General features: G+C 65.2%; 33 protein-coding genes and 6 pseudogenes. 6 read left to right on the top strand and 33 right to left on the bottom strand.

Annotated elements, in window-relative coordinates; genetic code table 11:
• Positions 1-22: 22 nt before the first annotated feature.
• Together BLS43_RS31430 and BLS43_RS27660 are read right to left on the bottom strand one after the other, a co-directional pair.
• Complete coding sequence (locus tag BLS43_RS31430) at positions 23-340, bottom strand: transposase family protein (RefSeq protein ID WP_245707880.1); 318 nt, start codon at positions 338-340, stop codon at positions 23-25.
• Positions 341-917: 577 nt separating this feature from the next.
• Entirely contained in the window at positions 918-1,763 is an 846-nt protein-coding gene (locus BLS43_RS27660; protein ID WP_143030267.1) for an IclR family transcriptional regulator, read from the bottom strand.
• 237 nt (positions 1,764-2,000) lie between these two features.
• Between BLS43_RS27660 and BLS43_RS29710 the strand changes: the two genes are divergently transcribed.
• A complete protein-coding gene (locus BLS43_RS29710) occupies positions 2,001-2,240 on the top strand; it encodes a hypothetical protein (protein ID WP_143030266.1) in 240 nt (79 codons plus the stop codon).
• A gap of 413 nt (positions 2,241-2,653) precedes the next feature.
• On the opposite strand, the gene BLS43_RS32225 is transcribed toward BLS43_RS29710, so the two are convergent.
• From BLS43_RS32225 to BLS43_RS27540, 24 genes and pseudogenes are all read right to left on the bottom strand, one after another.
• Entirely contained in the window at positions 2,654-2,788 is a 135-nt protein-coding gene (locus BLS43_RS32225; protein WP_425438584.1) for a helix-turn-helix domain-containing protein, read from the bottom strand.
• Positions 2,789-3,420: 632 nt separating this feature from the next.
• Positions 3,421-4,200, bottom strand: a complete 780-nt coding sequence (locus BLS43_RS27650) for an enoyl-CoA hydratase-related protein (protein WP_218130037.1) — start codon at positions 4,198-4,200, stop codon at positions 3,421-3,423.
• Positions 4,201-5,025: 825 nt separating this feature from the next.
• The gene (locus BLS43_RS27645; RefSeq protein ID WP_093089653.1) at positions 5,026-5,853 is read right to left on the bottom strand and encodes a mycofactocin-coupled SDR family oxidoreductase; all 828 of its coding nucleotides are present in this window, start codon (positions 5,851-5,853) and stop codon (positions 5,026-5,028) included.
• A 31-nt stretch (positions 5,854-5,884) separates the two neighbouring features.
• Complete coding sequence (locus BLS43_RS27640; RefSeq protein ID WP_176921602.1) at positions 5,885-8,254, bottom strand: xanthine dehydrogenase family protein molybdopterin-binding subunit; 2,370 nt, start codon at positions 8,252-8,254, stop codon at positions 5,885-5,887.
• Entirely contained in the window at positions 8,251-8,790 is a 540-nt protein-coding gene (locus BLS43_RS27635) for a (2Fe-2S)-binding protein (RefSeq protein WP_093089645.1), read from the bottom strand. The genes BLS43_RS27640 and BLS43_RS27635 overlap by 4 nt, the downstream gene beginning before the upstream one ends.
• Positions 8,787-9,665, bottom strand: coding sequence for an FAD binding domain-containing protein (locus BLS43_RS27630; RefSeq protein ID WP_093089644.1), 879 nt, complete (start codon positions 9,663-9,665; stop codon positions 8,787-8,789). The genes BLS43_RS27635 and BLS43_RS27630 overlap by 4 nt, the downstream gene beginning before the upstream one ends.
• Positions 9,666-10,221: 556 nt before the next feature.
• Positions 10,222-11,548, bottom strand: a pseudogene (locus tag BLS43_RS27625) (IS1380 family transposase); the annotation flags it as partial.
• Positions 11,549-11,658: 110 nt separating this feature from the next.
• Positions 11,659-13,179, bottom strand: a complete 1,521-nt coding sequence (locus BLS43_RS27620) for an AMP-binding protein (protein ID WP_093089642.1) — start codon at positions 13,177-13,179, stop codon at positions 11,659-11,661.
• Entirely contained in the window at positions 13,179-14,015 is an 837-nt protein-coding gene (locus tag BLS43_RS27615; RefSeq protein ID WP_218130036.1) for a DUF2889 domain-containing protein, read from the bottom strand. Before BLS43_RS27615 ends, BLS43_RS27620 begins: the two co-directional genes overlap by 1 nt.
• Positions 14,016-14,493: 478 nt before the next feature.
• Entirely contained in the window at positions 14,494-16,071 is a 1,578-nt protein-coding gene (locus BLS43_RS27610; protein ID WP_093089640.1) for a class I adenylate-forming enzyme family protein, read from the bottom strand.
• Between the two features lie 342 nt (positions 16,072-16,413).
• The gene (locus tag BLS43_RS27605) at positions 16,414-17,538 is read right to left on the bottom strand and encodes an acyl-CoA dehydrogenase family protein (RefSeq protein ID WP_093089639.1); all 1,125 of its coding nucleotides are present in this window, start codon (positions 17,536-17,538) and stop codon (positions 16,414-16,416) included.
• Position 17,539: 1 nt separating this feature from the next.
• Entirely contained in the window at positions 17,540-18,544 is a 1,005-nt protein-coding gene (locus BLS43_RS27600) for an acyl-CoA dehydrogenase family protein (protein ID WP_093089638.1), read from the bottom strand.
• A gap of 1 nt (position 18,545) precedes the next feature.
• Positions 18,546-19,331, bottom strand: coding sequence for an enoyl-CoA hydratase-related protein (locus BLS43_RS27595; protein WP_093089637.1), 786 nt, complete (start codon positions 19,329-19,331; stop codon positions 18,546-18,548).
• Positions 19,328-20,620, bottom strand: a complete 1,293-nt coding sequence (locus BLS43_RS27590; protein ID WP_093089636.1) for a thiolase family protein — start codon at positions 20,618-20,620, stop codon at positions 19,328-19,330. Before BLS43_RS27590 ends, BLS43_RS27595 begins: the two co-directional genes overlap by 4 nt.
• Positions 20,617-21,501, bottom strand: a complete 885-nt coding sequence (locus tag BLS43_RS27585; RefSeq protein WP_176921600.1) for an IclR family transcriptional regulator — start codon at positions 21,499-21,501, stop codon at positions 20,617-20,619. The genes BLS43_RS27590 and BLS43_RS27585 overlap by 4 nt, the downstream gene beginning before the upstream one ends.
• Positions 21,498-22,421, bottom strand: a complete 924-nt coding sequence (locus tag BLS43_RS27580; RefSeq protein ID WP_176921599.1) for a phosphotransferase family protein — start codon at positions 22,419-22,421, stop codon at positions 21,498-21,500. Before BLS43_RS27580 ends, BLS43_RS27585 begins: the two co-directional genes overlap by 4 nt.
• Before the next feature lie 32 nt (positions 22,422-22,453).
• Positions 22,454-23,422, bottom strand: a complete 969-nt coding sequence (locus BLS43_RS27575; protein WP_093089633.1) for an enoyl-CoA hydratase/isomerase family protein — start codon at positions 23,420-23,422, stop codon at positions 22,454-22,456.
• Between the two features lie 9 nt (positions 23,423-23,431).
• Positions 23,432-23,653, bottom strand: a complete 222-nt coding sequence (locus BLS43_RS32220; protein ID WP_093089632.1) for a ferredoxin — start codon at positions 23,651-23,653, stop codon at positions 23,432-23,434.
• Positions 23,650-24,723: a cytochrome P450 gene (locus tag BLS43_RS27565; protein ID WP_176921598.1), complete on the bottom strand. Its 1,074-nt coding sequence runs from the start codon at positions 24,721-24,723 to the stop codon at positions 23,650-23,652. The genes BLS43_RS32220 and BLS43_RS27565 overlap by 4 nt, the downstream gene beginning before the upstream one ends.
• A gap of 188 nt (positions 24,724-24,911) precedes the next feature.
• Complete coding sequence (locus BLS43_RS27560; protein WP_281245878.1) at positions 24,912-25,655, bottom strand: SDR family NAD(P)-dependent oxidoreductase; 744 nt, start codon at positions 25,653-25,655, stop codon at positions 24,912-24,914.
• A 41-nt stretch (positions 25,656-25,696) separates the two neighbouring features.
• Entirely contained in the window at positions 25,697-26,575 is an 879-nt protein-coding gene (locus tag BLS43_RS27555; RefSeq protein WP_143030264.1) for a 3-hydroxyacyl-CoA dehydrogenase family protein, read from the bottom strand.
• 61 nt (positions 26,576-26,636) lie between these two features.
• A complete protein-coding gene (locus tag BLS43_RS27550) occupies positions 26,637-27,389 on the bottom strand; it encodes an enoyl-CoA hydratase/isomerase family protein (protein ID WP_176921596.1) in 753 nt (250 codons plus the stop codon).
• An 80-nt stretch (positions 27,390-27,469) separates the two neighbouring features.
• Positions 27,470-29,068: a fatty acyl-CoA synthetase gene (locus tag BLS43_RS27545; RefSeq protein WP_093089652.1), complete on the bottom strand. Its 1,599-nt coding sequence runs from the start codon at positions 29,066-29,068 to the stop codon at positions 27,470-27,472.
• A 243-nt stretch (positions 29,069-29,311) separates the two neighbouring features.
• On the bottom strand, positions 29,312-31,114 hold the full coding sequence (locus tag BLS43_RS27540; RefSeq protein WP_218130035.1) for a flavin-containing monooxygenase: 1,803 nt from the start codon (positions 31,112-31,114) through the stop codon (positions 29,312-29,314).
• Between the two features lie 1,164 nt (positions 31,115-32,278).
• On the opposite strand from BLS43_RS27540, the gene BLS43_RS27535 reads away from it, so the two are divergent.
• Positions 32,279-33,037, top strand: a complete 759-nt coding sequence (locus tag BLS43_RS27535) for an SDR family NAD(P)-dependent oxidoreductase (RefSeq protein ID WP_093089627.1) — start codon at positions 32,279-32,281, stop codon at positions 33,035-33,037.
• 100 nt (positions 33,038-33,137) lie between these two features.
• Positions 33,138-33,260 carry a hypothetical protein gene (locus BLS43_RS31800; protein WP_281245876.1) on the top strand — a complete coding sequence of 41 codons (123 nt, stop codon included), beginning with the start codon at positions 33,138-33,140 and terminating at the stop codon, positions 33,258-33,260.
• Positions 33,261-33,399: 139 nt separating this feature from the next.
• Here BLS43_RS31800 and BLS43_RS27530 read toward each other — a convergent pair.
• Positions 33,400-34,627: pseudogene (locus tag BLS43_RS27530) on the bottom strand (IS1634 family transposase); the annotation flags it as partial.
• Positions 34,628-35,060: 433 nt separating this feature from the next.
• Between BLS43_RS27530 and BLS43_RS27525 the strand changes: the two are divergent.
• Positions 35,061-35,468 (top strand): annotated as a pseudogene (locus BLS43_RS27525) (integrase core domain-containing protein); the annotation flags it as partial.
• Positions 35,469-35,684: 216 nt separating this feature from the next.
• Here the strand turns inward: BLS43_RS27525 and BLS43_RS27520 are convergent.
• Positions 35,685-37,808, bottom strand: a complete 2,124-nt coding sequence (locus tag BLS43_RS27520) for a CocE/NonD family hydrolase (RefSeq protein WP_143030263.1) — start codon at positions 37,806-37,808, stop codon at positions 35,685-35,687.
• 561 nt (positions 37,809-38,369) lie between these two features.
• Between BLS43_RS27520 and BLS43_RS27515 the strand changes: the two genes are divergently transcribed.
• Complete coding sequence (locus BLS43_RS27515) at positions 38,370-39,323, top strand: cyclase family protein (protein ID WP_093089625.1); 954 nt, start codon at positions 38,370-38,372, stop codon at positions 39,321-39,323.
• Positions 39,324-39,347: 24 nt separating this feature from the next.
• Here BLS43_RS27515 and BLS43_RS27510 read toward each other — a convergent pair whose 3' ends face one another.
• The 4 genes and pseudogenes from BLS43_RS27510 to BLS43_RS27500 form a co-directional block, all read right to left on the bottom strand.
• Positions 39,348-39,848: a transposase family protein gene (locus tag BLS43_RS27510; protein WP_281245877.1), complete on the bottom strand. Its 501-nt coding sequence runs from the start codon at positions 39,846-39,848 to the stop codon at positions 39,348-39,350.
• A 54-nt stretch (positions 39,849-39,902) separates the two neighbouring features.
• Positions 39,903-40,031: pseudogene (locus BLS43_RS31795) on the bottom strand (helix-turn-helix domain-containing protein); the annotation flags it as partial.
• 68 nt (positions 40,032-40,099) lie between these two features.
• A pseudogene (locus BLS43_RS27505) lies at positions 40,100-41,182 on the bottom strand (IS630 family transposase).
• Between the two features lie 400 nt (positions 41,183-41,582).
• Complete coding sequence (locus BLS43_RS27500) at positions 41,583-41,975, bottom strand: nuclear transport factor 2 family protein (protein ID WP_176921595.1); 393 nt, start codon at positions 41,973-41,975, stop codon at positions 41,583-41,585.
• A gap of 367 nt (positions 41,976-42,342) precedes the next feature.
• On the opposite strand from BLS43_RS27500, the gene BLS43_RS27495 reads away from it, so the two are divergent.
• Entirely contained in the window at positions 42,343-43,923 is a 1,581-nt protein-coding gene (locus BLS43_RS27495; RefSeq protein ID WP_245707876.1) for an acetyl-CoA carboxylase carboxyltransferase subunit alpha/beta, read from the top strand.
• 41 nt (positions 43,924-43,964) lie between these two features.
• Here BLS43_RS27495 and BLS43_RS31420 read toward each other — a convergent pair.
• Positions 43,965-44,272, bottom strand: a pseudogene (locus tag BLS43_RS31420) (integrase core domain-containing protein); the annotation flags it as partial.

The raw sequence follows: 44,272 nt of genomic DNA, 5'->3' as shown, positions 1-44,272 counted from the left end.
AGTGAGGCCTTTCCACTTGGCGTCAGCTGACGTGGATGAGGCCCAGGACTGCCTTGACCAAGTCGGTGACCCGGCGTGGGCAGCAGCGGATCTTGCGGAGCACTCGCCAGGTCTTGAGCTGGGCGTTCGCGCGCTCGCCGGGGCCGCGTTGACGGGCGTGCGCGGTGTTCACGTCGCGCTGGTCACGGGAGAGCTTGCGGCGCTTGCCGGTCTCGGGGTCCTTCGGTCGCCGGCGCTGCGGGACCTCGAACCCGGACCCGCGGTAGCCGTTGTCCGCGATCACCTTCACGCGAGCGTAGGTCAGGGCGTCGAGGATGCCGTGGTCGCGCGCGGCGCCCATGTCGTGCCGAGCGCCCGGAAGTGCGGGTGAAGCCCACACCAACCTGCCGGCCGGTCCGCGATGACCTGCACGGTTTTCCCGTGGGCCTTGTGTCTCCCTGAGTAGTAGGGGCGGTCTCGTCTCGAGCCCATCCCGACCCGGTCGATCCGCAGCGGCGTCCCGTCGAGGATCACGAAGGCCTTCGCGGTGATCACGGCCACCGTCTTGGCCAGGGTCGGGCGAGCGCAGCGAGCAACTCGACGGCCTCGGTGATGTATGGAAAGGGCTCACTGACCCCGCGTTGTCGGTGTCTGGCACTTCAGGCCAAGGAAGCCGACGTGCGGCAAGAATCTGTCTGATGCCAAACGACCCTCGAATTTCCGCTTGGCCAGTGCCGTACCGATAGGGAGAGAGAAGGGGTGTTTCCCAGCTGATTTCTGTACTGTCGATTAGCTGGTCACGGTCGTGCTGACAATCCCGGCAGCCGAGTGCCGAAAGAAGTGCGGTGGTAGTCGTCATCTCGTCGGGATCCTGGATGCGAATGCAACCCGGCAATGCTGGCCCGCGCACAATTTCATCCATCAATTCATTGAACGTGTCAGATCGCCGGTCCGCCCATCGCGTCTGACGCGTCCTCCAGGTATCCTGTGATCTGTTGTGCAACTGACGCGACCGCCGGGCCCAACGATTCATGCACCAAATCCTCCGGCATTTGGTAAGCTGGCCCACCGATGTTGATGACAAAGGTCTCTCGTCCACGAATCGCTGCCGCGACACCGTGGATGTCTCGGCGCCACTCGCCGAGACTGGAGCAATATCCCCTGTCGGCGTACTCGGCAAGTGCCCGCTCAATTCCGCGCGCCGTTTGAGTCCACACCTCCGGATCGGATGACTCCTTCAGGAACGCGATCTTTTCGGCTCTCTCCCCCGGCGACAAGCTGGCTAGATAGGCGAGGCCCATCGCTGTCGTTGCGACAGGCATGCGTGAACCCGCGTACAGGCGGAGTCCGATCAGCGACTTGGCCTCGACCGCGTCTATGTACAGCATGTGGTCTCCGTCGCACAATCCGAGTCCGACGTTGAACCCCAACTCCCCGAGTTCTTCCATCTTCGGCCGCGCAATCTTGGGGATCGACATCCGGGACGTGGCGACCGCACCCAACTGCAGGGATCGCGGACCGAGCTCGTAAACCCGATGGCGCTGATCGAAGACCAAATATCCGCAACGCATCAGGGTGTACGTTAGGCGTGAAATGGTCGGCTTCGGCAGACCGGTGCGTTCAAGTAATTCCGCGTTCCCGAGTGAACGCCCGCCTGCCGAAAATGCCTCCAGGATCAAGAACGCCTTGGCCACGGTGACGCTGAACTGCGTGTCGTCCACGTCTCTGCCGCTGACGGCACTCCGTCGGCGGCCTTTCGCGGACGGCCGCTCGTCGGTCGTCATCTCTGTCACTGGGATCTTCCTTTACCGGGAACGGTGCCACGCAGTAGCGGTACCTGGCCTGTACGACACCCACTTCTCTTGGTGTCAGCGTTCATTTCGTGCTCTACTTCCTACAGGACATCGGGTCGGGAGCCGACCGTGAGTGGATTGGCCGCATCAATCCCCGGGACCCGCTCAGTAGGAACGAGATGTGTGCATAGATGCGCTGGACTTCGGTCGGCCCCCAGGAGGTGCTAGGTGGTGATCCACCAGGTGCCGGGCAACTGGAGGATCCTCGACATGGTGCCACCAGGCTACGTCTCATATGGGGTCGCCGGCCATGATGTGCTCGGAACCGAGGAGTTCGATATCGTCGCCCACCACCACAACGTTTGTGCAGAGGTGACCGCGCGCAAGCACCGGCTTGACCACAGCGGCTCAACGGCCCGCAGGGCAGGACGCGCCCCGCGCAAGAGGGTCGCGGGAACGACAAGCTGAAGCAAGTTCGGTGAAAGTAGGTGCCTCCGGGGAAGTGCAGGCGCCGCAGGCCGTTGGGGTTCTCGTTCGTGCCGCGCTGCCAGGGCTGGTGCCGGTCTGCGAAAGAGACCGCGACGCCGGTGCTGATGGTGAACCGGGCGGGCGGGGTGAACTCCTTGCCGTGGTCCCACGTCAGTGACCGCCGCAGCTGTTCGGGCAATCCGGTGGCCTGAATGGCGAGAGCATCGCACATGGCCTCAGCACCGTAGTCGCTCAGGGAGGGCTTAGATTCACCTCGACGATTAGGGCGCCATCCGAAGACTGTGCGTGCCCGGGCGGGTCGGAGGTGGCTGAGGTCGCGTCGCACTGTGCTCGCCTACTGAGAATGTCCGCCCGGGCTTGGCCGCCTTCGGGGGCGCGCCATCAGCTCGGCCTTACGCTGCGCGACCGAGGCCCGATACCCCAACTTCACGCAGCGGGCCGCGGTGCAGCTCGCGTGACACCGTCGAGGGGTGACGGCCCAGCTGCCGGGCGGTCTCCCGCACCCCGGCGCCCCGGGCCGTGAGCAGCGCTGCGATCTCACGTTCGTCGAACGAGAGGGTGCTGCCGGTGACCGGAGTGATCAGGAACTTCGCTATGCCGCCACGGGCGTGGAATCACCTCGACCCGACAGCGCCCGACACGCCGACAGCGGCGTCCTCACTGATCATCCCAACCGCGACCCTGTGCCAGAGCACCCGCTCCAGACCCCGGCGGATCGGCGGTGCCCGGAGACCACATCGCCGAACGCCCCGCCTGCGAGACCATCCACCCTGGCTGACGCCCCACCCCACACCTCCTAATCGAGTCTTGCGACGACCAGTTGAATCCGCCGCGGCGCGTTTGAGGAGCTCGTTCTCCAGCTCCAGACGACTCTTCTCCCGGCGCAGCTCGGTCAGCTCAGCGGGGTTGGCCCAAGCTCAGGCGGAGCCGTTCTCCGGTGTCGATCTCGTCTTGCCGCATCCAGTTGCGCAGGCACGACTTGCTGATCCCGAGACTCCAGGCGACCCCGGGCACCGGCCGCTCGCCGACACGGGCGTGCTCGGCCGCGCGCTGCCGGAATTCCGGCGGATGAGAAGCAGGCACAACGGCATCCTTCCCAGCCGGCTAGAACCGACTCGAGGTCGGAGTCCGCCCAACGGGGAAGGCCACACCAGAACGCTCAGCGACCCTGCCAGACGGGAGCGCGCTTCTCGACGAAAGCAGACGCACCCTCCTTGGCATCGACGCTGGCGAAGACGGACGGCTGAATAGCATCCTGCATCCGCCACACGTCATCAGCCGGCGCCCCCGCGGCAGCCCTCACCAACTGCTTGGTCGCCCGAACGCCGAGTGGGCCGTTCGCCGCAACGACCTCGGCCAGCAAGATCGCCTCCTCCAGTACCCGCTCAGGTCCGACCACACGATTGATAAGTCCGAGCTGGTAGGCGCGCTCGGCCTCGACGTAGTCACCGGTGAGCGTAAGCTCGAGAGCGATCGCCAAGGGAATACGACCACCGAGAAAGACACCCCCACCCGCCGCGAACAATGACCGCTTGACCTCGGGGAGACCGAACCGAGCTGTAGACGAGGCGACCACCATGTCGCAGGCCAAGAGGAGCTCGAAGCCACCCGCCACGGCGGTCGCATTGGCCGCACCGATCACTGGCGTACCCACCCCCTTGCGCACGAAACGCTGGTAGGCGGCCAGACCCCGCTCATCCTCCGGCGAGCGTGCGCCGTTTCGTCCTTCGGCGAAGCCACGCAGGTCCATTCCCGCGCAGAAGGCCCTGTCACCCGTAGCGGTCAGCACGATCGACCGAATTTCGCGATCGTCGTCCGCCTTCTCGATCTCCGTACCGAGACCAACAACAACATCGGTATTCAACGCGTTTCGCGCCTCTGGCCGGTTGATGCGCAGGATCTGCACCGAGCCGCGGCGTTCCACCTCAAGTTCCGCCATCTGTGTCTCCTCCATCGGTGTCGGGGTCGGACCGCACCCCGGTCTCCCGCTGTTGCAGCGCAACCCAGGTTTCGGCGGTCGGTCGCCATTCCGGCGACCAGCGGATCGGTCAGGGCGAGTACTGCGTGGGCACACCGTGCCGGGATCTGCGCACCAGGCCGACCGAGAAGCGGATATGCGACTCGCGCGTCGCGACAGCATCCACTGGCCGCGGGGCCCCTTCTCCTACCAGCAGAGCCGCCACGTCGACGACTCCTATGAGCTACCTGGGCCAGTGGCCCGAGGGCGTCGACCGAACGTGACACAGGACCTGGCAGCATCTGACATAGTATACTGCAAACCTTCCGGTTATTCTCTCGGTTCTGATACGTCCGACACGGCCGCTGCCATCGACTGGAACGCCTCAGCCAAGCCGGCCTCGTGCATCCAGTCGTCGGCGCATCGGGCCCCCGTTCTGCTCGAGGCCAACTTCCACGACAGCCCATCTCAGGCGGCTTCGCCAGCCGGACGGCGTGTCGCCGAGGCGGCCGTAGAGATCGTGCACACGATCAGCGGGGACGTTGCCCGTCGAACGGGTTGCGGATCTGGGCGATCGAAGAGGACGAACCGCACTCGGTCCTGGGCCCTGGTGGTCACCGGGTCATTCCCTCCCGGTTCGTCCGGGACTATTCCTGGCCGAGGACCCGGTTCGGCCACAACCGGGTGCCGGCCGAACCGCTCACAAGCTGCCCTCGGTCCGGGAGCGGAGCTGATTGATCCGCCGTGGGCGTCGATCCTCGACAGGTCGGTCGGTGGCGAGGTCCGGGTGCGGTCGAGCCGCGCCCGTCAGCGAACCGAGAATCCGGCGTCGAGCGGCAGTTGCACTCCGGTGATGAATGCCGCCTCGTCCGAGACCAGCCATGCGACGGCATTCGCGATGTCCTCGGCCTGCAGAATCTCGATGGGCAGCGCGTTCTTCATGGCCGAGATGGCGTTCCTACTCCCGGAGGCGGCTTCGGTCGTCAGCCTCTGCATGGGTTCGTTCATCGTCATGCCGGACACCACCCCAGTCGGGTGAATGGTGTTGACCCTGATCATCTTGGGAGCGAGGTCGTTCGCAAGGCACTGCATGTAGCCGACCAGTCCGCGCTTGGCGGCGGCATAGGCTTGGTTGCTGGCGAAAGGGGAACCGGTCCCTTTGAGACCGGCGGTGGAGCTGGTGATCACAATCGAGCCGCCGCGTCCTCCCTGTGTCAGTGCGTCGAGCGCCGCCCGCACGGTGTGGTAGACGCCGGTCAGGTTGGTGTCGATGACTTCCTTCCACTCTGCAAGGAAGTCCTGCTCGTCGCCCAGCCGGATGATGCCTGCGTTGGCGATGATGATGTCGACCCTGCCGAACTGGACGAACCCTTCGTCGAAGGCCGCCTTCAGCTCGGTGTAGTCCCGCACGTCCGCCTGTCTGGCGACGATTCGCCGGTCCAACGCCTCGACGAGCCGGACGGTCTCCTCCAGGTCCGCGGTGCTGGCGTTGGGGTAGTTCATGTGCGGGTAGTCCCTACAGACGTCGACACCGATGATGTCAGCGCCCTCGCGTGCCAGCCGGACCGCGTGGGCTCTGCCCTGCCCGCGCGCCACTCCGGTGATGAAGGCAACTCGGCCGTCGAGCGAACCCAAGGTAAATGTCCTTTCGTGATGCCCGCCCACTTCAGCGGGTATTCCCCTCGATGATGTCGAGCAGCACGGCAGGGGTCAGCGGTTGCGCGGTCAGTCTGGCTCCGAACGGGCGCAATGCGTCGCGCACGGCGTTGATCAGCGCCGGCGGCGACACGATGGCGCCGCCCTCACCAACAGGCTTGAACCCGCCGGGTGTGGTGGACGGCGTGACGACGTGCCCGTACACAATCTCCGGTACGTCGGCCGCAGTCGGGAGCAAGTAGTCCATGAACGTGGTAGTCAGTGGGTTACCCGTGGAGTCGTAGACGAAGTGCTCGTAGAAGACGCCACCGATGCCCTGCACGACCCCACCCGCGATCTGGCCCTCGACGACCATGGGGTTGATCATGTTCCCGCAGTCCTCGCTCACCGCGTAGCGGAGCACGCGGACCTGTCCTGTTCCCGGATCCACCTCGACCACGGCAGCGTGCGCGGCGTTCGAGAACATGAACGTCGGGGCCTTGATGCGGTGCGCGGCCTCGAGACCGGGTTCGAGGTCCGGGGGGAACGCCGCGTGTCCGGCGTAGGCCATCGCCGCGACCTGCGCCATCGGCAGCGCCACCGCTGGGGCGCCCTTCACCCTGACAACACCCAGGTCGAGCTCGAGATCCTCTGGATCCGCCTCGAGCGCGACAGCGGCCACCCGCAGCACCTTGCGCCGCAGCTTCTCCCCCGCCAGACGAGCCGCGCCCCCGAACACCGCTGCGGTGCGGCTGCCGCCGGTTCCCGATCCGAAGGGGGAGGCCGCGGTGTCGTTCTGGACGACCCGGACGTCCTCGTAGTCCACTCCCAGCGAGTCGGCGACCACCTGCGCGACGGTCGTCTCCACGCTCTGGCCGTGACTGCCGCTCCCCGTCGAGGCGAGGACCTTGCCGTCGTAGTCGATCCGGAGCGAGACCTGCTCCGCGCCGAGGACGCCGAAACCCGGCGATCCCTCGATGTAGGCGGCCAGTCCGATCCCCAGGAGCCGTCCGTCGGCCCGAGCCGCCGCCTGCTCGGCCCGGAACCCCTCGTAGTCGATCAGCTCGGCGACCTGGTCGAGCGTCTCGCGCGGGGTGACGGTCTCGTAGACCATGCCGGAGCTCGTGGTGAAGGGCAACCGATCCGAAGTGATCATGTTGTGTCTCCGGAACTCGAGCGGGTCGATACCCAGCTCGACCGCCACGATGTCCATCATCTGCTCGCGCGCCACCGTCTCCATCATCCAGGGCCCGCGGTACGCACACTTCCCGTTCGTGTTCGAGTACGTCGCCACGCCGCTGAAGAAGTACTGGCCGATGTCGTACGGACCGGGCAGGTAGGCCGCAGCCAGCTTCGCGTTGGAGCCCACTCCGGGCGTCGGGAAAGCGCCCACGTCTTCGACGTGGTGCGCCTTTATCCCGAGGATTCGGCCGGTCTCGTCAGTGGCGACCTGCAACCGCATGTCCTCGGTTCGGGCGTGACCTCCCGCCACCAGGTTCTCGTTCCGGTCCTCGATCCAGCGGACGGCGCACTCCTCCCGGTAGGCTGCGGCGACGACACAGTGGTCCTCGGTGGACATATACATCTTCTGCCCGAAACCACCACCGACATCCTCGGCCGACGCGTGCACCTGGGTCTCGTCGATACCCAACAGGCGGGCTGTCGAGGCGCGCACCTCGTGCGCGCCCTGCGTGGCAGCAACGATTTCCATGCGGCCACGGTAGGGATCCCAGCGAGCGAGGATGCCGCGGGCCTCCATCGGCACGCAGAGGTAGCGATGCTGATGGAAGGTCTCGTCGAAGACGTGCGGCGCGGTGCCGAGCACATCGTCCAGCGCCGCGTTGCCCATCGGCATTCCGCGGTCAGGCGAGGGGACCTGGGCCGCCACGTTGGTGCCCAGCTCCGGATGGACGAGCCCGACCTCACCCTCGACCTTCCAGCGATCCAGGTGGTCGGCGATCACCGGTGGCTGCTCCTCGACATCCAGCTCGATGAGCTCGAGGGCGTCCTCGGCGACGTACCGCGACGTCGCGAGGACCATCGCGATCGGTTCGCCCACCCACCGGACGTCCTCGGCGGCCAGAAGGCGCCGTGGAGGCTGGGGTGCGTCCGGTCCCACCGCTGTCTGCCACCAGGACCGCACCAGGGGATTGAGCTCGGCGGCGGTCAGGACCACGCGCACGCCGTCGAGGGCGCGGGCCGCCTCCACATCGAGGCCTACGATCCGGCCGCGGGCGACCGGGCTCCGCAGGAACGCGACGTGCCAGGTGTCCGGCCAGACCACATCCTCGACGAATCGGCCGTGCCCGGTCACCAGCCGGCTGTCCTCCCGTCGGGTGAGCGGCCGACCTACGAAACGCCCTGCGACACCGTGGGCCGCTTCCGCACCGATGGTGCTCACGGCGCGACCGGAACCGACGGCGGCCGAATGTCCGACGCAGGTGGCTCCGCGCCCGGCGGCAGCCCCGTCCGCTGGCGAACCACCTGACGCACCGCGGCGATAATCCCCTGGTAGCCGGTGCAGCGGCACAGGTTTCCGCTCAGCGCGGACCTGATCTCTGCGTCGGTCGGTCTGGGGTTCTCTGCGAGAAAGGCCCGGACCGTGATCACGAACCCCGGTGTGCAGAAGCCACACTGGAGGCCATGGCAGTCACGAAAGGCGGCCTGGACGTCGGACAGCTCCCCTCCGCCGGGGGCGACCCCCTCGATCGTGGTGACCTCGGCACCGTCCGCCTGCACCCCGAACATCAGGCAGGACCGGACCGCGTCGCCGTCCACCAGAACGGTGCAGGCCCCACACACACCGTGCTCGCACCCGAGGTGGGTACCGGTCAGCTCGCAGTCCTCCCGAAGGACGTCTGCCAGCACCTTCCTGGGTTCCACCGACGCGGTGCGCTTGCGACCGTTGACAACGATCTCGATCCGGTGCTCATTCATGAGGTTGTCTCCTGACGGGCCGTGTCCAGGGCTGCGTCGAGCGCCTCGGCCACGAGCCGGGCGGCGACGCGCGTCCGATAGGCCGTTGAGGCATGGACATCGTTCGGCGGATCGAGCCGTTGCGCGAGGGTCTCACCGAAATCGGTCGGGTCGACCGCCAGGAAGTCGGCGCCTAGCAGCTCACCCTCCAACTGTCGGAAGCGCATCGGGGTGGCGCCGACACCGAAGAGCGCCAGAGCCGCGCGGGAGATCCGGTCGTCGGCCAAGGTCACCCCCGCAATGACCCCAACGGTGGCGAAGTCGCCCTCGCGGCGGGCCATCTCCCGGACAGCGAAACCGCTGCCGGGACACCACACGGGGAAGGCGACCGCGGTGAGGATCTCGTCCTCAGCGAGTGTGGTGCTCATCGGGCCGTCGTACAGGTCTGCCGCCTCAATGATGCGTGGTCCGGCTGGGCCGATCACGGTGATCGTGGCATCCGTCGCCAAGGCCACGGCCGGGTACTCCGCAGCAGGGTCGCCGTGGGCGACCGAACCGCCGAGTGTTCCGCGGTTCCGAATCTGTGGGTGCCCGATCAGGCGCGTCGCCTCCCGGAGGACAGGGATGGCGGCGCGCAGCGTCGGGTCGCGCTCGATGGTGGCCTGCCGGGTCATGGCCCCGATGACCATCGTCGAGCCCTCCCTACGGACATAGTCCAGCTCTCCGACCCGGTTGAGATCGACCAGGGCCTCGTACCGGGCCAGCCGCAGGGCGAGCACCGGTACCAGGCTCTGACCACCAGCGAGGACCTTCGCCTCCTCGCCGTGCGAGGCGAGGCAGTCCACCGCTTCCGACACAGTGGTGGGCGCCTCGTAGGCGAACGGAGCAGGCTTCACTCGACTCTCCCGCCATTGCTCGACGACGACCTCGTCGTCGGGTTCGGGTCCTGACCGCCGCGTCCTCGTCCGTCAGGACCTTGCTGCAGCATCGACGCCGCGAGGCCATGCCCCCCTGGCTCGGTGCCATCCATACACACATCCTGCCATTTCGATTGCCTTACCGGAACGGTATCGACAAATGAGCTCGGTGCTGGTGACACCTCGCCCAGGAGGACAGAGGTCGCCCACCGGTCCGGCGTCGAACCTGCGGTGGCCCGACAACGGCCCACCCGTCTCATCGACGGTGGGGCGCACAGCACAGGCTGTTGACCGGCCCGGAGCAGTCATGTACTCACCGCAACGACGCGTTGCAGGCCGCGACGCAGATGTCGCGGTTGTCGGCGCACGCCAACCCGCACAGCCGTTGTGCAGACGACCAGCAGGATCGGCGGGAGCCGCACAGCGCCGCGCGCTCCGGCATGCGTGCGTGCTGGCCCTGGCAATTCATGGGGATCGGTAGTTGATCTGGCTTCCATGATCGTCTCGAGTTTCCAGGTCGGGCCTGCGGGATCGCAGGTGCGGCGTCCGCCTCGGGTGATCCGGGCGGCGACGTACAGTAGCCGGTAGCGCAGCGTCTTTGGTTCGGCCTTGGCGAGAAGCCCGTCGAGGACGAGGTGTTGAGAGTCCAGGAAAGCAGGTCGACCGCGAGCATGACAGCCACGCCTTGTTGATCGCGAAAGTCCGGGACGGGAGGTGGTTGAGCCCGGTGTCCTTGGCGGTGCGGATGCGGTCCTCGACGCGGGCGTGGGCGCGGTGTCGGGCATCGAGGAACGCGAGCTGCCGGGCTGCGGTGTCGGTGGCGAAGCAGGTGTGGCGCCAGCCGTCGCGGGTCACCATCAGGTCGAGCTGCACGCCCGGGTGTGGGCGTTCGCGGCGGGCGATCACCCGGGTTCCGGCCGGGTGGCCGTCGAGCGAGGCGGTGGGCAGCAGCCCGGTGAGCTCGGCCAGTCCGGCGCCGTCGCGGTGGCCGCCGTCGGCGTCGGCCGCATCGGCCCAGACCTTGCGCGGGACTGCGGCGATGGCGGCGCGTTCGCGCTCGGTGATGGCCCATCCGACGGAGAACTCGCATCTCACCGCCCTGTCGCGTTGGTCGCGGACGTGGGTCAGGATCGCTTTCGTGTAGCCGGCGGTGTCGGCTCGGACCAAGACCTTGCGTCCGTGGCGGTGCTGGTCGGGGATCTGAGCCAGCGCCTGGTCGAGCACCGTGATGTGGTCCGCGGCGGTGTTCGCGCCGGCGTTGCCGCGGCGCAGCATCCCGGCGAGGAACTCGGAGGTGTTGTCGCAGAACGCCATCAGCGGGTGGTAGCCGAAGGTCCGCTTGAACGTCGGCGCCGCCTGCTCCTTCTCCGAGTGGCAGATCACGATCGAGGCGTCCAGGTCGAGGACCAGCACGTCCAGGTCCTGGCCGGCCACGCGCGCGGGCGGGAACGGGCGGCCGTGGCGTTCGGCGTGCTGGTCCCAGACCACCTCGCGAGGCCTCGCCCGCGCCGCCGCCACCGGGCGAGTGCGGTGTCGTCGAGGCGGTCGAGTAGCCGCCAGCACGTCGACTCCGACGCCACCGCCCCGAACAACTCGCCCTGGTCGCGCAGCACATCGATCTCGGATATCGTCGCCGTCGCCGTCGCCGTCGCCGTCGCCGTCGCCGTCGCCGTCGGCCAGGTCCACCAGGATCCGGCCTGGATCATGTCGAGCTCCCGGCCGCATCGCGCCCAGGACCTGCGACGACCCGCCGGTCAGGGTGGTGCGGTCCGCGACGTCGGCAGTCGGGACCCGGCGTGCGACACGACCCCAGCCCCGTCGGCGGTCACGATGATCTTCGGGCTGATGGTTGTGGCCTGCACTCGGAAAGTGCCTCCTCGACCGCGGTGAACAGAGCCCTCAGCAAGCCCTGTCCTACCTGGTCACGAGGCACTTCTTCTTTCGGGGGTCACCTACCGTCGCCATGAGGATCTCAACCCAAGTACTTCTCGCGCACTCGTCGGCGCAGCAGCTTCCCGTTGGGGAGACGAGGCAGCTCGGTGGTGAATACGAACGACCGCGGACACTTGAATCCCGCAAGGCGCCCACGGCAGTGGGCCGTCAGCTCGTCGATGAGCTCCGACCCCGCCTTCATTTCTGGAATCAACTGAACGACGGCTCGCACCGACTGGCCCATCTCGGGATCGGGTACTCCTATGACCGCGACATCCGCGACGGCCGGATGCATCACCAACGCGTCCTCAATCTCGGCAGGGTAGATATTGACCCCGCCAGAGATGATCAGATCGGTCCGTCTGTCCGCCAGATAGAGGTAGCCCTGTTCGTCGAGTCTTCCCATGTCGCCGAGTGTGGACCAACCACGGTGATCATATGCTCGCTCAGTCTTGTCGGGGTCATTGAAATAGGCGAAGCGACGCCCTCCGGAGAAGTAGACACTGCCGACCTCGCCTCGCGGCAACACGTTGCCGTCCTCGTCGACGATGTGGACTTGACCCATCACCGCCCGCCCGACAGAGCCAGGATGGTCGAGCCAGTCCTGCGAGGAGATCGCGGTCATTCCGGCACCTTCACTGCCCGAATAGTACTCCCACAGCTTCGGCCCGAACCACTCGATCATCGCCCGCTTCACGTCTGCCGGACAAGGCGCGGCTGCATGCACGACGACCCGAAGGCTGGTGATGCCCGCCTCACTGCGCACGTCCTCGGGCAGTTTCAGCATTCGCACGAAATGGGTGGGCACAAACTGTGCGTGGGTGACCCGAAATCGCTCTATTGCTCGAATGCACGCCATCGGCTCAAATCGCTCGAGCAGCACCACTGTTCCGCCGTTCCGGATCACACCAAGTGACCAACCTGCAGGCGCCGCGTGGTGGAGCGGGGCAGGACAAAGATAGATCGAATCCGCGTCGAAACCAAATTCAGACGCCATCGCGTGATCAATTCGCAGACCGGATCCGAACGGAGGGAAATCATGGTCCGGCAGGATTCCCTTGGGGAGTCCGGTAGTCCCGGACGAGTAGAAGAAGTAGGTGCCTTCCACCTCGTCGACCCGTTCTTCACACACCGCGGTCTCGAGCAGGCGATCGAGCGCCAGAAACCTACCTATTCCGGCGGGGCCGGTAACGAAGGCAACCTCGATCGCAGGTGACTCATCAGCTATTTGTTCGGCCAAGGCGGCCACCTGCGGCGAGGCGAAGAGGGCGCGGGCGCCGCAGTCGCGCACGACGTACCCAGCTTCGCCAGGAGTCAGATGCCAGTTGACCGGGGTCCAGTACACGCCAGCCCGCTGCGCGCCGAACGCGATGGTAAAGAACTCCGGGACGTTGCCGGTGAGCACGGCGACGTGCTCACGTGGGCCGATGTCGTGGGCGCGGAGGAGCTGGGCGACCGCGCGGCTTCCCCTGTCCAGGTCGCCATAGCTGAGAGTGCGACCGTCGGGCATCACGACAGCCGGCTTGGCAGGCTGACGGGCAGCGATCTCGCTCAGGTGCATCACCCACTCCCCGAGCTACTGAGGGCCCGAGCGAGGAGCGGCACCTCAGCGAGCGCCCGCAGGACGTCGTTCAGGTGGGTACAGCCCGCGGTACCGCGAAGACGGTCGAGCACGGTCTGCCGCAGTGCTGTCGCCGGAGTACCGACGATCCGGTCGACGGTCAGCACCGCCAACGGGCATTCCAGATAGGGCAGCACACGAGGGTCGGCAACGACGGCGGCGATGTTCCCGGTCGCCCGCTCGATACGCGCCTCGACGCGATACTCGTGGACCGCGATTCGCCCACCCTGAGGACGGATAGCGCTGTCCTGGAAGAAGGCGTCCACTAGGACGTCCTCGCCCGCCAGCCACAGATCCATCCTTCGCGCGCGTCGTGCGGACACCACGGGACGATCAGCAGGGAGCTCATGCCAACCGGACGGATCGTCGGGCCGGGGCAGAGGAGCGACCGCACGCATTCGATGGGCAGCACGCCCCGTGCCGTCCGCGTTCAGGGCACGCGAACCGGGCTGGAAACCCGTACAGATCCCCTCCATGCGACGAGCCGTCCGCTCATTGTCACCCGGAGGGCGCATCCAGTCCTCCGTCCACTCGGAGAACGCGAAGCCGGCGACGAGGCTCGCGCCCGCAAGGTCGTCGACGAGGAGGTGCAGCGGGGTACCGGCCGCAACCTCGGCAGGCATTGCGGTGGCGAGCGCGTCCCGCAGCCTCCCGCCCCCACGGGCGCCCACCAGATCACCGATCCGGGCGACGCCAGGACGCTCGGCATCTGTCGCGATCTTCTCGATCGTGCGGTCCGGCGCGAGACTCGCCCTCAGCGTGTCGTCGGCAAGCACCTCACCGCGGCCGTCCCGGCGGGTGTGCAGGTCGCGCGCCCGGGCAACCACGACAGTGGGCCCGCCCCGCCCGTCCGGCCATGTGCTGTCGACCGACAAAGTACGACGCACCGAATCGGGTCGGCGGAGGGGAGTCGCCTCGGCCGGCCCATGCACGTACGGTGCCCCGGTAAGATCAACCGGCTCTGTCTCTCCCGCCACGAGGGCCAACCTCCGTCTCGGCGCGGCAATGACGTCTGTTGACCGCCCGCGCCTGTGGATTCAGGAGCAGACTACTCCGATGGCACCGATACGGAAGATCTACGAGGGTAGCTCTCGATGAGAGTAGAACCGGATACGATAAGTGGTACAGTATGGCCGCTTCACATCGCCCGAGCGCATCGGCACGAGGTACAGCGCGGCCGCCAACCCCACAGGAATCGACTCGCGAGCAACGCGGCCGGCCGATGAAACCCCACCGCCGTCTCGACGAACAGCGTCACGCCAGTTCTTCGAGCCACGCACGCAGCTCCTTCTTGACCACCTTGCCCATCGCATTGCGCGGCAGCTCGGAGACCAACCGAACCTCGGCCGGCACCTTGTAGCGAGCCAGCCGCTCCCCGCAGAACGCTCGTAGTACGTCCTCCGTCAGCGCCACACCGGCATGTGGTCGCACCACTGCCACGACGATCTCCCCCAGCCGCTCATCGGCACGTCCGAGCACGGCGGCCTCGGCCACATCAGGGTGGCGGCAGAGCGTCTGCTCGACCTCCGCCGGATACACGTTGGCCCCACCACGCACGATCAGATCGTTGCGCCTCCCCACGACCACGAGCGATCCGTCAGCCTCGATCCGGCCCTGATCCCCGGTACGCAGCTCGCCGTCACCGGTGAGGACCTGCCTGGTTGCGTCCGGCCGGTTCCAGTAACCGAGCATCGGCCGGAAGACGTCAGCGAATGGCCCTTCACGACGAGGTCCGACCCGGATCTCCCCCTCCATCCCGCTGGGCAACTCGACCCCGTCCGGATCGGTGATCCTCAGCAGAACGTGTCGGAGTGCGTGGCCCGCGCTGCCGTCGGGCCGGTGTTCTCGAGTCTCCATCGTCACCGACGTCGGCACCTCGGTCAGCCCGTAGCTGGTGCTGAATGAGTGTCCGAAACGGGCACGGTAACGCTCGTTCAGACCGGGCGGTGCTGCTGCCCCGCCGACCCTGAGTTCGGCGAGGGAGGCGAGGTCCTCAGCCATGACGTCCGGCCGAGTCAAGAGATCGTACGCCGAGGTGGGAGGAACGGATACCCGGTCCACACCGTGCCTGCGGACGCCTTCAGCCAGACCCAGGACATCGATCCGGCTCAACACCACGCATGTCGCGCCGGCGAGGAACGACGCGACCGGCCCCAGGATCTGCAGGTTGAGAATCGTCAGTGGCAGGGCGACGCCTTGCCTCGATTCGGCCGGGATCGTGTCATCGAGCAGGAGAATCAAGCCGGGCAGCAGAATGTTGTGCTGGCTGTGCACCGCGCCTTTCGGTGTGCCAGTCGTGCCGCTCGTGTAGGCAATCGCCGCGGGCGCGTACGGGTCGATCATGCCTTCCGGGCGCGTATCCGGCGCAGCTGCTACCTGTGCCCGCCAGCGCTCGTCGAGAGGCACCGTGCGCCAGCCTGCAGTAATCGGCCGACCGGGTTCGGTGATCACTATCGTCGGGTCGCTGTCCTCCAGGATCGCCTCGACCTCTGGCGGCCTGAGGCTGGCGTTGATCCCGACCCAGACCAGGCCCAACCGCATTGCAGCCAGGAACCCGACGACGACGTCGGCAGAGTTCGGCAGGCTCATCGCGATCCGGTCGCCACTCCGGAGTCCCTTCGCACGAAGAACCCGCGCAACCCGGTTGACCTGCCGGTCGAGCTCGGCATAGCTCATCGCCCCTGCATCGTCCACCAGGGCGAGCCTGTCCGGCGCGGAGGCCAGTACGGGATCGAGTACGTCAGCGACCGTCCCTGGCCCCCCGGTTGGCGCCTTCGGCGCCCAGCGGACGAGGCCGTGCTCGTCGAAGGGAGGCAGGGTGGCCTCGCTCATCCGATCCCCCCGAGGAGGTGGAGCGCGGCCTGGAGCGGCAGCGTCCCCTCAGAGGCCAGGGCGGCGAGGGGAGCCCTTCTTTTCACAATCCTGCACTTCACGCTCTCGACGGCCAGCATGTCATTCAACGCTGCCTCCAACACGGCCTGCTGTCACAGTTGCGGTCGTCACCACGGGAGCAGACGATTTCCATCAGTCATCTTTCGTCCGAAGCGACTGGCGGTGTGCAACGTCCCTGGCGAGTCGGAAATGCGTGGGGCCGTCGCCTCATCTACCCGGCCGCGGAACACACCTCACGCCACTCGTCCGGCGGACCGCGCCGGGACCCCGCGGAGCGAGCACTCAGCGAGGCAGGCCCAGGAGTCGCTCGGCAACGATGTTTCGCTGAATCTCAGACGTACCGGCGTAGATCGACTCCGCGCGGGTCTCCAGTTCCAGGTTCAACCAGTATTCTGCATCCTCGCCGGTCTCCATCGCGACTTCGTATCCCAGGTCGGCGAGACTCTGGTGGGTAGTGCTCCACAGCAGCTTCGCGACCGAAGCGAGAGCTCCGAGGTCCTCGCCGGCCTCGGCAGTCGAGGTGATCTTGTAGGAGATGTTGCGGATTCCTGTGATATGGGCGGAGAGAGAGACAAGACGGGCGCGCCACTCGGGCTTGGCCGGATCAGAGCGCGCGATCAGAGCGGACAGCCGACGCAGCTCCGCCTCGTACTGGCGGAACCGGCTCAACTGACCGTAAGAGCGTTCAGTGTTCAGAACGGTGAGCGCGACACGCCATCCCTCATCCACAGCTCCGACGACATGTCGTTTCTCCACTCGGACGTCGGTCAGGAACATCTCGTTGAACTCTGATGCCCCGGTCGTCTGCACCATCGGCCGAACGTCCACGCCGGGCTGCCGCATGTCGAACAGCACGAAGGCGAGGTTCCTGTGCCGGGGGGCATCAGGCTGGCTGCGAACCAGGGCGTAACACCAATCGGCATGATTGGCGAGCGTGGTCCACGTCTTGTTCCCGTTGACGACATAATGGTCGCCGCGGTCGCTGAGGCTCGCGCGCACGCTGGCCAGATCCGATCCGGAGTCCGGCTCGGAGAAGCCCTGACACCAGATCGTCTCAGCACGGGGAATCGGAGGGAGGAACTCGTCGAGCTGCTCAGGGGTCCCGTGGGTCATCAGCGTCGGTCCGAGCAGGTTGACGCCGAACCTCGACGGAGACTTGGCCGAAGGAATACCCGCGAGTGCCCGCTCCTCGTCGAGGATCGCGCTGATCGCCGGCGATCCGCCTTGGCCGCCGAACTGCTCCGGCCACGTGTAACCCAGGTAGCCGCCTCGGGACAGAACCCGGTCCGCCTCCAGGCGGCCCGCAAACGTGCTTGCGTGCCGTAGATCCTGCGGCAACTCTTCGGACAGGAACTTGCGGAGCCCCTTCCGGAAATCGACCTCGGCCGAACTCTCGATCATGTCCATGTCAGTGGCTTCCCTCCGTCAACGCGGCCAGGACCCGGTTGTTCGCAATCTCGCCGGACAGGAACCTCGCCCCACTGACCAGAGCCGTCTTCAAGTACAGATGGGCCGGATGCTCCCAGGTGATGGCGATTCCCCCGAAGTACTGAGTCATGCTCCTCGCCGCCGCCTCCGAAGCAGATCTGGCTTCGATCTGCGCGATGGACACCGATGCCTGATCGGTGTCCATCGCTGCGTACATGACGGCGTTCCACGCGACCTCGAGCGCGACTGCGACATCCGCGAGGCCGTGCTTGATCGCCTGGAAGCGGCCGATCGGTCCACCGAACTGATCACGACGGAGCACGTGCGCCACCGTCTCCGCCAACGCATGTTCCCCGAGCCCGACGAGGCTTGCTGCATGCACCGTCCGCGCCATCAGCAGCAGAGCCTCACGGTCGGGTCCACCGATCTCCGCGACGAAGTCCGGCTCGACGTCGGCCGCCAGCCGCACCGCTCCGGCGCCGAGCGCGAGGGATCCGAACGGCTCGAACGTCCAGGCGTGAGCGGGCCAGCGTTGGATCTCGCCACTCCGGGTGACGAGGTAGGCGGACATCCCGGGCTCGACACCCATACAGACGGACGTCGCCCCGGCCGAGCTGCCGGTGATGTCCTCGGTGCGCGCGTCGGCCACCAAGAATCCAGGCCGCCCGACAAGCTCGGCCGATCCGCGCTTGTCCGATGCCGAGTCCAGGAGGAGCGACAGGAGGACAGCATTGTTGACAAAGCCGTCACCCGCGAGGCTCCGCCCAGCCTCCCGCCCGATGATCGTCAGCGCCGACAGGCCAGCCGGAGCGTCGATGTCCGAGTCCGCGAGCCCAGCGTCGAGCCATCCGTCCTCACCGAGCAGCGTCCACCCTGCGTCCCCCGTCTCCGGACGCGTCCAACGCTCCGGGCTGAGGCGGCCAGAGAACGCGGCGCGGGCAGCCCGTGCCACATCCGTGTCCAGCTCGTCGAGTCGAAAGTCCATCTCACACTCCGGTCCATGCAGGGGGGCGCTTCTCGAGGAAGGCAGCCGCTGCCTCCTTGGCGTCAGCGCTACGTCCCAACGCAACGGAGTAGGACTGTTCGAGCGCGTAGCCGTCAAGGACCGACAGCTCCTCGATCGCGTTCAAGGCCTCCTTCGCCGTCCGGAGCGCGAGGGGACTCTTCGTCGCGATCTCCTCGGCCAGCTCGAGCGCGCGATGAAGTTCCTCGCCCTGCTCCACGACGTCGTTGAGGAGGCCGAAGCGATGAGAGTCATGGGCCGTCAGCGGCCTGCCGGTGAAGTACATCTGGCGAAGAACTCCCTGCGGCAGGAGCCGCATATAGTGGCGGGCCCCCCCGCAGCGAACAATATTGACTTCTGGGAGATGGAATGTGGTCCGCGCTGATCCGATGCGGAGATCGCAGCACGCCGCCAACACGGCCCCTCCCCCGATAGCGGGACCGTTCACCACAGCGATCGTCGGCTTGTTCAGGTTCATCAGAGTGTCATACGCGGAACGCGCAAAATGCTGTCGCCGCTCGTCGGCGTCACGGTCACCCGCGTCGACCACAGTGCGCAGCTCCTTGATGTCCGCTCCCGCGGAGAAGATTCCGTCGTGACCCGATCTCAGCAGAACTACACATATGTCGGCTCTGCGAGAAAGGTCGCCCAAGCTCTCGATGAGTTCCTCGTAAAATGCAACGTTCAACGCATTTACCGGCGGGCGATCCAGTACGAGATGTGCGATCCGGCCGTCGACCTCAACCCGACAGCTGCTATCAGTCGTCACGTGCTGACCACCTCACCCGCGCTCGACGGCAGCACCGGGGGGCGCCGCGGTGACACCGCTTCCAGGACCGTCACCACACATGCGGCCTCCTCGATCCCGTGGAAGCCTCCCCCGTTCTCGGCAAGGGCCATTCGAGCGTGGTCTACCTGCCGGTTGCCCGCCTCGCCCCTGAGCTGGGTGACGAGCTCGTGAATCTGACCGAGACCCGTCGCCGCCACCGGATGGCCCTTCGACAGCAGTCCGCCCGACACATTGACCGGTAGACGCCCGCCAAGGGCGGTCTGTCCGGTGACTGCGAGCCGCCCGCCCTCACCATAGGCAGCGAAGCCGCAGTTCTCGCTCTGGAGGATCTCGGCGAACGCAGTCGCATCGTGGAGCTCGGCGACGTCGATGTCCTCTGGTCCGGCTCCTGCCATCTCGTAAGCGCGGTCGGCGGCACGTCTGGTGAGGTGTGCTTCGACATCCTCTGGCTGCCGAGGGCTGCCGGTGCTCGCACCGATGCCTCGGACGTGAACGGCGCGACGGGACAGAGCGAGTGATTCCATGACGCGGCTCGAGACGAGGACTGCAGCAGCCGCGCCGTCGCTCATGGGGGCGCACATCGACCGCGTCAGGGGCCACGCGATCGACTTGTCGCCGAGGACCTCCTCGATGCTGTAAGGCACCTGGTACTGCGCATTCGGATTGAACCGGGAGTGCGAATGGTTCTTCGCAGCGACGGCCGCGATCTCACGCTGAGTGGTGCCGAAGGTGGCCATGTGGAAGCGCGCCATGGCGGCGTAGATGTCCATGAACACAGACCTCTCCCCGACCTCCTCACCGTCCGGGGCGGGGATCTTGTCACCGAGGGCAAGGAGTGCAGCCATGTGCGAGTCCGCCAGCTCGACGTCCCAACTGCCCTGGAAAGCTGCGAACATCTCCGCACGCCGCTCCGGAAAGACCATCTTCTCGGCGCCGACCACCAGGACGATGTCGTGGAGGCCTGCCTTCACCGCCGTGAAGGCCTGGTACAGCGCGCTGCTCGAGCTCGCACAGGCGCTGTCCGTGTTGAAGATCGGTATGGACTCGAAGCCACAGGCGCGGAGGGCGACCTGACCACGGATGCCGTGTTGACCTTCGAACACTCCCTGCCGGGTGTTGCTGAACCAGGCGGCCTGAACCTGGCTCATCGACAACCCGGCGTCGTCGAGCGCGCCGGACACCGCGGCCGCCGTCAACGACTTGACAGTCTCAGTCGGATGCTTCCGGAACGGTGTCATCCCGACGCCGACGATGCAGACGTCGCTCATGCGGTCTCCTGACCCTCGCCACGTGCGTTTCGGAGAAGTGCACGGCTGGGGCTGTCAGAGGCGACGTCCACATGCGCGGCGATCTCCTGGGCGGCCCGTGCGACGGCGGGGCCCAGCGACCCGATGATGTCCTCCGCCTGCATCTTGTATGCCGGGCCACCGATGTTCAGAACGAACGTCTCACGACCGCGGATCGGAGCCGCGACACCATTGATATCAGAGTGCCACTCACCCATGCTCGCACAATAGCCCAGCTCGTCGAACTGCACAAAGCTCTCAACGAGTTTTCGCTCAACCAAATCCCAACGAGCAGGATCGACGCTTTCCTTCAACGATGCGATCATACCCCGACGCGCCTGCTCGGGCAGCGCACAGAGGTATGCGCGCCCCATCGCTGTTGTCAGTACCGGCATACGTGAACCCGCGTAAAGGCGAAGACCGACGAGCGCTTTCCCTTCAACCGCGTCAAGGTACAACATCTGATTACCGTCACAAAGACCGAGTCCGACATTGAAGCCCAGTTCTCCGAGCTCCTCCATTTTCGGGCGCGCGATCCTGGGAACGGAGATGCGTGAAGTGGCGATCGCTCCGAGCTGAAGAGAGCGGGGACCGAGCTCATAGTTCCGGTGGCGTAGATCAAAAACAAGATAGCCACAACGCGTCAGTGTGTATGTCAGACGCGATACAGTTGGCTTCGGCAGACCGGTCCGCTCCACGAGCTCCGCGTTGCCGAGCGGCCGGCCGCCAGGAGAGAATGCCTCGAGAATAGACAGAGCTTTGGCCACGGTGACGCTGAACTGAGTCGCATCGACATCGCCGTTTTCGGTGGAGCCTTGACGTCTCCCCCGCGACGCGCCCCGTGGTTCAGAAAGGTTGCTCACCGTTGGTCCTCTCGACCAGACTGCGATACACTCGCAGTGACGTCGTTCGAATAGTCCTTGTCGGCGCATGCCCTCCACCCCGCCACGTCGTCTGACAGTTCGGAAACGAGGAACTCGAGACGATCGGCCGAGCGTGGATCGTCCCTTTCGATGCCGGAGAGCAACGACAGCTCACAGGCTATCCGATTGATGCGGAAGCGACGCGCGGGCGACGAGCCTACCGAGGACATCGGTCCGTACCCCTTGAGAAGGCTCGCCAGTGAGGCGCCCGGCTCGCAGGACTGCCACCACGCGAGGTCCCAGAGCGGATCGCCGATCATCGCGTGTTCGAAATCGACAAGGCCTACCGAACCGGACGGCAGCACGACGACGTTCGCAGGGCGAAAGTCTCCGTGCACCAGAGCCGACTCATGCGTCGTCGTGTCTGCGTCGTCGACAGCCTCCAGTGCCCGAGCGAGCAAGCCGGCCGGGACGCTCAGCTCCAAGTCCTCAAGGACCTCGCGAGGCGGTCTCAAGAAGTCGGACCAGGTTGGAGTGCCTTGGGCAGCGTTCGGGCGAAGTGGCCCCCATCCGGACTTCGTCGAGGCGTGGAGGAGGCGCAGTTGGGCTCCTAGCTCTACCACCACAGCATCGACGGCCGCACGGGATTCCACCAGTAGGAACTCTTCCAGGGACGGCCCGAGCAGCGCTGAGAGGACCAGTACCGAGCGAGGTCCGGTTGTCGCCTGTCCGAGGACATCGGGAACCAGGAGCCCAGCGGCCCTCGCCAGCCGCAACCCTTCTCCTTCGGCCGCCATCGCGTCGGCGTCGGAATACACTTTCAGGTAGCAACGCCGATCGCCTGCCGAGAGCTCGAACAGTCGACGAGATACTGTCGGCGCCTCAACCACCCACTGACGGCGTCCGGCGATCTGCTCCACCGCAGCGCTCAGCTCAGGTTCGAGTCCGAGTATCACCCGGTGGGTCCCGCCGCGTCCGGGTCAGCGATGGACTCACCACACAGTCCGCAGAAGGAATGCTCCACTGCGAGGCCGGCGGCCCCGCAACTCTGGCATTTCTTGGCGAGGGCCCCGTGCGGCGCCGTGCTGACCCGACCGGTGTCGACACCGCGATAGGACGGGCCCGTGTCGGCGGGACGGCCGGCGGCGAACGAACGAAAACCCTCAGACGACTCGATCGAGGGAAAGTGCAATTGGAGCCATTCACGATTCTGAGTCATCTCTCTGATGCCGCGCTCCTTTGCTGCATTTAGCGAGACCCGGGTGTAGCGAACAGCATCAGGGAATCCTTGGGTAATCATCTCGGCCCAGCGCAGGACCTCATCGTCCAGGTCGGCGTAGTCGACCACGGCGTTGAAGGCACCCCACTGATACGCCGTAGCCGCGTCGACTCGTCGTCCCGCCACCATGAGCTCTCGGGCCCGCTTGTCCCCAATCGTCAACGGCCACCATTGATTGGGTCCGAGCCCAGAAACGCTGCCCACCCTGGTGCCGACCTGCTGGATAAAACAGTCACGTGAGGCAACCGATATATCCGCCGCCAGATGGAATACGTTCGACCCACCGGCGACGAATCCGTTGACGCGCGCAATAACCGGGACTGGACAATGGATCAGCTCAAGGGCGACGCGCTCGATGGTCCGCTGATAGTTTCGGAACTCATTCATGTTGGTGTCGTAGTTGCTGCCCGCGTACTCGACAACGTCGCCGCCGGCAGAGAAGAATCGACGCCCCGCGCCCGTCACGACAAGGGCCTTCACACCGCGCTGTGCGCCGACGTTGGTTATTGCGTCATACATCTCGTCAAGTGTTTGCCTGCGGAACGAGTTACCCCGAGACTCACGGTCGATAGTAATGATGGCCAAGGCGCCATCCTGCTCATACCGGATGTCCTCGTACTTGCTGAGGATCGCTCGACTCATCGCGCTTCCCTATTCATCATCATCGGCCGCCGCCCGAGCCACGGAGATTGCTGATACCGGACAGTTGGCTGCAGCATTCTCGTAGTCTTCCCAGGCCCCGTCGTGGTCGTCCTTGACCCTTCCCAGTCCCTCGTCGCCCGTGGTGAAGATGCGCGGAGCGACCAGCACGCACGTCTGCGAGCCGATACATGTCGCTCGATCGAGCACGACGTTCGGCCTGTCTCGACTCATGACGTGAACTCCACGGGCACGCTGAGCGGAGTTCTCGCGATAACCTTTGGATCGTACTCGATTCGGTCAGTGAGCAGCCGCACGCTGCGGTACCGATCGAGGATCAAATTGAGCGCTTCCTGCGTCTCGAGGCGCGCGAGTGGCGCTCCCAGACAATAATGGATGCCCTGACCGAACGTAAGCTGCGCCGAAGCATCGCGGCCCACATCAAAGAAATCCGGATCATTAAACTTGCGCGGGTCTCGGTTGGCGCCAGCAACCGAGATCAGCACACGGTCACCCTTCGCGACAGTGACCGCGCCAATCTGGACCTCATCAACCGCCACTCGCAGGAGGCTCTTGACGGGCCCGTCAAAGCGCAGAGTCTCCTCAACCGTCCCGCGCACGAGGCTTCTGTCCTCTTTCAGCCTCCGGTACTGCTCAGGGTTGCGAGCGAGCGCGATCACACAGTTGGCGAGGAGATTCTGAGTCGTCTCGTGACCTGCGACGAGGAGGAGGATCGCACCGCCGAGCAACTCATCGACGGTCAGCTGGTGCGACTCGGTCTCGGCTGTGATCAATTCCGTCAGCAGGTCGTTATCCCGCGGATTTCGTCTACGATCTTCGACGATCGGCCTCAGGTACTCGCGGAACTCGAGCATCGCGGTCTGAGCGCGCTGCCGCCGGTCACCCGATCCAAGGCTGCCCTGCGCGACCTCGACGATGTCCTTCGACCACTCGGAGACCAACCACAGGTCTTCCTGGTGGACACCAACCATCGACGAGATCACCCACGCCGGAAGGGGAAAGGCGAACTCCTCGATCAGATTGACCTCGTGCCTGCCCTCACCGGCCGGCAGCAGAGTCGAGGCCATCCGTTGGACAGCCGGCCGGATCGCCTCGACCACTCGCGGTGTGAAGGCGCCTCGCATCAGACCTCGGAGCCGTGCGTGGTCTGGCGGGTCCTTGAATACGATCCACGTCCTGAGCACATCGAACAGCGGACGCCACTTGGTCTGCTCCCGCTCACTGAGCCGGTTCTCGAAGTAGGGACTTACGGTATCCGCCGCGAAGTTTGGACTCTTGAGCACCGCAAGACAGTCAGCGTGCCTGGTGACCACCCAAGCACGAAATGCTTTATTCCAATGCACAGGGCTAGTCTCTCGCAGATGAGAGAAATAGCTGTGCGGATCCTCGACGACGTGCTCGGCAAGAAGGTCATCGCTCAGGACTGTGACGGGCGCACTCCCGCCATCGAACCTCTCTTCTGAATTCGGCGTCATCGTAACCCTCCGGAAACTCGAATAGTCTCGCCGGTGACATGGTCGCTCTCCGGGGCGAGCAGATATGCCATCGCCCCCGCAACATCGGACGGTTTGCCGACGGCCCGGAGGGGCGCGCGCATCTCGTATTCCATGAGCTGCCGGTGATCGAAGCTCTCTCGCATCATCGGACTCAACGTCGTGCCCGGGGAGACCGCGTTCACCCGAACACCCAGCGGACCGAGCGTCCGAGCTAAGGACGTGGTCATCCCGAGCACAGCTGATTTCGCCGTATCGTACGCCGTGTTCCCCATCTGATCGTGGTTCCCATAGGCGGCCATCGATGCCACATTGACCACCTTTCCGTACGCTACGCGCTCAAAGACCGGGACGGCCCTCCTGATCGCGACGAATGCGGTCTCGACATTCAAGGTGAAGTATTTCCGCCACGTGACGAGATCAAATGCGCCGATCGCGAGGTCGAAGCTCTCCGCACTGAAGCCGGGAATACCCCCCGCCACGTTGGCGAGCCCGTCGAGACCGCCGAAGAGCTCGGCAGCGGCGTCCACAGCGCCCTCAACCTCGGACTCCACCCCGAGGTCCGCCCGCCGCGTGACGACATGCCCCCCCCACTTTGCGGCCCACGTCTCGGCAAGGCCGTCGAGGCGTCGAGCACTGATGTCCACCGCCATGATCCGCGCACCTGCACCGGCCAAGACGTCCACGAGTGCGGAACCGATTCCGCCTGCAGCGGCGGTCACAAGGTACCGGCGCCCACTCAGCGACGTCGTAAACTGCTGACTCACCGGATCTCACCCGCCTCGTCCGTGATGCGCTTGCCGTCGAAGTCGTAGTCGAAGACGCCGTGGCCGACCTTACGCCCTAGCCTTCCTGCTTCGACGAGATTGACGAGGAGAGGTGAAGGCAGGAAACGGTCTCCCAGGCTGTCACGTAGTCGATTGAGCACACTGAGCCGCGTGTCGAGACCAACGAGGTCCACCAGTTCGAACGGCCCCATCGGGTGGTTGAGGCCGAGCCGAAGCGCCTCGTCGATGTCCGCTGCCGATGCGACGCCCTCGCTCAGCATGCGAAAGGCCTCGTTACCGATCAGTGCATTCACCCGGCTCGTCACGAAGCCAGCGCTGTCCTTAACATGGACGACCGTCTTGCCCATGAGCTGGCCCAGAATCTCGGACTTCTTGACCGTAGCGCTGGATGTCTGGGTCGCGCGCACAACCTCGACCAGAGCCATTCGAGGAACCGGGTTGAAAAAGTGCATCCCGATCACACGATCGGGATGTATGGCTGCGGCGGCAATTCGTGTGATGCTTAAGGCCGAAGTGTTCGTGGCGACGAACCCGTCACTGCTCAGCAGCTTCGAAGCGCGCGAGACGATGTCGCATTTCAGCTCGAGTACCTCGGGCGCCGCTTCGATGAGCACAGCCTTCCCGTCGGCAGCAGCTTCCAGAGAGCTGGTCCACTCGATGCGAGAAGTTATCTCCGTGGCCTCCGAGTCCGTCAGGCGGGAGCGCCGCAGCAAAGTGTCGAGTTCGGTGTGCAGAGCCCCCCGTGCGCGGTCGATGGCTGCCCCGTCGGGTTCCACCACGGTGACCCCGACGCCCCTGACGGCGAGCACGTGTGCGATTCCACGACCCATGATTCCGCCGCCGACGACGGCCACGTGATCGATCGGATAAGTCTCAAGCACTCTTGTCTTCCTTGCTCATGAGGGAAAGGTGACGTCACTTGCCTAGGAGCGCCTCGATGCGTGCCTGAGCGTCCGGGTTCGCGATGCACAGCGCCTGCGCCGCCGCATCGACGAGTCGGTTCTGATCGCCCACCACCCGCATGGCGCCTTTCGCCAAACGGAGCGCCATCGGATCGGCCTGCGACAGCTCGTGTAGCAGTGCGGCCAGCTGTTCGTCGAGGTTTTCCGCGCTCGCCAGTCGCTGTACGAGCCCGATCCGGGCCGCCTCAGCGCCGGATATCCGACGCCCAGTCAGTGTCAGGTCAACAGCAATGGATTCGCCGACCAGGCTACGAAGTCTGCTGAGACCACCCGCGCTCGGAATCAACCCGAGAGTCACCTCGGGAAGTCCCCATCGGGCGTCGGGAGTCGAGATGCGGAAATCACAGGCGAGCGCAAGCTCGCAACCACCGCCCAGGGCAAATCCATCTACCACGGCCACCGTTGGATACGGGTGGTCGTAAAGCTGGTCGAAGACTTTACCGGTGGACCTGTCCAAGGAATCGTTCGTGGTGCGGGCGCGGACTGAGACGAGATCCGCGCCGGCCACGAACATGCCCGGAGCCGCGCTCCGCAAGACCAGTGGAAGTCGCTGTGACGCAGCAACCTCAAGCGCGTCGACGACCGAAAGCGCGACCTCCGGTGTGAATACGTTGCGCCGCGCTGGATTGTTGAATGACACGGTCACGGCGTTTTCGGTGACCACGATCGCGACCTGGCTCGACTCGCCGGCCGCGCGCGCCTCCAATCCGGGAGAGTCCCGCCCGTCGGCGTCGACGCCACGCGCTGCCGACGGGCTGCCGTCACCGGTCCCGCCCTGAGGTGGGGTCATTGGGGTGCCCCCGAGTAACGGTCACGAAGTTCACGCTTGAGGATTTTTCCGCTGGCATTCTTTGGAAGCTCACCGACGAAATAGACGGCCTTCGGAGTCTTGAATCCTGCAAGTCTGGACCGGCAGAAGTCAATCAACTCGGCCGCCTCGAGATGGAATCCTGGCCGCGTCACGACTACTGCCGTCACGGACTCGATCCAACGTGGGTCCGCAACACCGACCACTGCCGCTTCCGCTACCGCCGGGTGCGCGAAGATCACCTCCTCGACCTCCCGACTGGCGACGTTCTCGCCCCCCGTCTTGATCATGTCTTTGACTCGGTCAACAAGATAGAGATAGCCCTCGGAGTCGAGGTAGCCGAGATCTCCACTGTGGAACCATCCTCCCCTGAAGACAGCCTCCGTCCGCTCCGGATCCCGCCAGTAGCCGAGCGTCGCCTGGGGATTGCGATGTACGATCTCGCCAACCTCGCCCACGCCCAGATGCCGCCCGTCGGCATCAACAATCCCCGTCTCCTCATGAAGGGTGGGAAGACCGCAGGACCCGGACTTACGGAACTGATCGTCGGGTCCGAGCATTGTGGTGACACCGCCGAGTTCGGTCTGCCCGTAGCAGTTGAAGAACCTTGCGTTCGGTAGCACCTCGAGAAGCTCACGAAGGACCTGAACGGGCATCGCCGACGCGCCGTAGTAAGCCAGCTCGATCGAACTCAGGTCATAGCGGAGGAAGTCCGGGTGCCGGAGCATCGAGATCCACACAGTTGGCGGCAACCACAGCTTCGTGATTCGATGCTCCTGCACGCACTGCATGATGTCCGCGGGCGCAGTGCCGTCCATGAGGACGTTCGTCGCTCCCAGGTAGACGTCGGGCAGAAGGAAACAGTGCAGCTGTCCGGCATGATAGAGCGGCATGACGTGGAGTTCCCGGTCATTGCTGCTCATCTCGCCGTAGACGACCATGCTTACGTACTGAGCAAGCAGGGCCCCGGTAGTCATCACCGCGCCTTTCGGCCGGGACTCGGTTCCACTCGTGTACATCAAGAACGCCACATCGGACGTCACAGCGTCGTCGAGACCCGCTGCCGCTGAGTCTGCAAGATCTCGAAACGAGACCCATGTCCCGTCGACACGAGGCGGGACGTCGCCGAATGCCACCGTCAGTGTGATGTCATCGACAAGATCTGCTCGCTTCATCGCCTCTATCGCCACCGGCACCAACTGCTCTTCGGCGAGTATGGCCGAGCACTCGGCATGCTCGAGGATGTAGGCGACCTCATCCGGGCCGAGATTGAAGTTGAGTGGGACGGAAACGGCACCGGCCCGCGCGATCGCGAAGACTGACACCGCGTAGTCGATAGAGTTTCTACTGTATAGCGCAACTCGTTCGTTCGGCATGACGCCACGCTCACGCAACGAAGCCGCCACCCGGCTTACCGCAAGATCCAATTCGCCATAGGTATATGTCGTCTGGCCCTGTATCAATGCCTGCTTGTCGGCAAACTTCCGCGCAGAACGGCGGAGGAGTTCATCGATCGACTGACGTCGAGCCGCAGCGACATGTGCAGTCACCTCTGGCAACCCCTGGCTCAGTTCCATGGCCACGATGTTCAACCTCCGGTCTCCACGGATGACGCGACACCGCTGAGGGCATCGACACGAGCAGCGGATCGGCCATCGTCCACAGAGAGTCGGCCCGTCGATGGCCACGTACCCATCGAGAGTCGGACACTTCTGCATTGCGTGCCGCGCAGCATCGATGGCACCCATCTGAAACTGTATTTCAAATCTGGCTCCGTGTCAACGATCTCGTAAGCTCGTGGCCGCTCCTCACACCCACCTTCAGCGAGCGCCTTCCAGGCGCAGGCCCGCCAGACCGCCCTGCTGTCGCCAGTCATCCCACAGATCGAAGAAGGCATTCGTCCGCAATGGATACGACGACGCTCGCGGGAATCGGTTTTGCAGAGCGCCTTCGCCGTTGCCGCGGCCCGGCGTACAGGAAGCGAGGAACTCATCCTCGTCGTGCGCATGCTGCATCACCGTGCCGACCCATTCATGCTCGGCATTCTCGTCGACATCGAAGTAGCGCGCCCCCCGTCGGCATGTCTCTGCGATCACGTAGGCCGCATGGAGGGACGACTCGACCAGAGTGCGCATAAAGTTGAACGACTGCGTCACCTGCTGCCGAGTGTCGGGGAACAACACCAGATTGGGGAACCCACTCGTGAAGATCCCGTGCAAGGTCGCAGGGCCTTCCGCCCACTTCTGTGACAGTCGAACCCCACCGGTCCCGGTGATATCCGCCCCGAGCCGCTCCGTGTACACATCATCTGCTGCCAAGAATCCGGTTGAGTAGATGATGCAGTCAACCTTGTACAATGTACCGTCTACAACGAGGCCATCCGAGGTGATGCGATCGACCCCTCGACCATTGGTGTCGACCAACTCGACGTTCGCTCGGTTGAATGTGTCGAGGTAGGCGTCATGGAAACCGGGGCGCTTGCAGAGATACTGATAGTAGGGCTTTAATTTGGCAGCTACAGCGGGGTCTCTGACCACGTCGTCGACCCTTGCCCGTAGCCGCTCCATCTTGGCGAGGTCGGCCATCTTCGCGACCTGCTTCGCCTCGTCCTTCGGGACACCCGCCTGACGCAGAGGTTCGATCAAGTCCCAATAGATGTCGCTCCACCCATCGCGGATGAGGTCCTCCTCGAAGTCCTCCCCGACGGTGACGGCCGCATGATTACGTAGGCGCTCCCGCTGCCAACCAGGCTCAAGGCCTTTGAACCACGAGACGTCGGTGGCCTCATTGTTTCGCGGTGCTACCGTGCTGGGCGTCCGCTGCACCACATAGAGCTTCTGTGCTGCACGCCCCAGCCAGGGGACGGCCTGCAGCGCGGTCGCCCCGGTCCCAATGATGGCGACGGACCTGTCGGCCAATCCATCCAGCTCGAGGTCTGGTCCTCCACCGGTGTACCGGTAGTCCCACCGGCTGGTGTGGAATGAAGCCCCGTTGAATTCTTCGATTCCCTGGATCGCCGGAAGCTTCGGCCGACTGAGCGCACCCCCGACGGCAGAGACGACGAAAGACGCCCGAATCTCGTCGCCACGATCCGTCTCGATCTGCCAGGCATGGCCCTCGTCGTCCCACCGCATATCGGTGACCGACGTGTGAAAGAGCGCACGCTCATAGACACCGTAACGGCGCGCGATCTGCTGAGCGTACGCATAGATCTCGCTCTGTCGGGCGTACCGTTCTGTGGGCATATAGCCCATCTCCTCCAGCAGAGGAAGATAGGTATAGGAATCGATGTCGCACGAGGCGCCTGGGTAGCGGTTCCAGTACCACACCCCCCCGACATCGCCCGCCTCATCGAGCATCAGGAAGTCCTCGATACCCTGCGCCCGGAGCCGTTGAGCCATGAGCAGCCCACCAAAACCGGTGCCGATAATGACGACGGTCTTCGACTCCTTCCGGTGGGTGCGTTCCGTCGGCTTCGTGTAAGGGTCGTCGGCATAGCGCTGCAGCGCGCCGGTCATCGCCAGATAGCTGCCTCTATCCGCGGTCAGGCGCTTCTCGCGTTCAGCGCGATACTTCGCCTCGAGCTCCGCCGCGAGTTCCGGGGTATTGATGTCGTCACTCACCTAACCACACGCCTCCACTCCTGTTGGCACTCTGGCTTGTCTCCTCGGCAGGCGGCGCGCAATGACCGTCAGCACGTCTCCCGCCATCCCAACACGGTCGTCCGCGCATGCCGACGTTCCGGTCACCTGCGAGAACAGCGGCAGAGCCGCCAGGCTGAGGCCGCCGCGACGGACAGTCTGGCCGGGCCACTGCCGGATCGACGACACGGACAACGCCACACGGCCGCTTTGCCTCATGTTGACCAAGCCGGTTCACGAGTAGCAGCCGGGCATCTCGTTCCTTACACAACAGGGCACGCCGACCTCTCCGCGTCCGAGGCCGACGTCGTGGTTGCGTCCGCGCTGGGTATCCGCGACAGAACGGTTCCGCTACCAGGCGTATCCAGCGGCGTGTACCAGGAGTCATGCTTGCCAGCCGAAGTGGTGCGGCACCGCGCGAGGGTCCTCGGAACTCCCCAACACTCTGCACCACCGCCCTGGGCAGCCCGACAGCAAGCGGAACCCGGGTCCAGATTCGGATCCTGCCAGCGTGAAACTGGATGTGTCAACTCGAAACTAGCACGGTGCGGCTGCGCCATGGCCCTCGGCGGTTCGACTTCTCTGTCTCGCCACGATGCGACCTGCCGAGATGCATCCACGGCACCGCCATGACCGGTGCGCTGCCGACGGAAGCAGACCCGAGGATGGTTCACAGAACTCGCCCCCCTTGCAGCCAGGTAGTTGACCAGGCAAATCAGGTCGCACGACGGGCACGCAGGACCTGGCAGCTCGCCCGACTTCGCCGCTCGCCTTCTCGCTCAGTACGCCAGGAGGTTGCAGTCTAACTCTGCCGCCACCGGATGCCTTACGGGAAGAGTTTCGTCGATCCGACACTCGCGGCCACGACTCGCCTCGACGCCAGACGGAGACCGCCAGGACGGGCCGCGTACGGCTTGACGGGATGTTGTCGTCGCCCTGTAATGGGCCTGGGTGGGCGAACCAGCTCGAGGCCGTGGTCAGCAGTCGCGCAGCCTGCGTCACGTCACGAGAACGGTCCCTGTCTTCCGTGGTGTAACGGGGACTGGCGGTCTCAGACGATCGGCACCCGCTGCTCGCTCCGGTCGGCCTCGGTCGCAGGTCCGGGCGGGCTATCCATCGAAGTTGCCCCTGGACGGAGACACTCGGATGATGATCGATTTGAAGGGTAAGGTCGCTCTCATCACCGGAGCGAGCTCCGGAGTCGGAGCAGCGACTGCTCGCTTGCTCGCCGAGGTGGGCGCACACGTCCATTGCACGGACATCAACGAGGAGCGCCTCACAGCCGAGACCGCTCGCCTCCGCGAGGACGGCCTCGACGTCAGCGCCGAGGCCGTGGACGTCTCCGACGAATCGGCTGTTGCGGCCTGCACAAGGTCCCTCGTGGAGCGTCGGTCCAGGCTCGACATCGTCATCGGCTCCCATGGCATCAACAGCGTCGACGATGCCGACATCGGTGTGCTGTCGCGCGGCACCTACGAGCGGATCATCGAGGTGAATCTGGGTGGCACCTTCAACTTGGCGCGCCATACCGCGGAACCACTCAGGAGCTCAGGAGCGGGCACGTTCATCGCGGTGGCGTCCATCGCGGCTTTCTCGGCGCCAGCGGGGCCGGCGTACGCCGCGAGCAAGGGAGGGATCGTCTCCCTCATCCGAGCGATGAGCTACCAACTCGCGCCCGACAACGTGCGCTGCTTCAGCGTCAGCCCTGGGGGTGTCGACACCGAGATGGCGCGGACCGCCCTGCGCAAACGAGGACTCGACAAACTTCCCATCCTGCCCGGTACGTTGCCTCGGACGGGTGAACCTGAGGACATCGCGCGAGTCATCCGTCTCTTGGCGTCGCCCGAGACGAGCTTCATGGCCGGGTCCAACGTTACCGTTGACGCAGGCAAGACGCTCCATTAGGCCACCCGTCTGCTCGTCGCTTCGAGCCAATGGGGACTGCCCAGAGTTCGGTTGACTTCAGTCCTGTGAGGATGTGCTCCTCACTGGAAGGACCGTCATCGTGCCCAAGCCGTTCCCGAAGGAGTTCCGCCGCGACGTGATCGCCGTCGCCCGCGAGGGCGACCGGTCCGCCGCCGCGGTGGCTCGCAGTTTCGAGATCTCCGAGTCCTGTCTGCAGCGCTGACTCGCCCTGGGTTCGGTGGAGGCTCTTGACCTTGGAGACGAGGATGGAGCCACGCCGAGAGATCAGTCGCCGGGCAAGCCGACAACGCGTCGCTACTCCGACCCGAGTTTGATCAAACGCCTTAAGTGCGTCACGCGGGTCAGCCGCGCAGCGCCGTGACGACCGGCTTGAGGTCGGCCGGGATCTGCGGCGGGAAGGTGTGCTCGGTGCCGTTGACCGCGATGGTCGCCGAGCGCAGCGACCGCATGTTGCGGACGATTCGGCGGATGGACAGCCCGGTGCGGGCTTGCGCGGTGCGTGCGACGGCAAGGGCTGCGAAAACGATGGTCAGGTGGGCTTCGATGCTGTCTCGGGTGCGATGGAACATCGGGCGGGCGGCGAGGTCGGTCTTGCTCATCCGGAACGACGCCTCGACTCGCCAGAGGTCGTGATAGGCGCCGATGACCTCGGCCGCATCCATGACCTGGGCGGGCAGGTTTGGTGACGTAGCCCTTGAGCCCGGCCGGCCGCCGCGCTCGGGCCAGCGCCTTCTCGTCGAGGACCTGCCCGTCACCGGCATTCTTGACGAACTGCGGGGTGCGGGCGGTCTTGTCGCCGTTGACGACCTCGCGGGCTCGCGTTTCCTGGGCGTTGAGGGTGCGGTTGTCCCGGGCGAACCGCTTGGCCGAGTAGGACCAGACCGCTCGCCATGAACCCGGATGAGCTTGCGGTCCCAGACCGGCTCGGCGCGTAGCGCGGTGTCGTTCGCGATGTCCGCCCCGCGCTTGGGGGTGATCGTGTCGACGTACTGGCCGTCGTCGAAGGCGTCGCCGTGCCAGTGGAAGTGCGACTCCAGGTCCATCGGCGCCTTGGACTGCCGGGAGCCGACGATGAACTTGAACCCCTGACGGTCGACCAGCAGCCCGACCACGACCTGCGGGTCGACCCGGCGCTCTGTGGAGAACCCGACCTTGCGCAGCCCGCCTTCCTCCTCGACCTCGAAGTAGAAAGTGATCACATCGTAGACCACCAGACTGACATCACCGCAGCTCAAAGCATACGCGAAGCACAGATCGGCGATCCAGTCCCGGTAGAAACCGACCCCGACAGCACCACCCTCGCCAGCAGGCGCCACTTCGTCCACCCCGCACTCAATGCGATCCTCGGCATCGTCGATCCGGGCGGCGCGGCGCAGGGTCCACCACAACGTCGGACAGGACGCCGGCTACCAGCCCACCTCGGCCAACACCCGACCCACATCCAGCAGCGAGGTCGGCCCGACGACGCCGGCGAGAACCAGCGAACACCTCATCGCCGACCTCGTCGAACCCGAGGCCGACCTAGACACCACCGAGCAGGTCCAACAGCAGCGCCGACACAGTCGCCACCACACTTCCCGCAGCAACCGCGTCCACCGTCGCCCGAGTAGCTACCAGCCGTGTCTCCCGCAGGTACGAACACGACCGGATCCGCAGACAGAGGGACCAACCGAGCCCTACAGGTGACCTTGGCCAGACCCAGGTCCAGTTCGCCCTGCGCGGCCTCGTCGAGCATCCCCTGCGCCCGCGCCATCAACACCCCGAACTCGACCTCAGTATGCGCGCAGCCCAGGCGCACGACAATCCGCTGACGGCGCCCGGACACACACTCCGCGATCTGCACCGCTCTCGCGCCCGAGCCCGTCCGGACCCGCCTGATGAACGCCACAACCGGTGAGCCTACCCGCCGATCAGTGCGTGAATCCCGCACCAAACCCAACCATCACCGCAGGTCACAGCCCCGCGCCCACGCCGAACCCGGATCGCTGATCAAACTCGGGTGCGCACCAGCAGGGTGCTCGACGCCATCGACAAGGCCCGCTGGTCACGCGGTACCCGCCTGGACGGGCTGCGGTGTCACTCCGATGCCGGGTCTCCGTTCATGTCGGTGCGATACGGCGAGAGGCTCGCCGAGATCGGCGCGGTCCCCTCGATCGGCTCGGTCGGGGACTCGTTCGACAACGCCTTGGCCGAGACCGTGAACGGCTACTACAAGGCCGACTGATCCGTGGGCCCGCCAGGGACGGGCCCTGGAGGACCGTCGAGGATGTCGAGTTCGCCACGCTGGGCTGGGTGCACTGGCACAACACCACCCGTCTGCACGGCTACCTCCACGACCGGCCACCAGCCGAACACCAGAAGGCCGTTCCACGCTGCCAAACGGGACGACCGCAAGACGGTCCAAATCCGAAAAGCCGGGCCTCCATCAGACCCAGGGCGAGTCGCCCCGACCAACGCATCCTGGCTCAACTGGACCGAAGCCGGAGTTCACCGCGCTGCGCTACTTCACCCTCGACGACAGCGACTACCACTCCCACACCACTCAAGAAGCCGCGACCCAACGTTGCCTGGCACCGAACCAAGAGATCACGCGGTCGCTGTCACACCCACGCCGGCGAAGTTGACCCTACTCCCTCTCTATTCTGGGAACAACCAGACGACTCGGCGTTGCGGGGCCGGTGTGAACCGCGTTCACAGCTCCTGCATGATATTCAGGATCGTAGACCCGAGCGATATCTTGAAATACGCCCGGTCCTTCGCTCGCCGTGATTTCGATTCGGAATCGCCAGCCTGCCCTTACTCGTGCAGTCGCCGGGAGCAGTTCGACGGCTAGCTCCACGATTTCTGCCGACACTAACGGCAGATAGTCCTCCTCGGTATGCGTGTGCCATGGGCGCTCGGCGGTCGACCTTGACGGGTCGGTCTTCCGATGTGATGCCTTTAAGAAGCCCCAGGTGAGGGGCGCCCTCGGACTCTCCTCCCGTGTGCCGTAATGCACTTCCTCTTCACCGTCGAAAACTCGGAGGGCGACATACACGTCGGCATCCGAGGTCGACGAGGACACGAACAGGTTAGCGGTGAAATGACCGATGAGATCCAGGTCCTCATCCAGCGGTTCAGTATAGAAGTACGCGCCCGGACGAGGCTCCGCACCGTTCACTTCTGCGGAATATTGGATGAGAGCATCAACCTGCGGCGCCCCCCATCCAGCCGACCCGTCGGACCCGTCCAAAAAGAGTTCTTGATAGGCCGTGCCTGCCGGAGGCCACGCGTCCGCGCTACGCCACTCGATCTCGTTCGCACCCTTTCGGACGATCATCCGAACAGCTGGCAGGCTCACCTCCTTGGCTTTTGCATATTTGTCCATGAACGCGATCTGGTCCTTCAGCGTGTCATGTGTCATATACGACTGGTAGGCCGCATCCACGATGAGTAGGTGCTTGGGCCCTCTGAGCGCATTGAATGCTTCGATGCCGCCGCGACCATGGAGCATCATGGTCTGACTGATTGCCGTCATGACGGGGACGTCGATCTTGTCACAGCGCACACCCAATGGCGCATCGATGTCGTTCGTGTAGAATTCACCGTCAAAAGGATGCTCCTTCAAGGTCTTCAGGAAATCCACGTAGGGGCCATCAGCGCTCGGGCGAGCAGGCAGCACTCTTTCGTTGAACCACCATTCACGATAGTGTTCGTTGTAGATCCCGCCTGGATAAGCCAGCTCTCGATATCCGTCTTGATCTCCCGCAAACGGAATCATCGCGACGAGGGCAGGCGGGTGCATCGCGGCCACGGCCCACTGATTGGTCGCCTGGTAAGACGCACCTACGAGGCCGACCTGACCGTCGCACCACGACTGCCCCGCGACCCACTGAATCGCATCGTAGTAGTCCTCGGCCTCTTGGCGTGAGAGGGGAGAGACAACCCCAGGCGTCTTGCCAATTCCTCGTCCATCGATGCGCACAATCGCGTAACCGCGCGGCACCCAATCGTGGGCATTGGCGGAAGCGGTATTCTCGAATGGACTGGTAGCCCGCTGGTCACCGACCTTCATCTGAAAGAAGGTGTCCTCTCGCGTCTCGCTAGCCTGCACCGCCGACGCCTCGATAGCGGATCCGGACCCGAATGCTTTCCCGTACAGGCCGAGGCGCAAGATTGCGGGTACACGACCCGGACCGGCCGGCAGAAAGACATCTGCCGACAGAAAGCTGCCGTCACGGGTAGGAATCTCGACGTCGCGGAGCAGTCTTATCCCGCGCAACGCCCGACGGAGATGGTTGCGCGCTTCCGCAACACTTCGAAGCCGAAGGCCCAGTTGCCCAAAGAGATCATGGACAGCCTGGCTGGTATCGAATCGGTCTGAATCGAAGTCGACCCCTTCCGCTCGGCGCGATACTTCTTCCACCTGCGAATCAGTGATCGTCACTCCATCGCGGAGGTCCGAATCGTCTCCGAAGCTTTGCAGAAAGCGTGCGCGATTGGTCACTCCGTGCGACGACAGTGGGTCCTTCGCATCGGTAGGCACAAGGTCGACAGTACTGATCGCTGCCGCACCGATGGTTTCACCGATGATGACCCCGCCCAGCGAGAACGTGACAGTCTCGCCTACCGTGAAGGTAAATACCCCGTCGACGCCGATAACACCACTTCCGGAGCCCGTTGAATAACGAAGACCGATGAATGGACCGTCAACAAAAACGCCCGATCTAAGATTATGAGCCACCGCTCCATCATGCTGCCCAGCAGACATCACTTGGTTGAACCTCCCTGCTCGTGCCGGCTTCGATCCGGCGAAAATGAAGTCGAGCGGTGCGACGCTCTATTTCACAGAAGACTACGAAGACGCGTGAGTGTGCGGCCTGGATCGAAAGCAGACGCTCGCGAGGACTCGCCTGCCTCAACCATCACCACATCAAGAGCGCGACTGGAATGACCTCCTTGCTTCGGTCGGCGAAACCGTATCGCGTGTGCCACCAGATGAGGCTTCAGGACTCACGCCGCTCTCGGGCTCGAGGCGAGGTGGCCGCACACCTGCTCGCGGTATGGCCAACTTGCCTCCACCGGGTGATGATTGGTAAGACGCTCTGGATCGTCAAGCTTCCGTGATCACCGGGTCTACCGGGGAGCACAGCCGGCGACCGGCGGTGACCACGACCTCGAACGTTGCCCAGTCACCTGACTCCGGCCGGGCAGCCGACGGCCGGATCGGCAACGGCGGTCCAGCTCGGCGAGGACACCTCATGTGGGTCGCAGACGACCTGCCGGGGACCCCAGACGACCGCGTCACCTCCACACCGACGAAAGGTTGACCATGTCCAGCAGCCCGTCCAGTGATGACGTCAGATCCTACCTGTTCGAGCGCAACAACTGGGGACGATGGGGTGAGCACGACGAACGGGGGGCGATCAACCTCATCACACCAGAGAAACGGCTCTCGGCCTTGGCGTCAGTGCGCACAGGCGAGACCTTGAGCTTGAGTCGACCTATATCTACACGAGCCTCGGGCAACAATCCGCAGCCTGCTTTGCACTACGTGAAGACCTGGCATGGCAGCGGCGATGAAGTCTCCCCGCGATCAGCCACGGCAGAGTCGGGCGGATTTGCAGCCGATTTTTACGGGGTGTTCTATCACGGTTGCAGCACGACCCATCTCGACGCGCTTTCCCACGTCTGGGATGAACAAGGGCTGTACAACAACCGGGATCCCGCCGATCACATCACCTCGGACGGCGTGACCTTCGGCGGCGTCCAGCACTGGTCCTCAGATATTGTGACCCGTGCCGTTCTGCTGGACATTCCCCGCTACCGTGGCGTCGATTATGTATCTGTGGACTCCCCGGTCCACGGGTGGGAACTCGAAGGCGCGGCAAGACAGCAAGGCGTCGCTCTGACCCCCGGCGACGCCGTCTGCGTATACATGGGACGCGAGAAGTGGCAGGCAGACAATCCGGACACTTTGTATGGAGATCACGCCGCCGGCGAGAGACCTGGGATGCATGCCTCTTGCCTGCCGTTTCTCCGCGATAACGACGTCAGCGTTCTCGGTTGGGACATGCTAGACGCCAAACCATGGGCCTACGACGTGGCCTTTACCGTCCATGGGAGCATCTGGGCTTACGGATTGGCGCTCGTCGACAACATGGTGCTCGAGCCGCTCGCCGAGGCGTGTGCCGCTCGTCGAGCCCACGACTTCATGCTGCTTGTCGCTCCGCTGGTGGTGCCAGGGGGAACAGGTTCCCCGGTGAACCCCATCGCCCTGCTGTGAAGCAATGAGCCTTTGCCAACCTGATCATGCACCGGCGATCATGAGGGTTTGATCTGCGGCGATGAGCTTGTCCGCGGTGTTCGAGCTGGACCGGATCTTCCGCAGGACCCGCCGGTTCTTGAGTTCGGCAATGGCCCGCTCGCCCGGACCGCGGCGGCGCGCGTGTGCGGTGTTGGCCTCTCGCTGGTTGCGCGAGAGCTTCTTGAACTTCCCGGTCTCGGGGTCCTTGCGCCGACGCCGCTGCGGGACCGCCACGGTCGGGCCTTCGCCTTCGTAGGCGGTGTCGGCCGCAGCAGCGATGTCGTGCTCGGTCAGCGCGTCGATGATTGCATGGTCGCGGGCGGCACCCATGTCGTGCCGCGCTCCGGGAAGCGGTGGAGAGATCCACACCAGCCCGCCGACCGGGTCGGCGATGACCTGCGCGTTCAGCCCGTGGGCCCTGTGCTTGCCCGAGTAGAACGCGCGGTCGTACCCGGACGCCATACCGACCCGGTCGATGCGCAGCAGGGTGCCGTCGAGGATCACGAACGCCTTCCGTTTCGCGACCTCGATCGCCTGCTCCAGCGTGGGCGCCTTCGCTGCGAGCAGGTCGAGACCTTCGCGGATGTAGCGGTACACCGTGGAGGTGCCGACCCTGAACCCGCAGGCCAGCTCGGCGTAGGTGTCGTTCTTGCGCAGGTGCGCGACCACGAGCAGGGCTTGGCGGCCTGCGGGGAGATTGCGCCACCGGGTCCCGCGCCCGTACGGCGGCCGCGCTAGTGTCCTGAGTCAGTGATTCATTTGCAGTAGTGGGCGACGCTGTCGAGGATCTCGTCGGCGGTCTTGGTCCAGACGTAGGGCTTGGGATCGTCGTTCCAGGCTTGATCCAGGTCTTGATCCAGGCCTTGACATCGGCGTTGAGGGCTCGGACCGAGCGGTGCGTGGAGCGCTGCAGCTTCTTGGTGGTCAGCTCGGCGAACCAGCGCTCGACGAGGTTGAGCCAGGAGCTGCTGGTCAGGGTGGAGTGCAGGACGAAGCGCGGGTGCGCGGCCAGCCAGGTGCGGATCGCCGGGGTCCTGTGGGTGGAGGCGTTGTCCAGCACCACGTGCACGTCGAGCTCGGCGGGGACCTCGCGGTCGAGGGTGCGCAGGAACTTCCCGAACTCGATCGCGCGGTGGCGGGAGTGCTGGGAGCCGATGACCTTGCCGGTGGTGATGTCGAGGGCGGCGTAGAGGCTGGAGGTGCCGTTGCGGACGTAGTCGTGACTGGCCCGCTGCGGGCTTCCGGGCATCATCGGGAACACCGGCTGGGTGCGGTCGAGCGCTTGGATCTGGGTCTTCTCGTCCACGCACAGCACCAGCGCCTTCTCCGGCGGGTCGAGGTAGAGCCCGACGACGTCGCGGACCTTGTCCACGAACAGCGGGTCCTTGGGCAGTTTCCAGGTGTCGGACTTGTGTGGGGCCAGCCCGAACGCCCGCCACACCCGCGACACCGTGGTCTGCGACATGCCCTGGCGGGCGGCCATTGACCGGGTCGACCAGTGCGTCGCGTCCGTCGGGGTGCTCTCGAGGGTGTCGGTGACCAGGCGCGCGACCTGCTCGTCGGTCACGGTGCGAGGCCGGCCCGGGCGGGGATCGTCGACCAGCCCGTCGAGCCGGCGGGCCGCGAACCGCGACCGCCACGTCGTCACCGTCGGCCGAGACACCCCGAGCCGGGCCGCGATCTCGGTGTTCGATCCACCCCTCAGCGGCGGCGAGCACGATCTTGCTCCGAATCGCCAGCCCAGCAGCGCTGGTCCGACGACGAGCCCACGACTCCAACCGGGCGCGCTCGTCGTCAGACAGCTCAATCAGTGCCGGCTTCGGGCCTCGCGTCGCCATACCGCAGCCTGACAACCGACAACGATTTAACGACTCAGGACACTAGGGTCGGCGAGCAGGTTGAGCCCGCGGCTGGACATGGTCATCTCGGACGGGTAGGACAGCACCTTCAAGCTCCTGGTTGGACGGTCTGGTCTCAGCAACCGCTCGTCTACCAGGAGCTTCACCAATTCGCGGCTACGCCAAGCCGCATACGCGCTGACCTGCCCGTCCAGCAGGTTGGCAAAGGTTCACTGGGCCGCGATGGGCCATAAGCTGGTCGGCCGCCTGCTCGGCCGGCTCATGGAGTCCTCCGTCGCCGGCTCACCAATGAGCTCCAACAGATCCAACCCGTTCGTTCGGAACCGACATATTATCACCGAACCGTGACCAGGTTCGGGCCCGCCTCGTGACTGAGCGCTTAGTCAGCCGCATATGTTCGCTTGGCGAACCGCCACTCACCGTCGACCTTCTCAAGGCGACAATGATATGAGCCGGAACTCACCTCGGTCCGAGGGCCGGAGGAGTCAGATCGGACCGTCACCCGCAAATACGCTCGCAGGTAAGCCGTCTTTTCGTCACCGTCGACCAGGACGTCGGTCAATACATGACGGATGTGATCGGGTCGCTCGCCGACAGATCGAGCGAATTCTGCCAATCTGGCCCTCCCCTTAATGATGATGTCCCCGGTGTCGAGTTCGCCGTCCGACAGGAAGAGCGCGGCGAAAGCATCGCCGTCCCCCGCATCGAGCGCATGATTGTATCGTGCAGCAATCTGTTGAACGGCGACAATGTCATGAGTATGCAGGGGCATTTCCCACCTCATTGCTCGGTGCAGTCGACCCGGTGCGCACGTCGCACCACCAATCTTTCCCAGAACGAGGGCCATCATAAGCATGATGCGACCCATCCAGCAGCGACGGAACCGGTAGAAGGGCGGCCTGCGTCGGGAGAGGGGCACGGTGGTCGGGCGGACCGTTCGGCCCAGCACGTGGTTCCAGTAGCCGCGCCGATGCCATGCGGATGACCGTCACCCTGTGAGCGCGCCCGCGGCACCCAGCATGCCGTGAATCTAGCACCCGTCGGCAATCCATACCGTAAGATCCTCGATAAGAGACCGCCCAGGCTCGGGCGGCCCGGCGACGCGATGTCGCTTCGGCTTCGATTGAACGAACACCCTTATGGCAGACGAGGAACAGGCGAAGATGGCTGAGACGACGGTCCACGGAGCGAGGTCTGAGCGTACCCGCAGCGGTGACGTCCGCTTGCTCCGCGACCTGGTGCTGGACACCGACTCATGGACGTCGTGGGACGTGCCCATCGCTCGGCCGGAACAGAACGACCTCTACGCGCGAGAGTTGATCGCCGCAGCCGAGCACTCTGGCCAGGACGAGGCGATCATCACGGGCGAGGGTCGACTGCGAGGGCGACGAGTTGCCGTCGTAGCTGGGCAGTTCGGCTTCCTTGCCGGGTCGATCGGTGTCGCCGCGGCGGAGAGGCTGATCGCCGCGGTCGAGCGAGCGACGGAGGAGGGCCTTCCGCTGCTTGCCGCCCCGGTCTCCGGTGGCACAAGGATGCAGGAGGGAACAGTGGCGTTCCTGCAGATGATCGGGATAACCGCAGCGATCGCCCGGCACAAGCAGGCCGGCCTCCCCTACCTGGTCTACCTACGCGACCCGACGTTCGGCGGAGTGTTGGCCTCATGGGGGTCGACGGGCCATGTGACCATTGCCGAGCCGGGCGCGTCGATCGGCTTCCTGGGGCCACGTGTCTACCAGACGCTGTACGGGGAGCCCTTCCCCGAGGGAGTGCAGACCGCTGAGCATTTGGCCGAGTACGGTCTGATCGACGCCGTTGTCAAGCACGAGGACATCGCCGAGGTCGCCGACCGGGCCCTGCGGGTACTGGCCGCACGGCAGACATGGCACCTCGACGTGGCGGACGCATCACGACCGGCGATCGAGGACGGTACCGCCGACGACGATCCCGAGGACGGTCGCACGGCCTGGGAGATAGTGGTCGCATCGAGACGATCCGATCGGCCCGGGGTCCGGCAGCTGCTGCGCACCGCGGCCACGGATGTGGTCGGGCTGTCGGGGACCGGTGCAGGCGAGCGCGATCCCGGGCTGCTGTTGGCGCTGGCTCGCTTCGGCGGCGCCCCGTGCGTCGTGCTCGGCCAGGACCGACGAGGTCAGTCCCTCTTTGCCCCGCTGGGCCCCGGTGCGCTGAGAGAGGCCCGCCGAGGGATGCGTCTCGCTCAGGAGCTGCGGCTGCCTCTCGTGACACTCATCGATACGCCTGGCGCGGCGCTGTCACGGGAGGCCGAGGAGGGTGGGCTGGCCGCGGAGATCGCCCGCTGCCTCCAAGACATGGTGATGTTGGAGGCGCCGACCCTGGCGGTGCTGCTCGGGCAAGGCACCGGTGGTGGGGCGCTGGCGCTGGTGCCCGGGGACCGTGTGCTGGCCGCCGCCAACGGATGGCTCGGCCCCCTGCCGCCCGAGGGAGCGTCCGCAATCGTGCACCGCACCGTCGACCGCGCCGGGGAGCTGGCCGAGCAGCAAGGAGTCAGGGCGACGGACCTCTGGCGGGCCGGAATCGTCGACCGCGTGGTACCCGAGTATCCCGACGCCGCCGACGAACCCGCGGAGTTCTGCCTAAGGCTGGGACGCGTACTCGGTGAGGAGTTGGCTGGCCTGCTTGGCCGGGAGGATCGCGAGCGCGTCCGCAGCCGCCTGCACCGCTACCGTCGTCTTGGCAGATAGGGGTCTGCCCAGGGTCTGGTTGAGCCGTGTCGGGTGGGTGTTCAGGCCGCGTGGGCGGCCGAGGTGAGTATCTCGGACTCGACTGGGGTGAGCCTGCCGAGGCTGTCCTGGCGTCTTCGGCGGTGGTGGGTGCGCTCGATCCAGGTCATCATCGTGAGCCGGAGCTCGGCCCTGGTCGACCAGCGGCGCCGATTGAGCACGTTCTTCTGCAGCAGGCTGAGGAAGGACTCCATGGCGGCGTTGTCTGTCTGCGCACGTTCCGACCCGTCCCATCGACCCGCGTAGCTGCGCCTCGCGGAGAACGCTCTGGTAGGCATGCGATCGGAACTGGCTGCGCGGTCGGAGTGCA

Source organism: Pseudonocardia oroxyli, from assembly GCF_900102195.1.
Lineage (GTDB): Bacteria > Actinomycetota > Actinomycetes > Mycobacteriales > Pseudonocardiaceae > Pseudonocardia > Pseudonocardia oroxyli.
This window is presented reverse-complemented; position numbering and strand designations above follow the sequence as displayed.

What these genes read in the sequence shown, in the direction of transcription:
- BLS43_RS31430 (WP_245707880.1), bottom strand. Translation starts at nt 340, where the DNA reads ATGGGCGCCGCGCGCGACCACGGCATCCTCGACGCCCTGACCTACGCT.
- BLS43_RS27660 (WP_143030267.1), bottom strand. Translation starts at nt 1,763, where the DNA reads ATGACGACCGACGAGCGGCCGTCCGCGAAAGGCCGCCGACGGAGTGCC.
- BLS43_RS27650 (WP_218130037.1), bottom strand. Translation starts at nt 4,200, where the DNA reads ATGGCGGAACTTGAGGTGGAACGCCGCGGCTCGGTGCAGATCCTGCGC.
- BLS43_RS27635 (WP_093089645.1), bottom strand. Translation starts at nt 8,790, where the DNA reads ATGAATGAGCACCGGATCGAGATCGTTGTCAACGGTCGCAAGCGCACC.
- BLS43_RS27620 (WP_093089642.1), bottom strand. Translation starts at nt 13,179, where the DNA reads ATGCACCTGAGCGAGATCGCTGCCCGTCAGCCTGCCAAGCCGGCTGTC.
- BLS43_RS27610 (WP_093089640.1), bottom strand. Translation starts at nt 16,071, where the DNA reads ATGAGCGAGGCCACCCTGCCTCCCTTCGACGAGCACGGCCTCGTCCGC.
- BLS43_RS27605 (WP_093089639.1), bottom strand. Translation starts at nt 17,538, where the DNA reads ATGGACATGATCGAGAGTTCGGCCGAGGTCGATTTCCGGAAGGGGCTC.
- BLS43_RS27600 (WP_093089638.1), bottom strand. Translation starts at nt 18,544, where the DNA reads ATGGACTTTCGACTCGACGAGCTGGACACGGATGTGGCACGGGCTGCC.
- BLS43_RS27590 (WP_093089636.1), bottom strand. Translation starts at nt 20,620, where the DNA reads ATGAGCGACGTCTGCATCGTCGGCGTCGGGATGACACCGTTCCGGAAG.
- BLS43_RS27575 (WP_093089633.1), bottom strand. Translation starts at nt 23,422, where the DNA reads ATGAGTCGAGCGATCCTCAGCAAGTACGAGGACATCCGGTATGAGCAG.
- BLS43_RS32220 (WP_093089632.1), bottom strand. Translation starts at nt 23,653, where the DNA reads ATGAGTCGAGACAGGCCGAACGTCGTGCTCGATCGAGCGACATGTATC.
- BLS43_RS27545 (WP_093089652.1), bottom strand. Translation starts at nt 29,068, where the DNA reads ATGGAACTGAGCCAGGGGTTGCCAGAGGTGACTGCACATGTCGCTGCG.
- BLS43_RS27535 (WP_093089627.1), top strand. Translation starts at nt 32,279, where the DNA reads ATGATGATCGATTTGAAGGGTAAGGTCGCTCTCATCACCGGAGCGAGC.
- BLS43_RS27520 (WP_143030263.1), bottom strand. Translation starts at nt 37,808, where the DNA reads ATGTCTGCTGGGCAGCATGATGGAGCGGTGGCTCATAATCTTAGATCG.
- BLS43_RS27515 (WP_093089625.1), top strand. Translation starts at nt 38,370, where the DNA reads ATGTCCAGCAGCCCGTCCAGTGATGACGTCAGATCCTACCTGTTCGAG.
- BLS43_RS27500 (WP_176921595.1), bottom strand. Translation starts at nt 41,975, where the DNA reads ATGCCCCTGCATACTCATGACATTGTCGCCGTTCAACAGATTGCTGCA.
- BLS43_RS27495 (WP_245707876.1), top strand. Translation starts at nt 42,343, where the DNA reads ATGGCAGACGAGGAACAGGCGAAGATGGCTGAGACGACGGTCCACGGA.